The following is a 57,671-nucleotide window of genomic DNA, read 5'->3' as shown; positions in this document are numbered from 1 at the left end:
ATCACTACGGGAATTGTTTTACTATTAAGCCGTTTCATTCCGATCATTGGGCCATTGGCAATTGCCGGATTATTAGCCAATAAAAAATACATTCCCGAAAGTGCAGGAACTTTAAAAACAGATACATCCATTTTTGGAATTATGATTTTTGCTGTGATCGCGATTATTGCTGCACTTTCTTTCTTTCCTGCGTTGGCTCTTGGACCATTGGCAGAGTATTTCACATTGTGAAAAATGTAAAATGTGAGATGTGAAAAGTAAAAAACCCAAAAATTCTACATCTAACATTTTACATCTAATACTAAAGTTACAAGCGGTTTTCAAGACTTTTAATTAATCCATAAATAAGTTTTCCTATGACATCTAATTTTTCAATCAATTGCTCAGATTCTTTTTCATTAAGAAAATCTAACTCTTTGCTTAATAAGATTAAAGTATCAAGTTCTGATAGAGAACCTAGTGAAATATGCAAAAAATGGATGAATTCTTTTGTTCCTTTTCTTGCTGCTCCCTCAGCTATGTTTACAGGTACAGAAACTGAAGCTCTTCTGATTTGGGATGTGATTCCAAATTTTTCCTCCGGAGGAAATTGTCTCGTGATTAAATAAATCTCTTTAACAAATTCAAAACTTTTAATCCAAGAATTCAAATTTTTGTGTGGTTTCATTCTTCTAGTATTTTTTTACAAAAGTAAGAATTTTCACATTTACCATTTTACATTTTACAAACAACATTTTACAAACAACATTTTACATAAAGAAAAAATGACAACTAATAAATCCACATCATTGTTTGAAAGTCAGCAGGTAAAAGAAGCTTTATTGCAGTCTTTTGTAAAGCTGAATCCAAAAATGATGATCAAAAATCCGGTAATGTTTACCGTAGAAATAGGAACTGCAATTATGTTTGCTGTTTGTGTTTCCATATTGATGGGCGCAAACGATCAGGGCAGTTTCATTTACAATTTAATTGTTTTCTTAATCTTACTTGCAACCCTTTTGTTTGCCAATTTCGCCGAAGCTATTGCAGAAGCCAGAGGAAAAGCACAAGCCGACAGTTTAAGAAAAACCCGTGAAGAGACTCCCGCAAAATTGGTGAAAAGTGAAAAGTCAAATGTAAAAGGTCAGCCCGATACATTTCACATTTTACATATTTCATCTTCACAATTAAAAAAAGACGATATTTTCATTTGTGAAGCCGGCGATTTAATTGCTGCCGACGGTGAAATTATTGAAGGAATTGCCACAATTGATGAAAGTGCCATTACCGGAGAAAGTGCTCCAGTGATTCGCGAAGCGGGCGGAGATAAATCTTCTGTAACAGGAGGAACAAAAGTGCTATCTGATAAAATCAAAGTAAAAGTAACCTCAGAACCTGGAGAAAGCTTTTTGGATAAAATGATTGCTTTGGTGGAAGGTGCAAGCCGTCAGAAAACGCCAAACGAAATTGCATTGACTATTCTTTTAGCTGCTTTTACCTTAATATTTATAATTGTCTGCGTGACATTGAAACCGTTTGCCGATTATGCAAATGCGCCGATTACAATTGCGGCTTTTATCTCGCTTTTTGTTTGTTTGATTCCAACAACAATCGGCGGATTACTTTCTGCTATCGGAATTGCTGGAATGGACAGAGCTTTGCGTGCCAATGTAATTACAAAATCTGGTAAAGCGGTTGAAACTGCCGGAGATATTGATGTTTTACTTTTAGACAAAACCGGAACTATCACAATTGGAAACCGAAAAGCAACCAATTTTTATCCGACAAAAGGAATTGCTTTTGATGATTTTGTAAAATCTGCCGTTTTGAGTTCGCTTACTGATGATACACCAGAAGGAAAAAGTATTTTGGAACTTAGTAAGATGTTAGAAGTGAATAGTAAAATGGAATCAGACATTTCACATTTTATAGAAAACATTTCACAAACCATCAAATTTACTGCTGAAACCAGAACTTCGGGTGTGATTTTAAAAGACGGAACCAATATTCGAAAAGGTGCGCAAGACGCTGCAAAGAAAATTGCAGAACAAGCCGGAAATCATTTTCCTGAAGATACAGCGCAACAAGTCATTACCATTTCGTCTAACGGAGGCACGCCTTTGGTTGTCCTTAAAAACAATCAGATTCAAGGAGTTATTGAATTGCAGGACATCATTAAAACCGGAATGAAAGAACGTTTTGAGCGCTTGCGCCGAATGGGAATTAAAACGGTTATGGTGACGGGAGATAATCCATTAACTGCCAAATTTATTGCTGAAAAAGCCGGAGTCGATGATTTTATTGCTGAAGCAAAACCGGAAGACAAAATGAATTACATCCGAAAAGAACAGGCAGAAGGACGTCTTGTTGCCATGATGGGTGACGGAACAAATGATGCTCCTGCCCTTGCTCAGGCGAATGTTGGCGTGGCTATGAACAGCGGAACACAAGCAGCCAAAGAAGCTGGAAATATGGTCGATCTGGATAATGATCCAACAAAACTTATTGAGATTGTTGAAATTGGAAAACAACTTTTAATGACTCGAGGAACGTTAACGACTTTCTCTATCGCGAATGACGTTGCCAAATATTTTGCTATTGTTCCGGCACTTTTCATTACTGCGATTCCGGCATTGCAAGGTTTGAATATTATGCATCTACACAGTCCGGAGAGTGCGATTTTATCGGCCGTGATTTTTAATGCGATTATCATTCCGATTTTAATTCCGCTTGCGCTGAAAGGCGTAGAATATCGTCCGATTGGGGCAAGTGCTATTTTAAAACGTAATCTTTTGATTTATGGACTTGGTGGATTAATTGTTCCTTTTATCGGAATAAAATTGATTGATTTACTTGTAGCGCTTTTTATTTAGTGAAATGTGATTTGTAAAATGTAAAATGACGAACTCAAAAAACACAGACAACAATTTACAAATCACTTTTTACATCTAACATTTCACTTCTAACATTTTACATAAACAAAAAATGAAAAACATATTTTCTATACTAAAACTTACCGTAGTGACTTTAATTCTGTTTGCGGTTATTTATCCCTTATCTATTTACGGAATTGCGCAATTGGCTCCAAATCAAGGAAAAGGGGAAACGATTTCTGTCAACGGAAAAGTCGTTGGTTATCAAAAAATCGGACAGAAGTTCGATAAATCGAATTATTTCTGGGGAAGACCTTCGGCTGTTGATTACAATGCGGCGGGAAGTGCTGGAAGTAATAAAGGTCCGGGCAACGCTGATTATCTGGCTTTGGTTCAGAAAAGAATTGATACCTTATTATTAGTACATCCATATTTGAAAAAATCTGAAATTCCGGCTGATATGGTAACGGCTTCTGGAAGTGGTTTAGATCCGAATATTTCTCCGCAAGGTGCTTTGATTCAGGTGAAACGTGTTGCTAAAGAACGAAAATTGGATGAAAGTAAAGTAAAAGCTTTGGTGGAATCTAAAATTAATACTGCAGTTGTTGGGCCTGAAACTGTTAATGTTTTGGAGTTGAATATTGCGCTTGATCAGCTTCGCTAAAAAGATACTAGTTCTAAGGTTTCCTGCAAGGTTTTCAAAACCTTGTAGGTATCAATTCTACGAAAAGCTAATAATCAAATAGTAACTCTTCGTTTGTCATCCCGAGGAACGAGGGATCTCCGCAAGTAACTCGACAAAGATTGGCGAATTACTGTGTGGAGCTTCTTGCGGAGATCCCTCGTTCCTCGGGATGACAAATCGAACTTTGAACATCTAAAAATTTAAAATTAATACCTACAAGGTTTTGGAAATCTTGCAGGAACGAGAACGCCTTTTTTATCCCAAATGCCCTAGCCCCGATAGTAGCGAAAATCCTTTTTGTGCCGGGGTTCGGCACAAAAAGATTGTAGCGGATAGCGGGATTAGCTCCTAAAAAATCTACTAAATATTAATTTAATTAAGAGGATGAGATTGCTTCGTTCCTCGCAATGACATATGAAAAAAATAATACTTACTGCTTTAATCGCTTTCGGTTTTAGCAATTTACACGCACAAGAAGAAACTAAAAGTCCGTTTACGTTTTCGGGATATGTTGATGTTTATTACAGTTATGATTTCGCAAAACCTGAAAATCATACACGTCCGGGATTTTTTTACAATTATAATAAAAGTAATGAAGTTAACCTCAACCTCGGAATGGCAAAAGTGAATTATTCTAAAGAAAACATTCGCGGAAATTTTGCTTTGATGGCGGGAACTTATGCCGAATATAATATGTCTGCCGAACAGGATTTATTGAAAAATATTTATGAAGCCAATGTTGGTGTAAAGATTTCGAAAACCCATAATTTATGGATTGACGCCGGAATTATGCCTTCGCATATTGGTTTTGAAAGCGCGATTGGAAAAGATTGTGCAACGCTAACGCGAAGTATTCTTGCCGAAAATTCACCTTATTATGAAACAGGCGTAAAAATTGGTTATACCTCTGAATCCGGAAAATGGTATTTGGCAGCAATGTATTTAAACGGCTGGCAGAGAATTCAGAAAATAGAAGGCAACCAGACTCCGGCTTTTGGGACACAGGTTACGTATAAACCATCTGAAAATGTTACTTTAAATTGGAGTACGTATGCTGGAAATGAGCAACCTGATATTGAAAAAAAATGGCGTTATTTTAATGATTTTTATGGACAATTTAAGCTTAGCGAAAAAACAAATCTAACGGCTGGTTTTGATATTGGTTCTCAGCAATCGGCTAAAGACAGTAATAAATACGATACCTGGTTTTCGCCAATTTTGGTTTTACAATACAAGCCGACAGATAAGATTCAGCTTGCAGCGCGCGGTGAATATTACAGCGACGAAAAAGGTGTTATCATCGCGACAGAAACTCCAAACGGATTTAAAACTTACGGATTTTCAGCTAACTTTGATTACTTAGTTTCTGATAATGTGATGTTTAGAGTCGAAGCCAGAAACCTTTCGGGCAGAGATGAAATTTTCACAAAAAACAATCAGCCAACAGACTCAAATACATTTGTAACAACATCATTGGCGATTTCATTTTAGCTTTAGGCTATAAGCTTTAAGCAATAGGCTAAAAAGTCAAATTGCTTAAAGCTTACTGCTTATAGCATAAAGCAATTTTTATGGAACAGAAAAATAATAACGCAAAGCACTTTCTCGATTTGATTCAGAAATCACGAAAGGGAAAATTTAAAATCTACATTGGGATGAGCGCCGGTGTGGGAAAGACTTTCCGTATGCTTCAGGAAGCGCATTCGTTATTGAAAAACGGAATTGATGTAAAAATCGGCTATATCGAAACGCATCGCCGAAAAGAAACGCATGAATTATTAACCGGTCTGCCGATTATTCCGAGGCGGACAATTTTTTATAAAGGGAAAGAACTTGAAGAACTCGACGTTCAGGCCATTATCAATCTGCGCCCCGAAGTCGTAATTGTCGATGAACTGGCACATACCAATATTGAAGGAAGCAAAAACGAAAAACGTTGGCAGGATGTTCTCGAGATTCTCGAAGCGGGAATTAATGTGATTTCAGCTGTGAATATTCAACATATTGAAAGCTTAAACGAAGACGTAAAACGCATTACCGGAATTGATGTGCAGGAAAGAATTCCGGATAATGTACTTCGAATTGCAGATGAAGTGGTAAATATCGATTTGACATCGGAAGATTTGATTGCGCGTTTGAAAGAAGGAAAAATTTACACTGCCGATAAGATTCAGACGGCGTTGGCTAACTTTTTTAAATCGGAACAAATTCTGCAATTGAGAGAATTAGCTTTGAAAGAAGTGGCAAGTCAGGTTGTTCGGAAAGTAGAAAATGAAGTTCCACAAATTAATGCCTTAAAACATGAAAAATTATTGGCATGCATTAGCAGTAACGACAAAACTGCCAAAATTGTAATTAGAAAAACTGCCCGCCTGGCAAGTTACTATAACGGAATCTGGTATGTTTTGTATGTGGAAACCCCAAAGGAAAGCAGTACGAGAATCGCACTCGATAAACAACGCCATCTAATTAATAATTTTAAACTCGCGGTGCAATTGGGTGCCGAAGTGATAAAATTAGAAAACGAAAATATTGCCAATGCGATTCTGACAACCGTTGAAGAAAAACAAATTACAACTGTCTGTATTGGAAAGCCACATTTGAATTTATTTAAAGTAATTTTGTCTACAACAATTTTCAGGCGTCTGCTAAACAAACTGTCTTTATCAAACGTTGATCTTGTTATATTATCCTAATTGGTAAAATGTAAAAAGTGAAAAGTCAGATGATTCATTTCACATTTTACAAATAACATTTTACACAAATTTATTTATGAGAATTAAAACCAAATTGAATCTGGGTGTCGGATTATTATTTTTGATGATTATCATTCTTTCGCTGGTTAGCGCTTATTCTGTTTTTTTGATCAAAGAGGATACAGAGAATATTCTGAAATCGAATTATAATACGCTGGAATATTCACGCAATATGATTTTTGCTTTAGATGAAATTAAATCAGATTCAAAAGAAACAATTTTGAATTTTGAAGAAAATCTTAAAAAACAAACTTTAAACATAACCGAACCCGGCGAAAAGCAGGCAACAGAAAAATTGAAATCCAGTTTTGCGCTTTTAGAAAAAAACAGTTCAGATGAAAAAATAAAAACACAGATTCGTCAGGACATTTTTGCTATTATGAAGCTCAATCTCGACGCCATCAAACAAAAGAGCGACATTGCTAAACATTCTGCCGAAACTGCCAATCTTTCTATCGCCATCGTTGGAAGTTTATGTTTTTTAATTGCGTTTAATTTACTTGTCAATTTGCCGAATAATATTGCTAATCCTATTCGTGAATTAACGTGGAGTATTAAAGAAATTGCCAATAAAAATTATTCGGAACGTGTACATTTTACGAGTCACAGCGAATTTGGAGATCTGGCCAAATCGTTTAATACGATGGCACAAAAGCTGGAAGAATATCATGACAGCAATGTCTATAAACTTCTTTTTGAGAAAAAACGACTGGAGACTTTAATTAATAATATGAATGATCCGATTATTGGTTTGGACAATGACGGAGTTGTTTTGTTTGCCAATGATGAAGCACTGAAAATTATTGGTTTAAAATCAGAAGATGTGACAGGGAAAAACGCTGCTGACCTAGCCACTGCAAATGATTTGATTCGTTCTTTGATTTTGAAAGAAACTGATGAAAATTCAAAGAAACAGCCTCTGAAAATTTTTGCTAATGCCAAAGAAAGTTATTTTGAAAAAGAAACTGTCAACATTACCATAACGCCGACAGGTGAAGAAAAAGAAATCAATATTGGAGATGTAATTATTCTTCGAAATATTACGCTTTTTAAAGAACTGGATTTTGCCAAAACAAATTTTATCGCTACCGTTTCGCATGAATTAAAAACGCCGATCGCTTCTATAAAACTGAGTTTACAATTGCTCGAAAATGCCAAAACCGGCGATATGAATGACGACCAGAAACAATTGGTAGAAAGTATAAAAGATGATAGTCAGCGTTTGCTGAAAATTACAGGTGAATTATTGAATTTATCACAACTTGAAACGGGAAATATCCAATTGAATATTGAGAAAAGTAATCCGTATGCGATTGTAAATTACGCCGTTGAAGCGGTAAAAGTCCAGGCAGATCAGAAACAGATTCAGTTAATCATCGATGCTGATGAAAACCTGAAAGATGTAAAAGCCGACAGTGAAAAAACAGGCTGGGTTTTAATTAATTATTTATCGAATGCGATTCGGTATTCGTCTGAAAAAAGTACGATTCTCATTAAATTAAAAGAGGAAAACAATCAAACCGTTTTTCAGGTTATTGATACCGGAAAAGGAATTGAACCGAGATATAAAGACAAAGTTTTTGATAAATACTTCCAGATTCCGGGCAGTCCAAAATCAGGAACGGGTTTAGGTTTAGCAATCAGTAAAGAATTTATCGAAGCCCAAAACGGAAGTGTTGGAGTTGAAAGTAATTTGGGATTGGGGAGTACGTTTTGGTTTGCGTTGAAGGTGTGAATTTTTCGCCTGAATTCACGAATTTTGGTTAAATAATTCGTGATTCGTGGCAAAAAAAATTACGCATTCGAAGTATTATTCTTAATCTCCCTAACTTCTCTTTTCAATTCCAAAAGTAAATCTTTCATGGTTTCTGTTTCGTTCAGTTCTTGTTTTTTGTCTGACCGGCCGATGTTGCATTCGTATTCCCAAATCTCCAAAATATCAGAAGCTTTCACTTCATAATTCGGATAGAAACTATTGTCTGATTCTAACACCAAAGCATTCTTTTTGTTTTTATTGAGACGTTTATAGACCATTCCTTCATTTTTGGTAATCAGGATATACGTTTTTCCATCCATTACCTCACCCAGTCTTTCCACATAACGGCCAATAATAATCGAACCGTCTTCGTGCGGAGGCATTGAATCTCCTTCAACAGGAAATCCGCGGTGTTTTCCCGGACCTAAAAATGGAAGCGAAATTTGCTGCAGACTCTCAATATATTCGGGATCGGCATATCCGTTTAGGTAACCTGCTTTTGCTTTTTGAGATACAATTTCGATAAAATTTTCTCCAAAACTATCCACTTGTATCGGTAAAATAAGTCGGTTGCCTTCTAGTCTTATCAAATTTTGCACATCAATTTTACGAATATCGACCGATAATATCAAGTCGATACTCATATGAAAATACAAGGCAATTTTCTTTAAGATATCATACGGTGCTTCCGAAGTTCCATCTTCGTATTTCACGTATCTTCCTCTTGTAATACTAAGGTTTTGAGCTAATTTTTCTTGTGATATTTTATGCTTAACCCTTAACGCTCTGATGTTGTCTGAAAATAAGGACATAATAAATTTGTTATAATTTGGAACAGCAAATATACAAAAAAATGTTACCACCTGTACTAATTTTGTTCCATACCAAAACAAAAAAAGGAAAATGGCAAGGGCAATTGTACATATGGATCTGGATACTTTTTTTGTATCCTGCGAAAGACGCACCAACTCTGAACTCAATGGTATTCCGCTGATTATAGGCGGAGGCGAGCGCGGTGTTGTGGCTTCTTGTTCGTATGAAGCCCGCAAATTTGGAGTGCGTTCTGCCATGCCAATTGCCATGGCGATGAAACTTTGTCCGCAGGCCAAAATAATGAAGGGTGACATGGAATTGTATTCCCGATTATCGCATGATGTTACCGAAATTCTTCAGGAACAAGCACCTGTTCTGGAAAAAGCAAGTGTCGATGAATTTTATATGGACATTACCGGAATGGACCGCTTTCACGGAAGTTATAAATGGACGGATGAACTGGCACAAAAAGTAATTAAAGAAACCGGACTTCCCATTAGTTTTGCACTTTCTGTAAATAAAACCGTTTCTAAAATCGCAACCGGCGAAGGTAAACCGGTAGGAAACCTTGAAATTCCTGAACATAAAGTTCAAGGGTTTTTAAATCCGCTTTCGATTCAGAAAATTCCAATGGTAGGAACGGTGACTTTTCAGCTTTTGTCGCGAATCGGTGTTCGCAAAATTCAGACTTTAGCAGAAATGCCGGCTGAAGTTTTACAACAGATGATCGGGAAAAATGGTCTGGATATCTGGAAAAAAGCCAATGGAATCGACCATACGCCGGTAGAAGCTTACAGCGAAAGAAAATCAATCTCGACCGAACACACATTTTCTCAGGACACTATTGATATTGCCAAATTAAAAAGAGTGCTTTTAGGAATGGTCGAAAAACTGGCTTTTCAGCTTCGTTCAGAAGAATGGCTTACCTCGACGGTTACAGTCAAAATTCGCTACGCCAATTTTGATACCGAAACCAAACAATGCCGGGTACAATATACTTCTGCAGATCATGTTTTAACCAAAAATGTCATGGAACTTTTTGAGAAACTTTATCAGCGTCGTATGCGTCTGCGTTTAATTGGTGTTCGCTTTAGCGGATTAGTTCGCGGCACTTATCAAATTGATCTTTTTGAAGATACCCAGGAAATGCTGGCGCTGTATGCTGCTATGGATAAAATGAAAAGCCGTTACGGATTTGATGCTGTAATGCGCTGTGCAGGAGCTTCTTTTAAACCAAATACTAAAGATGAAATTTTAAAACGTATAAAATAATGTACCTCAATTGCCATTCTTATCATTCTCTGCGTTACGGCACAATTCCGCTTGACAAACTTGTTAAGCAGGCGGTTTTGTGCGGTATAAAAGCAATGGCACTTACGGACATTAATACCGTAACGGGAATTTATGATTTTATAAAAATGTGTGGCGAAAAAGACATCAAACCTTTGGTTGGAATGGAATTTCGATATAATCATCAACTGCGATATATTGGTCTGGCAAAAAATGCAGAAGGCCTGGGCGAAATGAACCGCTTTTTAACCGAATATAATTTCAGCGGAGAACCTCTGCCCTTTTCTGCTCCAGAATTCGAATCGGTTTTTATAATTTATACCTTAGAAAATGCTCCGGAAGTACTTCATGAAAATGAATTTATTGGTGTTCGTCCCGAAGAAGTTTCAGGTTTATTGACTTCAAAACATAAAAATAAAATCACCAAAATGGTGGTATTACAGCCTGTTACCTTTTCAGAAAAAAAAGAATACAATCTGCATAAAGTACTGCGTGCCATTGACACCAATATTATTTTGTCCAGACTTACCGAATCTGATTTTTGTAAAACTTCAGATTATATGGTTCCGACAGAATCATTGTTGCCTTTTTATGAAAAATATCCTGAGATCATTCTCAACACACAAAAGATTATTGATGCTTGTAATTTTAAATATGCTTTTTCAATTAAAAGAAACAAACAATTCTTTACCGAAAGCCGTGAGGAAGATATCAAAATGCTTACCGAATTGGCAATGCAGGGTTTTGAATGGCGTTACGGAAAAGAAAATATAATCGCCAAAAAACGTGTAGAAAAAGAATTAAAAGTTATTGATGAATTAAAATTCAGCGGTTATTTTTTAATTACCTGGGATATTATTCAATACAGCAATAGTCAGGGTTTTATGCACATCGGGCGCGGAAGCGGTGCCAACAGCATTATAGCCTATTGCCTCGGAATTACAGATATCTGCCCTATTGAACTTGATTTGTATTTTGAACGTTTCTTAAACCTCAACAGAAAAAGTCCGCCCGATTTTGATATCGACTGGAGCTGGCAGGAACGGAATGTTATTTTAGAATACATCTTTGCAAAATATGGTAAAAATCATGTTGCGTTTTGCGGTACGAATGTCGAATTTAAATACCGTTCTATTTTTAGGGAAGTGGGAAAAGTTTTTGGTCTTCCAAAAGAAGAACTGGATGTACTTGCTAAAAACCCCGAGGAACTTCATCCCACAAATAAGATTGTAAAACTGGTGCAGGAATATGGGCATATGATGCAAAAATATCCGAACCAACGCAGTATGCACGCTTGCGGAATTCTTATTTCTGAAGAACCGCTGACTAATTATACTCCACTCGAAATGCCTCCAAAAGGTTTTCCTATCGTACTTTTTGATATGCATATTGCCGAGGATATTGGTTTTGACAAATTTGATATCCTAAGCCAGCGCGGTATCGGACATATTGATGACAGTGTCAAACTGATTCAAAAGAACCGTGGCATAAAGGTGGATATCCGCGATACTTCGATTTCTAAAGATGAGGCTTTATGCAATGCTCATTTGGCAAAAGGAAACACGATTGGCTGTTTTTATATCGAAAGTCCAGCCATGCGAGGCCTGTTACGCCGCTTAAATTGTGATAATTATAAAGTTCTGGTGGCGGCTTCGTCTATTATTCGTCCCGGTGTAGCACAATCCGGAATGATGAAAGAGTATATTTTCAGACATAATTATCCTACTCAGTTTGAATATTTTCATGAAGTTTTTAAGGAGCAGCTTGGTGAAACATACGGGATTATGGTTTATCAGGAAGACGTTATTAAAATCGCGCAACATTATGGCGGACTTCCGGCTGCAGACGGCGATATTCTGCGTCGGGCCATGTCTGGAAAAGGCCGTTCTAAAGAAGCCTTACAGAGAGTAAAAGATAATTTCTTTGCCTGTTGCGCCCAAAAAGGACATCCTGAAACTTTGAGTCAGGAAATTTACCGCCAGATCGAGTCTTTTGCCGGATATTCTTTCTGCAAGGCGCACTCGGCTTCTTATGCTGTTGAAAGTTACCAGAGTTTGTATCTAAAAGTGTATTATCCTGTGGAATTTATGACAGCGGTCATCAACAATCAGGGCGGTTTTTACAGAACCGAAGTTTATGTACACGAAGCACGTATGTCCGGAGGAAGGGTTCATAATCCTTGTGTAAATAAAAGTGAATATCAAACGACTTTGTACGGTACTGATATTTACTTGGGTTTTATGCATCTGCAAAGCCTGGAATCTAAAATTGCTTTTTTAATTGAATCTGAAAGAGAAGAAAACGGCGACTATCTTTCTTTGGAAGATTTTATTAACCGCATCCCGATTGGAATTGAAGGTATTAAAATCCTGATTTTTATTGGTGCTTTTCGTTTTACCGGAAAAACCAAAAACCAGCTTTTGGTTGTAGCCAGCCTGCTTTTAAACAATTATAAACCCGAGAACAGAAACTTAAAATTATTACAGGAACCGGCTAAAGAATTTACGCTTCCAGTTTTAGAACGCTCTGTTTTTGAAGATGCTTTTGATGAAATTGAATTACTGAGTTTTCCGGTTTCCTGTACCGTTTTTGATATTCTCCAGACTAAATACCGTGGCGATGTTATGGCAAAAGACCTGGTACAATATCATAAAAAACAAGTGAAAATGCTGGCTTATTTAATTTCGAGAAAACACGTTCCGACCAAAAGAGGCGCCATGTATTTTGGAACCTGGATTGATCATGAAGGTACTTATTTTGATACGGCACATTTTCCAGATTGTCTGGAAGAATATCCTTTTAAGGGTGGCGGCTGTTACCTTTTATTAGGAAATGTCGAAGTCGATTATCATTTTCCCACTATTACAATCACTAAAATGGCAAAAATGCCTTTTATTCCGGATCCGCGATATATGGATGCTAAAGATCAATACAAAACGCAAGGTCAGATTAAGGAAGATGTGAGCATGACCAATAGAAAACCGTATCCGCAGGAACATGAAATTAACATGCCGAGACACCGAATGAAATTTTAAAAAATGAAGATAATCATTTAACACACAGACACATCATTTTTTTGTACTTTAAAGAAAGTCAATTCATCTGTTTAAATACCACAGAAAATTAAATAACAGAAACAGAACATTTTACGTTATATCAAAATGAAGAAGCAGGAATATGCCATAGTAGATATCGAGACCACAGGCGGAAATGCCAGCCACAGCCGCATTACAGAAATCGCGATTATTATTCACGACGGAACCACTGTACTCGACCGTTACGAAACGCTTGTAAATCCCGAGAAAGATATTCCGCCTGCTATTTTTGGCCTTACCGGAATTAATAACGAAATGGTAGCTCACGCACCGATTTTCGATGATATTTCTGAGAAAGTCCTTGAAATGCTGACAGATCGTATTTTCGTGGCACATAATGTCAATTTCGATTATTCATTTGTTCGTCATCAATTGGAACAGGCAGGATTTAAATGGACAGCCAGAAAACTATGCACCGTTCGTGCTGCCAGAAAAATCAAACCTGGATTGGGTTCTTACAGCTTAGGAAATCTTTGCAATTCTTTAAATATTGGTCTGGAAAACAGACATCGCGCGGGAGGAGACGCCGATGCCACTGCTCAATTATTTTCGCTTTTACGCGAATGGGATGATGAAGGCGTAATCGATAAAATGATTAAAAAAACAGCGCCGGATCAACGCTTACCACCCAACCTTCCGCCAGAAGATTTTAATGCCTTGCCGGAAAAACCAGGCGTATATTATTTCTACAATCAGGCGAAGAAAGTAATTTATGTCGGGAAGGCAATTAATTTAAAAAAACGTGTTACCTCCCATTTCACAGGAAACAATATCAAACCGCAACGTCAGCATTTTTTAAGGGATATTCACGGCATTTCATTTGAAGTCTGTGCTACCGAATTAATGGCGTTACTGTTGGAATGTACCGAAATCAAAAAACTCTGGCCAACTTATAACAGAGCTTTAAAACGTTTTGAAGGTAAATTCGGAATTTATCAATACGAGGCCAGAAATGGATACAAATATCTGGCAATAGGCAAAGTAAGTAAGTTTCAAATCTGTATTCACGAATTCAACAGTCTTCATGCCGGCATTAATTTATTGCGAAGTCTGGCAGAGCAATTTGAAATTGACCATCGTTTTTGCAAATATTCAAAACCCGAAGAAGGCGAGTTTTTTTATACTCCCGAAGTAAAAGAGCTTCCGGATGCCTTACTTCATAACGAACAAGTTGACCATGCCATTGATTTTTTATTGAACAACAGACCCACTTTTGCAATTATTGACAAAGGCAGATCGGCAGACGAAAGAAGCTGTATCTGGATCGAAAATGGTCGTTTTCACGGAATGGGCTATATTCCGCGAGATGTTGCGATTAATGATCCTGAAGAGGTTAAAAGTTATGTGACACTTTACAAAAGCAATCAATATATTGAGCAGCTAATTTTTGCTTACGCTGAAAAATATCCGGGTAAAGTGTTCTTTAACAAACACTTTCTAAGATAATAATTGTGATTTTATTTAGAAAAAAAAATATTTTAAAGCTGTAAATTTAATATCGTAACATTTTTAACACATAGACGCAAAGATTAATTTATACAAAATACATAATAAATAAACTGATTATCACATAACAGATGACAGGAATTAAATATGTGAAAAACGCTTTTATATTTCAAAAAACTTTAGAAAAGTGTCGTGACTATGTGTGAAAATTTGGTAAAGCGGTAATGACAACTAATAAAATCTACTATGAAAATAGCGACCTATAACGTAAACGGAGTCAACGGACGATTAAATGTTTTATTACAATGGCTGGAAGAAGCAAAACCCGATATTGTCTGTCTTCAGGAATTAAAAGCTCCTCAGGATAAATTTCCGATTAAGGCCATTAATGATGCAGGTTACAATGCCATCTGGCACGGACAAAAACAATGGAATGGCGTTGCCATACTGGCAAAAAATATGGAAATTGAAGAAATAACCCGTGTGCTTCCCGGAGACGAAGAAGATGTGCAAAGCCGGTATGTTGAAGCTTTGATTGGCGGAATTGTAGTTGCCTGTTTATATCTTCCGAACGGAAATCCGGCACCCGGACCAAAATTGGAATACAAACTAAAATGGTTTGATCGTCTGGCGCATCGGGCTGAAACATTATTAAATTTAAAAGTGCCGGTGGTTTTGGTTGGCGATTTTAATGTAATGCCAACAGAACTCGATGTTTATAAACCCGAAAAATGGGTAAACGATGCACTTTTTAGACCCGAAGTGAGAAAAGCTTTTAAAGATATCGTTTCGCAAGGATGGACAGATGCCATTAGAAAATTATATCCGGACCAGAAAATTTATACGTTCTGGGATTATTTCAGAAATGCTTATCAAAGAGATGCAGGACTTCGAATTGATCATTTTTTACTGAGTCCGCAATTAGCTAAAAAACTAAAATCTGGCGGCGTCGAACGTCACGTACGTGGCTGGGAAAAGACCAGTGATCACGCTCCTGTATGGATTGAAATTGACAAAAAATAAATAAAATCATGACATTATTTCAAGACACCGAATTATTTACTGCCGGTTTGGGAGGCAAAAAAATATTTGACATTCCTGATTCTGAATTGATTTTGATTGATAATTTTTTTACAAAAGAAGAATCAGATGTTTTTTATGAAAGACTGCTCCGTAAAACCAAATGGAGAGAACATCAAATGGAAATTTATGATAAAACGTATACCGTTCCCAGAATGATTGCCTGGTATGAGGATAAAGATAATCCCGGCGCAGATCCAAAAGGGCCTGACTGGACTTATGAATTATTAAAAATCCGCGGCCGCGTTGAAAAAGAAACCCAACTTGATTTTAATACTGTTTTGCTAAATTTATACCGTGACGGTAATGATGGTGTAGGCTGGCACAGTGATAAAGAACATAATACAGGACCTAATCCGATTATTGCTTCTGTAACATTTGGAGAAACAAGAATGTTCCGACTTCGTCATAAATACAGTAAAGAAATTCCTCAGGTGGAGATTCCGCTGCATCATGGTTCGTTTTTGTTAATGGCAGGAACGACTAATAGCTATTGGCAGCATCAAGTACCAAAAACAGCACGCGATGTTTTGCCAAGGATCAATCTTACCTTTAGAAGAACCAATCGAATTCTTTGATTTTTATAGAATTGAATCAGTAAATAACTGTTTTTTCATTCAAATTGACGTAAGATATTCCTTGCTCCAAAAGTTAAAACATACACTGTATGAACGTTTTATTAGGCAAGACCTATCTTTTTTACTATTTTTGCAACCTTTTTTAATACAATACCATAATGGCTTATTCCAACAATGATCTATCGCGTTTTTTAGATGCACAGAACAAACTTTATCTTACCGCGCTTTCTGAAATCAGTAAAGGAAAAAAAGAAACACACTGGATGTGGTTCATTTTTCCACAAATAAAAGGTTTGGGACAAAGTGATACAGCCATTCTTTATGCCATAAATGATTTAAAAGAAGCTACCGATTATTTGGAACATCCTATTTTAGGAAAACATTTAATAGAAATCTCTGAATTGCTTTTGACATTTAAAAGAAAATCAGCAGATGGGATTTTCGGAGATTTAGACGCCCGAAAACTTCGTTCTTGTATGACGCTGTTTTCTATGACAGAAAATGCTAATCCGATATTTCAGGAAATTCTCGATGCTTTCTTCTCTGGAGAAAAAGATCCGATTACAGTATCAATTATTAATTCAACTATAATATCGTCTACAGATGAAGCTGTTGTGGCTTAACAAAAGTAGGGATTATTACATCTGAAAGCACTTTTTAACTGAAGTGCTTTTTTTTTGTCTCAAATCAATTCATAAAAAAAAGCGTTTTGTATACAAAACGCTTTTTTTTATTTAATGAAATCAAGTTTAGTTGTCTTTCGGTTTTGTCAGGTAATATACTGGAATTCCTGCAACCATAATAAGAACTCCCCAACCGCAGGTTGAGAACTTTGTCAGTAATAATGATATACATATAGCGGATGCAATAATAATATAAAGCATCGGTAAAAAAGGATATCCAAATGCTTTGTAAGGTCTTTCGATATCGGGCATTTTTCTTCTTAAAATAAAAATTCCGTAAATGGTTAAAATATAAAAAATCAAAACGATGATAATTACAAAGTCTAATAAATCTCCATATTTTCCGGTAAGGCACAAAGCCGATGCCCAAATGCACTGCGCCCAAAGTGCCCATGCAGGAACACCTGAGGGATTGAGTACGGCTGCTTTTTTAAAGAACAAACCATCTTTGGCCATTGTATAATATACCCTCGCCCCTGCCATAATAAGTCCGTTGTTGCAGGCAAAAGTTGAGATCATGATCATAATTGCAATAATCAAAGCACCAATGTTTCCGAAAATATAGTCAGAAGCGACAACTGCAACCCGATCCAGTTTTGAAGTTGCAATTTCATCAAACGGGATTACCGCCAAATACATAATGTTGGTTAAAACATAAATAATCGTTACTATAAAAGTTCCCAAAAACAAGCTTAATCCAACATTTTTCTTTGGGTTTTTAATTTCCCCTGCTATAAAAGTTACACCATTCCACGCATCACTGGAAAATAAAGATCCGACCATTGCAGCTGAAATTCCGGAAATCAAAGCAGTTCCGCTAATGGGCAGCCAAGATCCACTTTCTTTGTCAAATGTACGGGTACTCCATCCGTCAGCCCAGTTTGCATCCCAAACAGAAGCTTTCGCGGCAAGCGTTAATCCGAAAACGATTAATCCCAATAATGATAAAATTTTAATAATTGTTAAAACCGTTTGCAGAATTTTTCCGTTTTTAACACCTCGACTATTAATCAAAGTCAGTATAATAATTGTAAAAATAGAAACGAGCTGTGCGGCATTGAGTTTAAAAAAACCTAACTCGTATAGAATATTTTCATCACTTAAAGGTTCATATAAATAAGCCGCAAATTTTGAAAAAGCTACTCCAACAGCGGCAATTGTTCCCGTTTGTATGACGGCAAAGAAACTCCAACCGTACAAGAAAGCAATCAACTTATTATAAGCTTCTTTTAAATAAACATATTGTCCTCCTGCTTTTGGAAACATCGCGCTTAATTCGCCATAACTAACAGCAGCAATAATGGTAATTAATCCCGACAAAAGCCAGATTAATGTAAGCCATCCTGCAGAACCGACCTGTCTGGCGATGTCTGCACTGACAATAAATATCCCGGATCCGATCATAGAACCTACTACAAGCATAGTTCCGTCTAAGAGTCCGAGTTCTCTTTTAAAATTTTCCTGATTATTCTCTTGCATTTGTATTGGTTTAGGTTGCTTAAAGATATACTTTTTTCTGAAATCCTAAACTTCAAATTCTAAAATCCAATTTAACTAAAAACAGAGTTAAGCAGATATTTTGTTAATCAGAATCAATTTATTTTAGTACATCCAAGAGTTTACGATAACTGCCGGTTGGCTATTAAAGAAAAAACACCTTGCTTTTTTAGAATATCTAAATTTTGAATATCTGATTTTAGAGCAAGAAAGAATAATTTTATTCTACCAAAATCAAAAAAATATATGTAGATTTATCTCACAAACCAAAAACAAAATACCATGAAAAAAATCGTTTTATTATTATTCTTTTTTGCTTCGTTAACTGCATTTTCCCAAGATATTTCGGGCGACTGGAAAGGAATTCTAAAAGTACCCGGTGCAGAACTTAATCTTGTTTTGCATATAAGTAAAGCAGATAATGTTTTAAGTGCAACTTTAGACAGCCCGGACCAGAAAGCATTTGGAATTCCCGTCACTACCACTTCATTCGAAAATTCAACTCTAAAATTTACTGTTGAGAGTTTAAAAATTGAGTACGAAGGAGTTCTCGGTAAAGATGAGATTATTAACGGAACTTTTACACAAATGGGCCATGCTTTTCCATTGATCTTAAATCGTTAACATAATTAATCAAGATGACCTGGGATCCGAAAAAATATAATGAGTTTAAAGTAGAGCGTTTTAAGCCTTTCGAAGATCTTACAAATCATATTATAGATAAACCGAATCTCAAAGTTATCGATCTGGGCTGTGGAACCGGCGAACTTACCAAAAAATTGTACGATAAACTCACCAATCCAATTGTTGTGGGTGTCGATAATTCTGCTGAAATGCTGGCGAAAGCACCCGCACAAGAAAACCTTGAATTTAAACAAAAATCTATTTCAGAAATAGTTAAGGAAGAAATTAAATACGACTTGATTTTCTCAAATGCTGCATTGCAGTGGATTGATAATCATAATGAACTTTTTCCTAAAATTATTTCAAGCATCAATTCAGGCGGACAATTGGCTGTTCAGATGCCGCAGCAAAATGAAAACATTCTGAATAAGATTCTTTACACATTAGTTCAGGAACAGCCTTTTGCCAACTATCTAAAAAATTGGACCCGCCCTTCTCCTGTATTAAATTTGGATGAATATGCAAAAATCCTTTTTGAAAATGGCGGAAGAGATTTGGTAATCTACGAAAAAGTATATCCGCTAATTTCCAGCACAAAAGATGACTTCTTTGAATTTATTTCCGGCTCTGCATTAACGGTTTATCAGGAACGACTTAGTACAGACCAATTTGAAGAACTATCCAGCGAATTTAAGAAAAGAATAAATAATTATTTTCCTAGTGTTCCCTCTATCTATGCCTTTAGACGCTTACTACTCTACGCCAGATTCTAATTTATTTCTTTATCATTTATCTCTAAAACCACATTAAACAAAACATCACTCTGAAACAAAAAGTGATCGTATCATTTTCGTTTAATGTTTTACATTTTGTAAAATTTTCATCAAATTGGATTCATAAAAATGTGGCAAATTAGTATTGATTAAAACCTAAAATACTGAAAACAATTATTTTAAAGCATTAAACTAATTTATTTTCACAATTATGTTTTAACTAATAGTATAAGATAAATTTTACTATATTTGAAATTAAGTAGTTAAATTGCGCTACGCACTTTTAAATAAGATTAACAAATGTTTAATTCTATCAGGTAAACTTTCCCCAAAAGTCACTTGCAGCAGAATAGAATTTAAAAAGACACTTAATTATTAACCTACTGATTTCAGGATTATGTCTAGATTGAAAGCCCTAAGAAACTTTCGTTTTCCGAATGTTTTCATACTTATTTTAATAGTATTCATTTCCTGCGCCTTATTAATCTGCATTAATATTTTTACTATAAAGATATTATCGGCCAATAGAGCATACGTTACCGGTGAGTCGCACTATTCTAAAGCCCAAAAAGATGCTTCAAGACATCTTATTTCCTATTTATATACCAAAAATCCGATTCAGTGGCAGTTATTCCTTCAGGAAATTAAAGTTACACAAGGTGATGCAATTGCCCGAATTACCCTTTTAAAAGCAGGTGACAATAAGATTGCAAGAGATGGTTTTTTAATTGGCCGCAATCATGAAAATGATCTGGATGATGCCATTTGGTTATTTGACAATTTTAAAAATGTCCCTTTTGTATCAAAGGCAATTGATGAATGGGGAAAAGGCGACAAACTCATTTCAGATCTGTTTATGACTGGCCAGCAAATAAATGCGCAGATTAAACGTGATATTCTCACGCCGGAAAAACAAAAACAATTTATGAGTGAAATCAGTTCTTTAAGTGATCAACTGAATGTTAATGAAAGTAATTTCGCGAACACTTTAGGCGAGGGCACACGAAAAATAAAAGATCTGCTTATTGTAACAAATGTCATTTTCGTATTAATTATAATCTGTAGTGTTTGTCTTTATTATTCAATTATGGTAAAAAGACTGGTACTTTCTAAGAAAGAAACCGAAATTAAAAATGAAAATCTGATACTTGTTAATCGGGAACTGGATCGTTTTGTTTACAGTGCCTCACATGATTTAAGATCGCCTATAACGTCTTTAAAAGGTCTTATTGAAATTACATCCATGGAAGATGATTTACATCAAGTTAGAAACTACCTTGAAATGATGCAGCAAAGTCTGGCAAGACAAGATCAGTTTATTAGTGACATTATTGATTATTCTAAAAACAAACGAAAAGAAATAATTCTGGAACCAGTAAGCTTAAAACAATTATTCAATGAGGCTATTTCGCAATTAATGCACATTGAAAATGCGAACAGAATTAAAATTACACAAGAACTTTTAGTCGATCAAATTGAAAGTGACGGCCTTCGATTAAAAATTATCATCAATAATTTAATTTCAAATGCTATAAAATATTCAGATTGCAATAAACAGGAAATGTACATTCGTATTAAAACTTATTTCAGCGAAGGCTTGAACAAAATTGAAATTCAAGATAATGGAATTGGAATTCAAGACCAGCACAAATCCAGTATTTTTGACATGTATTTTGGAACAAATAAAAACAAAGGATCCGGGCTGGGTCTTTACATTGTAAAGGAGGCTGTTGAAAATATTAAAGGAGATATTTCTGTCATCTCAGAAAGTACAGTCGGAAGTAAATTTATTGTAACAATACCAAATTCGTATGCCATATAAATCTCAGTTCATTATTATAGAAGACAATTTAATTGATCAGTTTGTCACTAAAAAATTACTCAAAAAAGGTCTTGATGTAAATCCGCTTTTTATTGCCAATAATGGAAAGGAAGGCATTGACTGGCTTTTAAAAAACACAAACTATAAGTCGTTAATTATACTTCTGGATATCCAGATGCCAGTTATGGACGGTTTTGAGTTTCTGGATGAATTTGCCCGATTACTGGACGAAGAGGCAAAGGAAAAAATTGAGATTTTTGTCCTTTCTTCTACATTGGATAGTGACGAAATTAAAAAAGCAACAGAAAATAAATATGTGTCCGATTTTTGGAACAAACCCTTCTCTATGGAAACCTTAAAAAATGCCTTTCTTAAAAACTAGTTTAAAATACGGTTGACCTGAGAAAAAGCTCTTGTATAGTAAGGCTCTTTTGTAGAAGAAATCATAACGCCACCATGAGTCGACGAATGAACAAATTTAATTTCGCCATCTGCAACATCAACTACCATTCCTACATGGTTAATATGGCGTCGTCCGTTGGTTCTAAAGAAAATTAAATCGCCTTTTTGAGCTTCTTCACTATTTACTTTTGTTCCAACACGTGATTGTTCAATTGAACTTCTTGGTAATTTAATATCAAAACTATTAAATGTATTAATCATTAAACCCGAACAGTCAAAACCTGCTTTGGTGGTTCCGCCTGAGCGGTATCTGATTCCGATATTTTCGGTAGCATTTGCAATAAGCTGCTCTGCCAATTCAGAATAATTTCCTGTTCTGATGTAAGTAGAGTCTCTTTTTATTTCCGAAGAATTTTCAACGATCTGATTTGAATTTGATACAGAAGCAGATGCTATATTTTGATTGAACTCCTGCATTGAATTGGCTGCCTGAATTGCTTCTGCTTTTTCTTTTGGAACACGGATTTTCAAAAGATAACCAACAGATACTTTTCCTCTAATAGATGGATTTTGACGTTCCAGTTCTGCGACCGTAATTCCATATTCTTTAGAAATACCGTATTTTGTTTCCTTAGCTTTCACTTCTCTGAAAAGTTCTACGTCTGTCGAAACATTTTCAGTCAAACTTATTTCTCCTGCCTCTTTTTTGTTTACTTTTTCTTTTGCCGCTACTTTTGGTTTTTCATTAAAAGAAACAGCAGCAACATTAGCAGGAATAATAATTTGTCTTCCTATTTGCAGTCCTTCTGTCTCTAGAAAGGGATTGGCACTCTTTAAATCCTCGACAGAGACATTGTATTTTTTTGATATTCCCCAAAGTGTTTCTTTAGGCTCTATTTCATGGATTCCCGAATTACCAGACGTTGAGGCAACTTCAGCAGTTTTACTTTTTAGTTTTGTTGTATTTTTATTCGGAATTAAGAGTATAGAATTTAATTTTAAGATTTTTGGGGCGTCCGGGTTGGCATCCGTAATGTCCTTCACTTTGACACCGTATTTTTTAGCAAGAACATAAAGGTTATCTCCTGATGAAATTTTGTGCTTAATAAGATTCTCTTGCGCATAAGCTCCAACGCTTAAAAAAAACAATACTACAATTATTCTAAAACTCATATCTTCAGTTTTTATTTTTCTAATTTTCCAAGTTTTGTTACATAATTAAACTCAAAAGTTACAAATATATTACCTCGATGGCGAATTTAACTCTTAAAACTATAAAAACCATAATTTTTAACAATTAATTTACTTCATATTAACAGTTTGGGCATAGAAGTTGTTTCAACTTTACGAAATAATTTGCTTTACATAAACGGTAATTGTCTCATTATTATATTACAAAAACCTAATATTCTATGACAAAATTACTTTACATTATATTTTTGCTTCCTTTTATAATAAATGCGCAAACGATAAACGGATTTGTAAAATCTCAAATTACGAATCTGCCAATTGAAGATGCTAACATAAATGCATTACGCACAAAAATTGGAACTTTAACAAATGATAACGGAGAATTTTCTTTTAATAATAGAATAAAATTAAATGACACTTTACAAGTTTCTCATATTGGCTATATAACCAAAAAAATTGCAGTTTCTGATTTTAAAAAATCAAATTTTATTATTTCTCTTCAGGAAAATATTGAGACACTAAATAATGTAGAAATTAACAATCAAAATACGAGATTGAAATCTAAAGTGCATTTCACTAAACTGGCACCATTAGAATTTGGTATTTATTCATTTGGATCTGTAGTTGTAAATGACAAGATATATGTAGTGGGCGGAGACGGCAGCGAAGAATCTAACGCAATAAATATTTTAAAGGAAAAAAGTATTGATAGCGAAGATCCTAAATTTGAGCTAAAATACTTTCAAATCCTTAATTTTCAGGGCAGCAAAACTTTCTATCGGGGAAATTTACTGATTTATGATCCAAAAACAGATACATGGCAAAAGTCTACTGAAAAATTTAAAAAAAGAGCTTATCATAACTTAAATTATTATGACAACAATCTTTATGTATTAGGAGGAAAGGGAATATCTACAAGTAAAAGATTTGAATATCTTGATAACGAAATTGAAGTTTTTGATGTTAACAAAAACACGATTGAAATCGACAAAACCAATCCTCATAAAGCTGCAAATGCTGCTTCTATAGTTTATAAGGATAATATTATTGTTATGGGAGGTTCTATAAGAGCAATCGAAAGAGGGCAAAAATTCTTTACTGATAAAGTCCACATGTACAATATCACTTCAGGGCTGTGGTACGAGCTAGAAAAAATGCCCAAAGCAAAAGAAGTAAAAGGCATTTTAATTGGTGATAAAATTTTTACAATTGGAAATGCTGACAACAAAAGTCTTTCTGAAATTGAAAGTTTTGATTTAAATAATGAAAAATGGTCTAAAGAAGCAACCTTAATTTCTCATTTGGAAAATCCAGCAATTACCTATAATGCCGAAACCATTTACCTGTTTGAAGAAGGGAAGCTGTTTGTTTACAATATAAAATCAAAAGAAATTAAGGAATACTTTATAGAACTCTATTTAAAATCAGCAGCTATACATTTTTTAAACAATAAATTATATATCATTGGAGGTCATGAATATACCAAGTTTATCATATCTCCTTCCGAAAAAGTCTATAGCATTTCTATTGATGAATTTGATGCCACCAGACCAAACCGAATTAAAATTTTATCCGAAAATAATATGGTAAAAGTGAACTAGCCCGAAAACATTTTAATACTAAAAATAGAAAACGCTCTGTGTTACAGAGCGTTTTCTATTTTTATTTACAAAAGGAATTATGCTTTTCCTGCTGCAATTAAGTTTAATGCAGAACCTGCAACAAACCATCCGATTTGTCCTGCGTTATAAGTATGATTGGCTAGTATAATATCTTTTGAACCATCTTCATGAACAAACTCTATTGTCAAGGGTTTACCAGGAGCAAATTCTGTTAAATCTAAGAAATTGATTGTATCGTTCTCCTGGATCTTATCATAGTCTGCTTCGTTTGCAAATGTTAATCCTAAAAGCCCTTGTTTTTTAAGGTTAGTTTCATGGATACGGGCAAAAGATTTTACTAATACCGCTTTAACACCTAAGAAACGTGGCTCCATAGCAGCGTGTTCACGCGAAGAACCTTCACCATAATTGTGATCTCCCACAACAATAGACGGAATTCCGGCAGCTTTATATTCACGGGCAACAGCGGGAACCGCATTGTATTCTCCTGTCAATTGATTTTTAACTGAATTTGTTTTTTGGTTGAAAGCATTTACAGCACCAATTAGCATATTATTAGAAATATTGTCTAAATGTCCGCGGAAACGCAACCATGGTCCTGCCATAGAAATATGATCGGTTGTACATTTTCCAAATGCTTTAATCAATAATTTGGCACCTGTAATATTTTTACCGTCCCAAGCATCGAATGGAGCTAACAATTGCAAACGCTCTGAAGCCGGATTAACTACAACCTGAACTCCTGCACCATCTTCTGCCGGAGCCTGGAAGCCTGGATCTTCAGCATAAAAACCTTTAGAAGGCAGCTCATCTCCTGTTGGAGCATCAAGCATCACTTCTTCTCCATCTTCATTAATTAAGGTATCCGTTAACGGATTAAATCCTAAATCGCCTGCAATAGCCAAAGCTGTTACCAATTCAGGAGAACCCACAAAAGCTAAAGTATTTGGGTTACCATCTGCACGTTTAGAAAAGTTACGATTAAAAGAATGCACAATAGTATTTCGTTCTTCTTTTTCTGCCCCTTCTCTGTCCCACATACCAATACATGGTCCGCAGGCATTTGCAAATACAGTGGCATTAATTTTATTAAAAGTATCAATAAAACCGTCTCTTTCGATTGTTGAACGCACCACCTCAGAACCCGGCGTAATTGTAAATTTAGCTTTAGTTTTCAGGTTTTTAGCCGCAACTTGTTTTGCTAAAGAAGCTGCGCGTGAAATATCTTCATAAGAAGAGTTGGTACAAGAACCTATTAAACCAACCTGAACCTGTAAAGGCCAGTTATTTTTGATTGCTTCTTCTTTCATTTTAGAAATTGGAGTAGCCAAATCCGGAGTAAAAGGACCGTTTAAGTGTGGTTCCAATTCAGAAAGATTTATTTCTATAACCTGATCAAAGTATTCATGTGGATTTGCATACACTTCCGGATCTCCGGTTAAGTAGGAAGCTACTTTGTCTGCAGCGTCTGCAACATCTGCTCTGTTTGTAGAACGAAGGTAACGACTCATAGAATCATCATAACCAAAAGTGGAAGTAGTTGCTCCAATCTCAGCACCCATATTACAGATAGTTCCTTTTCCTGTACAAGACATTGCTGTTGCTCCTTCGCCAAAGTATTCAACAATTGCACCAGTACCACCTTTTACAGTAAGAATACCGGCAACCTTAAGGATAACATCTTTAGGAGCAGTCCAGCCAGATAATTTACCTGTTAATTTTACTCCAATTAATTTAGGAAATTTAAGTTCCCATGCCATTCCAGACATAACGTCTACTGCGTCAGCTCCACCAACACCAATAGCAACCATCCCTAATCCTCCTGCATTTACAGTATGAGAATCGGTACCGATCATCATTCCGCCCGGAAAAGCATAATTCTCAAGTACAACCTGGTGAATAATTCCTGCTCCCGGTTTCCAGAAACCGATTCCATATTTATTAGATACTGATGATAAGAAGTCGAAAACTTCATTACTTTGTGTTTTTGCTCTTGCCAAATCTGTTACAGCATCTACTTTTGCCTGAATAAGGTGATCGCAATGCACTGTTGTTGGAACTGCAACCTTAGATTTTCCGGCATGCATAAATTGCAATAATGCCATTTGAGCAGTTGCATCCTGACATGCTACACGGTCTGGCGCAAAATCAACATAATCAATTCCTCTTCCAAACGCCTTAGTTGGATTTCCGTCCCAAAGGTGATTGTATAAAATTTTCTCCGTTAAAGTAAGTGGACGACCAACAATCTCACGCGCTTTATCAACGCGCTCAGGCATGTTTTGGTACACTTTTTTTATCATTTCAATATCAAAAGCCATAGATTTGTTTGTTTTTATTATTCTTTTTTGAACATCACAAGATACAAAAATTAGAGCAATTATTATAAAAAAGCCCGAGTTTTATGACCCGGGCTTTTGAATTATTAATAAATAATCTTTTGATTACATAACTAATTGTTTATTAGAAGGTGCAAACTTAGTTAAGTTAATGCCATCAACCGCCGCAGTATACTCTGCCATTGTTGGAGTTCTTCCTAAAATCGTTGAAAGAACCACAACCGGTGTTGAAGAAAGTAACGATTCTCCTTTTTTACCCTCTGTATCTTCTACGACTCTTCCCTGGAAAAGACGTGTAGAAGTTGCCATTACTGTATCTCCTTTTGCCGCTTTTTCCTGGTTACCCATACATAAGTTACAGCCTGGTCGCTCCAGATACAACATGTTTTCGTATTCTGTACGTGCTGCACCTTTTGGCGCGTTATCATCAAATTCGAAACCGGAGTATTTTTGTAAAACTTCCCAGTCTCCTTCTGCTTTAAGTTCATCTACGATATTATAGGTAGGAGGCGCTACTACAAGAGGCGCGCGGAACTCCACTTTACCTTGTTGATCCTCAATATTCTTAAGCATCTGAGCAAGAATTTTCATGTCTCCTTTATGCACCATACAAGAACCGATAAATCCTAAATCTACTTTTTTCTCACCTCCATAAAAAGATAATGGTCTGATGGTATCGTGAGTATAACGTTTAGAAACATCAATATTATTAACGTCCGGATCGGCAATCATTGGCTCAGCAATCTGATCTAAATCAACCACAACTTCAGCGTAATATTTTGCATTAGCATCAGGAGTTAAAGCTGGTTTTTCTCCAGATTTAATCTCAGTAATTCTCTTATCTGCTTTATTGATTAATCCCTGCAGAACTTGTTTTTCATTATCCATTCCTTTGTCAATCATAATCTGGATTCTGCCTTTTGCAATTTCCAATGATTCGATCAAAGTATCATCTTCTGAAATACAGATAGAAGCCTTCGCTTTCATTTCTGCAGTCCAATCTGTAAATGTAAACGCCTGATCTGCGGTAAGAGTACCAATATGAACCTCGATAATTCTACCCTGGAACACATTTTCACCACCAAATTTCTGAAGCATTTGCGCTTGTGTAGCGTGAACCACATCACGGAAATCCATATAAGATTTCATCTCTCCTGTAAAAGTTACCTTAACAGATTCCGGAATTGGCATGGAAGCTTCTCCTGTAGCAAGTGCAAGAGCAACCGTTCCTGAGTCTGCACCAAAAGCCACACCTTTAGACATTCTTGTATGAGAATCTCCACCAATGATTATCGCCCACTCATCTATTGTGATATCGTTAAGTACTTTATGAATTACGTCTGTCATTGAATGATACATTCCTTTCGGATCACGTGCCGTAATAAGACCGAAGTTATTCATAAACTTCATTAATTTCGGAATATTTGCCTGAGCTTTTTTATCCCATACAGAAGCAGTATGACAACCCGATTGGTAAGCACCGTCTACAATTGGTGATATCACTGTAGCTGCCATAGACTCTAATTCCTGAGCTGTCATAAGACCTGTAGTATCTTGCGAACCTACAATGTTCACTTCAACACGAACGTCAGAACCAGCGTGTAATACCGTTCCCGGTGTTATACCAACTGCATTTTTATTAAAGATTTTCTCTACCGCCGTAAGTCCTTGTCCTTCAAAAGAAACTTCTTTAGACGGAGCAAATACTAACGGAGCTTCGATATCTAAAACTCTTGCTGCAAAAGTCTGAAGTTTTTTTCCAAAAACAATAGCATACGATCCACCGGCTTTAATGAATTCCATTTTTTGAGGAGTGAAAGATTTTGACATATCTATCAATTCTATCTCTCCATTATAAAGTTTTTTCTTTCTTGTATTAATAGTAAGAACCGTTCCCGTAGCAACAGAATATACCTGCTCAAGAATTGGTTCTCCGCTTTCGTTGCGAACAATATTTCCGTTTTCATCTACTTTCTTAACCCAGTTTTTAAGATCGACACCAATACCACCGGTAACGTCAACAGTCGTTAAGAAAATTGGAGAAATACCATTTGTTCCTCCAACAATTGGAGCGATATTTACAAAAGGAACATATTTACTTGCTTTTCTACCGGTCCAAAGTGCCACGTTATTTACACCTGACATTCTAGATGATCCAACTCCCATTGTACCTTTTTCAGCAATTAACATCACACTTGCATCTGGATGTAAAGTCTGTAGTGCTTTTATTTCCTCTTGTGCCTGAGGTGTAATCATACATTTACCGTGTAATTCACGATCTGAACGCGAGTGCGCCTGATTTCCCGGAGACAATAAATCGGTAGAAATATCACCTTCTCCGGCTATATATGTAACAACCTTAATTTCTTCGGCTACTTCTGGTAACTTCGTAAAAAATTCGGCTTGCGCGTAACTTTCAATAATTTCTCTCGCGATTGGATTCTCTTTTTTGAATGCTTCTCTAAGACGATCGGTATCTGCATCATAAAGAAAAACCTGTGTTTTTAGAACATTTGCTGCTTCTTTTGCAATAGCAAAATCAAGACCAAGGGCTAAATCAAGTAAAACTTCAATTGATGGTCCGCCTTTCATGTGCGATAACAATTCGAAAGCAAAAGCAGGCGTAATCTCTTGTACAACAGACTGACCTAAAATAATCTCTTTCAAAAATTTTGCTTTCTCACCTGCAGCACTGGTAGTTCCAGGTAAGGTGTTGTAAATAAAGAAGTTAAGCGAATCTTCACGATATTCGTTATTAACATCTTTAATTTGAGCAATAATCTCGCTTAATAATGCGGCATCATCAATAGGTTTCGGGTGAAGACCTTGATTTTTTCTTTCTTCAATTTCTTGAATGTAGTCTTGATAAATATTCATATTTCTTGTAATAGGTATTTTTATTTTTTTGTACGCAAATTTAATAATTAATGCCGAGAACTAAAAAAAATATAATAGATGACCGCTTTTCAAAAATTATTATTGTTAAAAAACGATTTTCAATGTGTTTTTTTGCCAAAATGTCAATTTTGAATTAAAAAATTGATTTATTAATATTTTAAAATCTTTTCCTTAACAAAGTCGAAATTTAATGTTAAGCCATAAGTGAGATTTTTACTGCGGTTTACATGCAGATTAGTTCTAAATAACAATTTATAACGTTATAGTTGGAAATTCTTTGCCTTACAATCAACAAATTTGAAGTAATAATTATTTAAAATTGAAAGACAAAAAAAATCCCGACAATATAATTGTCGGGATCCTGATAGTATAATGTTTAAAAATTACATCAATTTTTTAATAATAACTTCTTCTGTTATTCCTTCTGCATCGGCTTTATAATTTTTAATAATTCTGTGACGAAGAATTCCGGTTGCAACTGCCTGAACATCTTCAATATCAGGTGAAAACTTTCCATTAAAGGCAGCATGTGCTTTTGCAGCTAAAATAAGGTTTTGAGATGCTCTTGGTCCTGCTCCCCAATCCAGGTAATTTTTTACAAAATCATTAGACAAATTATTATCCGGGCGCGTTTTGCTTACCAGAGTAACCGCATAATCAATAACATTATCTGCTACCGGAATTCTACGAATTAAATGCTGAAAATCAATAATTTCCTGCGCTGTAAATAAAGGATTAATTTGTGTTTTAACATCAGAAGTTGTTCTTTTCACCACTTGCACTTCTTCCTCAAAAGTTGGATATTCCAATTTAATTGCAAACATAAAACGGTCTAACTGAGCCTCCGGTAAAGGATAAGTTCCTTCCTGCTCAATTGGATTTTGTGTTGCCAGAACAAAATAGGGTAAATCTAATTTATGGTGCTGGCCTGCAATCGTTACCGATCTTTCCTGCATGGCTTCCAATAAAGCGGCCTGTGTTTTTGGCGGAGTCCTGTTGATCTCATCGGCCAAAATAATATTGGAAAAGATTGGTCCTTTAATAAATTTGAAGTTTCTGTTTTCATCCAGAATTTCACTTCCTAAAATATCAGAAGGCATTAAATCTGGCGTAAACTGAATTCTTTTAAAATCTAAACCTAAAGCTTGAGATAAAGTATTAATCATTAAGGTTTTTGCCAACCCCGGAACTCCTATTAAAAGCGCGTGTCCTCCTGAAAATATACAAAGTAAAATTTGATCTACAACGGCGTCCTGCCCTACAATGATCTTCGCTATTTCGTTTTTTAATTCATTTCTTTTTTGAACTAAATTATGAATTGCTGTTACGTCAGACATTTATGAGTGTATTTAAAATTAAAAAGAGTCAGATCTATGAATTCATAAAACTAACTCTTTTTATTTATTTAATAAAAATTATTTTTTCAACCAGTTGTTTGCAAAATCACATTCTTTATACTCTCCAATGATTTTGATATAAGTATCCTTAATCTTAGTATCAAACCATTTCGCGATTGCATTGATTTGCTTTTCTTTTAATGCCAATTCTTTAATTTTGGTATAGTCTTTAGCATAATCTGCCGTATGGTCTTCAATTCTGTTTGTAACGGTAATCAGTTTATATGTTTTTTTACCTTTATCATCTGTATTTAAAACCGGCTGCGAAACTTCGTTCCCTTTTAAATTTGACACCTGACTGTATAAAGTAGGATCCATTTTTGTCAATTCAAAACGGGTATCCTGAGTTGTTGGGTTTACTAAAGTTCCTCCGTTTGCTCTTGTTTCTTTTTCATCAGATTCTGTTCTGGCTGCTTCCGCGAAAGTGATTTCGTTACCTACTATTTTGTTTCTGATGTTAGCAATTCTTTCTTTTGCTTCTTTTAATGCTGCTTCAGAAACGGTCGGTGCAATTAAAATATGGCGAAGTTCAACTTCCTGTCCTTTGATTTTTTCTACCATAATAATATGGAAACCATAAATGGTTTCAAATGGCTCTGAAATTTCTCCTGCCTGCAAACTAAATGCCACATCCTTAAACTCTTTTACAAAAGGAGTTTTTCTGGTCATTTTGTAATAACCTCCATTTGGCGCAGATCCGGGATCCTGAGAATACAAAACTGCCTTAGTCGCAAAACTTGATCCTTCAAGAACATCTTTTCTTATAGCATTTAATCTGTCTTTTACTTTTTGTTTGTCTTCTGCAGAAACCTTTGGCTCAACCACAATTTGCGCTACTTCCATTTCAGCACCAAAAGTTGGTAATTCTTCTTTTGGGATTTTCTTAAAGAAATTTCGAACTTCCTCCGGAGTGATTTCAACATCTTTAATGATCTTATCTCTCATCTCAGAAGACAATTTTTGCTCTTTTAAGATATCGGCAAAATAAGTCTTAAATTCTTCAACAGAACTTTTTTTGTAGTATTCAACTACTTTATTAATATCTCCCACCTGCTGAGTCATATAGTTCAGACGATCTTCCATCATACCTCTCACTTCAGCATCACTTACAATAATACTATCCTGAATAGCCTGGTGAGCATACAATTTATCTTCTAAAAGTTTACCCAGCATCTGACATCTTGTGATATCTTTTGTAGAACCTCCCTGAGCAGTAATCTCCAAAAATCCCTTATCAATATCAGAGTCTAAAACAATATAATCTCCTACTGTAGCGATAATGCCGTCAATTTTTAATTTTCCACCTGTTGGCGCGTCTACAGGCTTTTGAGCTACAACATCAGGAATTATTTCCTGTGCTGTAATAATTGGAGCAAAAAAAAGGAAAAAACAAATTGTTAATGCAAACCTGTAATCAATTGTTTTTAGCTGTAATTTTTTTAATAACATTATTTTAAATTTTATTTGAATGTAAGCCTGTTTGAGATGATTCCCCTTATTTATTGATGCTCTCAAGTATTCTTCAAAACATAAATAATTCTAGTATAGTTCTTTCGTAACTTATAACGAACAAAAATAACAATTCAATTACATAATACAACTATCCGATATACTATTAACAAAAAATTATAGGATACCTTAATTTAGTCTTTAATCAAAAAGCTGCGTACACATTCTTAAACTCAAAAAAAAGCTTTAGAATTTTAATTTACGATATTAAAAAATAACTGATTATTAATTCATTATAAAAAAGTTCTCAACACTACAACGTTTTCGTACTAAACAATTTTCTTACAAATTAAAATCATATCAAATAAAAACTATTTTTGATACGTAATTATTAATTTATAATACTAAAAAATAGCAAAATCTATTTTAAAATATTATAAAATTAAATATTTAACAATACGCTATTTAACTAAACCAAATCTATTATGAAAAAACCTATTGCAAAATTATGCTTTCTAATGGTCATGACAGGAATCTTCTATTCGTGCTCCGACAATGAAACAAACGAAATTGATTCGAAGTCTGAAAGTCAGAAATTTAAAGTTATCGAAGTAACACATCATGATGGAAAACCTTTTAATACCGGGGTTTCTACATCTTCTTCAACCGGAAAATACGTTGACAATCCGGGTGGTGGAGTAATGATGCAGGCTTTTTATTGGGACGTCCCCTCAGGCGGAACCTGGTGGAATACGGTAAGCGGTAAGGTAACTTCATGGTCAGATGCAGGAATTGGTTCTATCTGGCTTCCACCTGCATCAAAAGCACAAAACGGTGCCTTTTCTATGGGATACGATCCTACAGATTATTTCGATTTTGGCGATTACAATCAAAATGGAAGTACAGAAACCCGATTTGGTTCAAAAGCTGAATTGGTTAGTTTGATCACAAAAGCACATACCGAAAATGTAAAAGTATATGCAGACATTGTGATTAATCATAATAGCGGCGGACAATCTGAATCCAATCCGTTTACGGGAACCAATACGTGGACTAATTTTACCGGCATTGCCTCAGGAAAATTCAAACGTACTTATAATGATTTCTACAAAAACAGCTACGGAAATAATGATGAAGGCGCTTTTGGCGGATTTCCTGATTTGTGCCACGCCGCTCCAAATGTGCAGGATTGGCTTTGGTTGAGAGCAGACGGAGTTGGTAAGTATTATAAAAACACTATGAAGTTTGACGGTTGGAGATTTGACTACGTTAAAGGTTTCGCTCCATGGGTCGTACACGATTGGAATGCCAATGTAGGCGGATTCTCTGTTGGAGAATATTGGGACGCCAATGTAAATACCTTAGAATGGTGGGCAAACAATGCAAACAGTTCTGTTTTTGATTTTGCTTGCTATTATAAAATGAATGATGCCTTTGACGGAAATAATCTGGCATTGTTAAACGACGACATGATGTGGAAAAGAAATCCGTACAAAGCGGTTACTTTTGTTACAAATCATGATACCGATGAAATTTCAAACAAATTACTGGCTTACTCCTATATATTAACGCACGAAGGATATCCGACTATATTCTACAGAGATTACGAAGAATGGCTGGATAAAAACAAGCTAAACAATTTAATCTGGATCCATAATAATAAAGCAACGGGAACGACTTCTATTTTATATTCTGACAATGATGAATATGTGGCCCGCAGAAACGGATACAACGGAAATCCGGGATTGGTTGTTTACATTAATAACTCAAACACCTGGCAGGAAAGATGGATTCAGACGAACTGGGCCAATACTCAAATTAAAGATTTTACAGGAAGCTCCAGCTGGTATCCAACTACTCAGTCCGATAAATGGGTAAAAATACAATGTCCTCCAAAAGGATATTCAGTTTGGTCAATTAATCAGTAATTTAAAATGACTATTCTAAAGGCTGTTCTTTTGGAGCAGCCTTTTTCTTTACATCTATACATTGTTGGAACTTCGTGTAATTACTGGCAAAAAAACAACTCCAAATTAAGACACTTTAATTTGCGAACTGAATATTTTTATTAAGCCATAATTAATAGTACTTTTGCAACCTATTTATACGAAATATGAGCTTTTTAAAAGAAATACAACGCAGAAGAACATTCGGAATTATATCGCATCCCGATGCCGGTAAAACAACTTTAACTGAGAAATTATTATTATTTGGAGGTGCAATTCAGGAAGCCGGTGCGGTTAAAAATAATAAGATTAAAAAAGGAGCAACATCAGATTTTATGGAAATTGAACGCCAAAGAGGTATTTCGGTTTCTACTTCTGTACTTGCTTTTAATTATAAAGACAAAAAAATCAATATTCTTGATACTCCCGGGCACAAGGATTTTGCAGAAGATACTTTTAGAACATTAACGGCTGTTGACAGTGTTATTGTTGTAATTGACGTAGCAAAAGGGGTCGAGGAACAAACGGAAAAATTGGTTGCCGTTTGTAGAATGAGAAACATTCCAATGATTGTTTTCATTAATAAACTAGACCGTGAAGGTAAAGATGCTTTTGATTTGATGGACGAAGTGGAACAAAAACTTGGTTTGAAAGTGACGCCACTAAGTTTCCCAATCGGAATGGGTTATGATTTTCAGGGAATCTACAATTTATGGGAAGAAAACATTAATCTTTTTAGTGGAGACAGCCGTAAGAATATTGAAGAAACTATCGCTTTTTCTGATGTGCAAAATAATCCGGAACTGGATAAAATTGTGGGTCAAAAAGCGGCAGAAAGACTTCGTGAAGAATTAGAATTAATCGACGAGGTTTATCCGAAATTTGAGAGACAGGATTATTTGGATGGAAAAATTCAGCCCGTTTTCTTTGGTTCTGCCTTAAATAACTTTGGAGTTCGCGAATTGTTGGATTGTTTCGTAACCATCGCTCCGTTTCCAAGACCAAAAGATTCTGAAACTCGCTTGGTTGATCCGACAGAAGAAAAAATGTCTGGTTTTGTATTTAAAATCCATGCTAATATGGATCCGAAACACAGAGACCGTTTAGCGTTTATCAAAATCGTTTCCGGAACATTCGAAAGAAACAAACCCTATTATCACGTTCGCCAGAAAAAAAATCTAAAATTCTCTAGTCCGAATGCATTTTTTGCAGAGAAAAAAGAGATTGTAGATATTTCGTATCCTGGAGATATAGTGGGTTTGCACGATACCGGAAATTTTAAAATTGGAGATACCTTAACGGAAGGCGAAATCATGAGTTTCAAAGGAATTCCAAGTTTCTCTCCGGAACACTTTAGATACATTAATAATGCTGACCCTATGAAAGCCAAACAGCTTGACAAAGGTGTAGATCAATTAATGGACGAAGGTGTGGCACAGTTGTTTACTTTAGAAATGAATAATCGTAAAGTGATCGGAACCGTTGGAGCGCTTCAGTACGAAGTAATCCAATACCGTTTAGAGCACGAATATGGCGCAAAATGTACTTACGAAAACTTCCCGGTTCATAAAGCGTGCTGGGTTAAGCCGGATGATGCTAAAAATGAAGAATTTAAAGAATTTAAACGTATCAAACAAAAATTCCTTGCTCACGATAAATATGGTCAATTGGTATTTTTAGCCGACTCTGATTTCACTATTCAAATGACTCAAAGTAAATATCCGACCGTAAAATTATTCTTTACATCAGAGTTTGATTAATTCTTTTCAAAATATTGAAAAAGGCTGTTTTTAATTAAACAGCCTTTTTTTTAAATATTAAATTTCTATTACTCCGTTTCTATGGAACATAATTAATTCCTAATCCGCCAGCGATATAAATCCTCGAAAGTTCCCCGGCTGCAATAATTATATTTTGCTGCAAAATATTGTTCCTCACTAAATTTACGTCAAAATTAATTCTTTTAGAAAGGTAATAATCATCAGCCGTAATAGTCACTTCAAATGTTTCGGATTTTTTTGAAATTACTATCGGAATTAAAAAATCACCTGTTTTAGAATTCATTTTGAGCTTACTTTTTGCACCATTAATTGTAATCTCCAAATTAGGATATGTTTTTCTGTTAAAAGGTTTATTAGTCGTAGCTTCCAGCAATTTCCCTTTCACTAAAATCGAAAATTCTTTCTCAGCATTCTGGCTCACTGCAACCTTACCTAAAGTATAGTGATCAGGTCCAGCGCAATTGACTTCTGTTGCAATTACAGTTTTTTCTTGTCCGGATACATTATTGGAAACAAGTAAAACAGATGCAGCAACTGCAGCATATTTTAAATTATTGATTCTGAATCTTTCACTGTAGTGAAATTCTTCTTCGAGCTGGGTTGTTTTTAATCTGGCACAGATGCTTTTATTGTCATTTTCTGAGATAAATTTAGCAACTTCTGAATTTGTTTTTCTACTCAAATCAATTACATTTTTAGCACAGGAACTACAAAAAGATCCATTTGAATTAGGAATCATTTTATCAAAATTCTCAGAGCAGGGACTTTTTATTTCTAAAGTGAATTTCTTTTTCATACCTTAATATTTTAAGTTAAAATCTCTTTAAAGACTACTATACTTATATAGAGTATGTTTTGGATCAAAAGGTTGGAAAGAATATTAAAAAAAAGCGCTAATTAAAATTAGCGCTTTTTATAACTTGAATTAAATCAACCTTACTAAATCATTATATTAAAAAATTATCTTTTAACAGAATGATAAAAATATATTTTTCACTTCAACCAAAAAAACTTTATCGATTAAAGGATGCTAAACCTGATTAATTACATCTTTCAAAATGATATCAAAAAAAAGCCCCTTAAATAAGGGGCTTTAAAAATTATGCTTGTCCCGCAGGACCGAAATTAAGCGGAATTGGTGCTTGTTCCGTTTCTTTGATCTCGCCATGAGCTGCCTCAAATCTGTGGATGTTTTCACCAATAGCTCTCAATAGTCTTTTAGCATGTTGTGGCGTCAGGACAATTCTTGACTTTACCTTGGCTTTAGGAATACCCGGCATAATGCTTACAAAATCTAAAACAAATTCTGATGATGAGTGATTGATAATTGCGAGATTGGAATAAATCCCTTCAGCAATATTCTCGTCTAACTCAATATTAATTTGTTCTTGTTGTTGTTTCGGATTACTCATAGTTTCCTAATTAATAAATATATTCTTCTTTATTAGCCATCATTTCATTGTAATCGTCTTTAGATCCTACAATAGTGTTATCGTATTCTCTCATACCAGTTCCCGCAGGAATTCTGTGTCCAACAATTACATTTTCTTTTAATCCTTCTAAATCATCTACTTTACCAGCTACTGCAGCTTCGTTAAGTACTTTCGTTGTCTCCTGGAATGAAGCCGCAGAAATGAATGATTTAGTTTGTAACGAAGCTCTTGTAATACCTTGAAGAACTGGCGTTGCAGTTGCAGTGATTACGTCTCTTGCTACAACAAGATTTTTATCATTTCGTTTCAATAATGAGTTTTCATCACGTAATTCACGAGGTGTAATAATCTGACCTGGTTTCAATACAGCAGAATCTCCAGCGTCTTCAACTACTTTCATACCATATAATTTATCATTTTGAACGATAAAGTCTTTAGTGTGAATTAATTGATCTTCTAGGAATAAAGTATCTCCTGGATCCTGAACTCTTACTTTACGCATCATCTGACGAATAACTACCTCAAAGTGCTTGTCATTAATTTTTACCCCTTGTAAACGGTAAACCTCTTGAATTTCATTTACCAGGTACTGTTGAACAGCAGCCGGTCCTTGAATTCTTAAAATATCATCTGGTGTAATTGCACCGTCAGACAATGGTACTCCCGCTCTTACGAAGTCATTTTCCTGTACTAAGATTTGGCTAGAAAGTTTAACTAAATACTTTTTAATCTCACCAAATTTAGATTCGATAACGATCTCACGGTTACCTCTTTTGATTTTACCGAAAGATACAACACCATCAATTTCAGATACAACTGCTGGGTTAGAAGGGTTACGAGCCTCAAGAAGCTCAGTAATTCTTGGTAAACCTCCCGTAATATCGCCCGCTTTAGAAGAACGACGTGGAATTTTTACTAATACTTTACCTGCTTTAATTTTCTCACCATTCTCAACCATTAAGTGTGCACCTACTGGTAAGTTGTACGAACGAATCAATTCACCTTCTTTACCGTAAACCAATAAAGTTGGGATTAATTTTTTGTTTCTGGCCTCAGAAATTACTTTTTCCTGGAAACCAGTCTGCTCATCGATCTCAACCATGAATGATTGTCCTTGTTCCAAATCTTCGTAAGCAATCTTACCGGTAAATTCAGAAACAATTACACCATTATATGGATCCCATTTACAGATTACAGTTCCTTTAGCAACAGTATCACCGTCATTAACAAAAATACTGGAACCGTAAGGAATGTTATGTGTGTTTAAAACAATTCCAGTTTTCTCGTCAACTAATTTCAATTCAGTTGAACGTGAAACCACGATGTCAACAGAGTTTCCTTCTCCGTCTTCTCCTTTAACTGTTTTTAAATCTTCAATTTCTAATCTACCGTTGAATCTTGTAACAATACTAGACTCTTCAGAGATACCTCCGGCAACCCCTCCAACGTGGAACGTACGAAGTGTCAACTGTGTACCTGGCTCACCAATAGACTGAGCTGCAATTACTCCAACAGCTTCACCTCTTTGTGTCATCTTACCAGTAGCTAAGTTTCTACCGTAACATTTAGCACAAATACCTTTAAGAGCTTCACAAGTTAATGGAGATCTAACCTCTACTTTTTCAATTGGAGAAGCTTCGATAGTTCTCATAATTGCTTCCGTAATTTGGTGACCAGATTGAACCATTACTTCATTCGTAAGAGGATTGATAACGTCTTGTAAAGCAACACGTCCTAAAATTCTCTCTCCTAATGACTCAACGATTTCCTCATTTTTCTTCAATGCAGCAACTTCAACACCTCTTAAAGTTCCACAATCTTCGATGTTAACAATAACATCTTGCGAAACGTCATGAAGTCTTCTTGTCAAGTAACCAGCATCGGCTGTTTTAAGAGCGGTATCCGCAAGACCTTTACGAGCACCGTGAGTAGAAATAAAGTACTCAAGGATCGAAAGACCTTCCTTAAAGTTAGAAAGAATCGGGTTTTCAATAATCTCACCACCACCGGCAGTAGATTTTTTAGGCTTAGCCATCAAACCACGCATACCTGTTAACTGACGAATCTGCTCCTTAGAACCCCTCGCCCCAGAGTCAAGCATCATATATACAGAGTTGAAACCTTGTTGGTCTTCTCTAATATTTTTCATTGCTAACTCAGTAAGCTGTGCATTCGCAGAAGTCCATACATCAATAACCTGGTTGTAACGCTCGTTATTGGTAATAAGACCCATGTTATAGTTGGTTGAGATACCTTCAACTTGCTCTCTGGCATCTGCAATCAATTTTGTTTTTTGCTCTGGAATTCTAATATCACCAAGAGAGAATGATAAACCTCCTCTAAATGCGAATTTATACCCCATATCTTTCATATTATCCAAGAAAGCTGCCGTTGTAGGTACATCAGTCACACTTAAAATGTGTCCGATAATATCTCTAAGGTTTTTCTTAGTCAATACGTCATTGATATATCCAGCTGCTTCTGGTACTACTTCGTTAAATAATACACGTCCTGCAGTTGTCTGGATAATTTTGTACACTAATTCTCCAGCGTCATTAAAATCTTTTGCACGGATTTTCACACGAGCATTCAATTCTAATCTTCCTTCGTTTAATGCAATATTTACTTCTTCAGCAGAATAGAAAGTCAAATCCTGACCTAAAATAATGTGATCTTCTGTAGAAATACGCTCTTTGGTCATATAATATAGACCCAAGACCATATCCTGAGAAGGTACAGTAATTGGAGCACCATTTGCAGGGTTCAAGATATTGTGAGAAGCCAACATTAATAATTGTGCCTCTAAAATAGCCTCTGGTCCTAATGGTAAGTGAACCGCCATCTGGTCACCATCGAAATCGGCGTTAAATGCCGTACATACTAATGGGTGTAACTGGATCGCTTTTCCTTCAATTAATTTAGGTTGGAATGCCTGAATACCAAGTCTGTGCAAAGTAGGAGCACGGTTAAGTAATACTGGGTGTCCTTTAATTACATTTTCAAGGATATCCCAAACTACAGGCTCTTTTTTGTCAATAATTTTCTTAGCAGATTTTACTGTTTTTACAATACCTCTTTCGATCAATTTACGGATAACGAAAGGTTTGTATAACTCAGATGCCATATCTTTTGGCAATCCGCATTCGTATAATTTTAACTCAGGACCAACAACAATTACCGAACGAGCAGAATAATCCACACGTTTTCCAAGTAAGTTTTGACGGAAACGTCCTTGCTTACCTTTTAAGGAATCAGATAATGATTTTAATGGTCTGTTAGATTCTGTTTTAACAGCAGAAGCTTTACGAGTGTTATCGAATAATGAATCTACAGATTCCTGCAACATACGTTTTTCGTTTCTTAAGATAACTTCTGGAGCTTTAATCTCCATTAATCTCTTCAAACGGTTGTTACGGATGATTACACGACGATATAAGTCATTCAAATCTGAAGTTGCAAAACGACCTCCATCAAGTGGCACAAGCGGACGTAATTCTGGTGGAATAACTGGAACCACTTTCATAATCATCCATTCCGGACGGTTTTCGCGGTTTAAGTTAGACTCACGGAATGACTCCACAACTTGTAATCTTTTTAAAGCTTCAGTTTTACGTTGTTTAGAAGTCTCGTTGTTAGCGCTGTGTCTTAATTCATAAGATAAAGCATCTAAGTCAATACGAGCTAATAAGTCCATAATACACTCTGCTCCCATTTTGGCAACAAATTTATTTGGATCTAAATCATCTAAATATTGGTTTTCCTGCGGAAGAGTATCTAAAATATTCAAATATTCTTCTTCAGTTAAGAAATCAAGTCTTTGTAAAGATTCTCCATCTGCATTTTTAGCAATACCAGCCTGGATTACTACATATCTTTCGTAGTAAATGATCATATCTAATTTCTTAGACGGAAGACCAAGGATATAACCAATTTTGTTTGGAAGAGAACGGAAATACCAGATATGAGCAATTGGCACAACAAGGTTGATGTGTCCTACTCTGTCACGACGTACTTTTTTCTCTGTAACTTCTACACCACAACGGTCACAGATGATACCTTTGTAACGAATTCTTTTATATTTACCACAAGCACATTCAAAATCCTTTACAGGTCCGAAGATTCTTTCGCAGAAAAGTCCGTCACGTTCTGGTTTGTGCGTTCTGTAGTTGATTGTTTCTGGCTTTAAAACCTCTCCTCTTGATTCTTTCAGGATAGATTCTGGTGAAGCCAATCCGATAGAGATTTTGTTAAATCTTTTTACCGGATTTTTATCTTTATTATTGTTTCTGTTATTCATCATAGTTTTTACTATTGATTTATTTGCAATTAAAAAATTGATTCTTAGTCTAGTCTAAAGTCAAATGTCATAAAGTTTTAAAGTCAAGAATGACTTTGGACTTTGGACTTTCAAACTTTCGACTTAAAACACTACCTCGGGTTACTTCTCTAAACCTCAAATCTCATTTGAAGCGCTAGTTATATAAAAGAATATAAAAAATCGGAACGGGTTACGGGTATAAATCCTTAAAAACTTATATAAATGAGTAATCAGCCCCATTAAAACGGGACTGATTACAAAACTTTTTTGTTATTCTTCTAAACGAATATCAAGTCCAAGACCTTTTAATTCGTGCATCAATACATTGAATGATTCCGGTAAACCTGGCTCTGGCATAGATTCTCCCTTAACGATTGCTTCGTAAGTTTTAGCTCTACCAATAACGTCATCCGATTTAACTGTCAAGATTTCACGAAGTGTACTAGAAGCTCCATAAGCCTCAAGTGCCCAAACCTCCATCTCTCCAAAACGCTGACCTCCAAATTGCGCTTTACCTCCAAGAGGCTGCTGCGTAATTAATGAGTATGGTCCGATAGAACGTGCGTGCATTTTATCATCAACCATGTGTCCTAATTTAAGCATGTAAATTACACCCACAGTTGCTTTTTGTGCAAAACGTTCTCCTGTTCCACCATCATAAAGATATGTATGACCAAAACGTGGTACGTTAGCTTCATCAGTCAAAGCGTTGATCTCGTCAAGAGAAGCACCGTCAAAAATTGGAGTAGCAAATTTTCTACCCAAGTTCATACCAGCCCATCCAAGAACAGTCTCATAAATCTGACCAATGTTCATACGTGAAGGTACCCCAAGTGGATTCAATACGATATCTACCGGTGTTCCGTCTTCAAGGAAAGGCATATCTTCATGACGAACTATTCTTGCAACAATACCTTTATTACCGTGACGTCCTGCCATTTTATCCCCTACTTTCAACTTACGTTTCTTAGCGATATAAATTTTCGCTAATTTCAAGATACCAGATGGTAATTCATCTCCAACAGTAATCGTAAATTTCTCTCTTCTTAAAGCTCCTTGTAAGTCGTTCAGCTTAATTTTATAGTTATGAATCAAATCATTAACCATTTTATTTGTAGCGTCATCAGCAACCCATTGACCTTTACTTAAGTGAGCAAAATCTTCTACTGCGTAAAGCATTTTTTGAGTATATTTTTTACCTTTTGGTAAAACTTCTTCACCCAAATCATTCATTACACCCTGAGATGTTTTTCCGTTTACGATCAGGAATAATTTCTCAACCAATCTGTCTTTTAATTCAACAAATTTAGTTTCAAACTCCATTTCTAAAGCGCCTAAAGCATCTTTATCCTGAGTACGTTTACGTTTATCTTTTACGGCTCTTGCAAATAATTTTTTATCAAGAACTACACCATGTAAAGAAGGAGAAGCTTTTAACGAAGCATCTTTCACATCACCTGCTTTATCCCCGAAGATTGCACGAAGCAATTTCTCTTCCGGAGTAGGATCTGATTCTCCTTTTGGAGTAATTTTTCCGATCAAAATGTCGCCAGGTTTAACCTCTGCTCCAATTCTGATCATACCGTTTTCATCTAAATCTTTAGTAGCTTCTTCAGAAACGTTAGGAATATCGTTTGTTAACTCTTCATTTCCTAACTTAGTATCTCTAACCTCTAATGAATAATCATCAACGTGGATAGAAGTAAAAATATCATCACGAACTACTTTTTCAGAAATTACAATCGCATCCTCAAAGTTATACCCCTTCCATGGCATGAACGCAACTTTTAAGTTTCTACCTAAAGCTAATTCTCCATTTTGAGTAGCATATCCTTCAGACAATACTTGTCCCGGAACAACTCTGTCACCTCTTCTTACGATTGGTTTCAGGTTGATACTTGTACCCTGATTGGTTTTTCTGAATTTAATTAAGTTATATGTTTTCTCATCTGCATCAAAACTAACCATTCTTTCATCTTCAGTACGGTCGTATTTGATAGTAATGATATTAGCATCAACGTATTCTACAGTTCCATGACCCTCAGCATTAATCAATACTCTCGAGTCAGAAGCTACCTGACGCTCTAAACCTGTACCAACAATCGGAGCTTCAGGACGAATTAAAGGAACTGCCTGACGCATCATGTTAGATCCCATCAACGCACGGTTCGCATCATCATGTTCCAGGAACGGAATCAATGAAGCAGAAATCGAAGCGATCTGGTTTGGTGCAACGTCTGTATAATGTACTACTGTTGGTTCCACAACCGGGAAGTCACCCTCCTCACGAGCAATAACATTGCTTGCTGTAATCTTACCAGAAGCATCCATTTCAATGTTTGCCTGAGCAATCATTTTTCCTTCTTCTTCTTCAGCACTTAAGTAAATTGGAGTACTTTCTAAATCAACTACACCATTAGTTACTTTACGGTATGGAGTTTCGATGAATCCCATTCCGTTTACTTTTGCATAAACACCAAGAGATGAAATCAAACCAATGTTTGGTCCCTCTGGAGTTTCAATCGGACATAAACGACCGTAGTGCGTATAGTGAACGTCACGAACCTCGAATCCAGCTCTTTCTCTCGAAAGTCCACCTGGTCCAAGTGCAGAAAGTCTTCTTTTGTGTGTAATCTCAGCTAATGGATTCGTTTGATCCATAAATTGAGACAACTGGTTAGTACCAAAGAAAGAGTTGATAACTGATGATAATGTTTTAGCATTAATCAAATCAATTGGTGTAAACACCTCGTTATCTCTAACGTTCATTCTCTCACGAATAGTTCTAGCCATACGTGCTAAACCTACACCGAATTGTTGAGACAATTGTTCTCCAACTGTTCTAACACGACGGTTTGATAAGTGATCAATATCATCAATCTCTGCTTTAGAGTTAATTAATTCGATCAAATATTTTACAATGGTAATAATATCTTCTTTGGTAAGCACCTGCTTTTCCATCGGAATATCTAAACCAAGTTTTTTGTTCATTCTGTAACGACCTACTTCACCTAAGTTATAACGTTGGTCAGAGAAGAACAATTTATCTATAATACCACGAGCAGTTTCCTCATCAGGCGGTTCAGCGTTACGCAACTGACGGTAAATGTGCTCTACAGCTTCTTTTTCAGAGTTGGTTGGATCTTTTTGTAACGTATTGTGGATAATAGCATAATCTGCCTGATTGTTATCCTCTTTGTGTAACAAAATAGATTTAACGTTAGAATCAATGATCTCTTCCACATTATCTTTGTCGATAATAGTGTCACGATCAAGGATGATTTCGTTACGTTCGATAGAAACTACTTCACCAGTATCCTCATCAACGAAATCCTCGTGCCATGTGTTCAAAACACGCGCAGCAAGTCTTCTTCCAATATATTTTTTGATACCTGTTTTAGAAACTTTAATTTCCTCAGCAAGGTCGAAAATTTCAAGGATATCCTTATCTCTTTCGAATCCGATCGCACGGAATAAAGTAGTTACAGGTAATTTTTTCTTTCTATCGATATAAGCGTACATAACGCTGTTGATATCTGTAGAAAATTCTATCCAGGAACCTTTAAAAGGAATTACTCTGGCAGAATAAAGTTTAGTTCCGTTGGCGTGGAATGATTGTCCAAAGAAAACCCCTGGAGAACGGTGTAATTGAGATACTACAACACGCTCGGCACCATTGATTACAAAAGTACCACTTGGAGTCATGTAAGGAATTGTACCAAGGTAAACATCTTGTACAATAGTTTCAAAATCTTCGTGTTCCGGATCTGTACAATATAGTTTCAACCTGGCTTTTAAAGGTACACTATAAGTAAGACCTCTCTCTATACATTCTTGAATTGTATAACGTGGTGGATCTACAAAATAATCTAGGAATTCCAATACAAAGTTATTTCTTGTATCTGTGATTGGAAAGTTTTCCATGAAGGTATTGTATAGACCTTCGTTGCCTCTTTCGTCAGATTTAGTTTCTAATTGAAAAAAATCTTTAAAAGATTTAACCTGTACATCCAGAAAATCCGGATAGTCAGGAATATTTTTTGTTGAGGCAAAATTCAATCTTTCAGTCTGATTTGTTATCATCAATGAACAAAATTTTGATTAAAAAAAAGTAGTTTTTTGTGTAAAACACATTGTTTAATTTATACTTTCTTTTTAAAATCAATACATCTTTAAAATAAACGGATACCGCTTAATTTTTTTCTTCGTACTGATCAAAAACTCTTTCGTATTTTAAACTATTTGATAATAAAATTTTATATATTTTATTATACGAAAAATGGTTTAGGCCTTTGAGCTTATGACTCAAGACCTAAACCTAGTTTTAAAACTGAGTTAAATTATTTAAGCTCAACTACAGCTCCAGCTTCTTCTAATGATTTTTTAAGACCTTCAGCCTCTTCTTTAGAAACACCTTCTTTTACGTTTGATGGAGCACCGTCAACTACATCTTTAGCTTCTTTAAGACCTAAACCTGTAAGTTCTTTTACCAATTTCACAACTGCTAATTTAGAAGCACCAGCTTCTTTTAATACAACTGTAAATTCAGTTTGTGCTTCTTCAGCAGCACCTTCTCCACCACCAGCAGCAACTACAACAGCTGCAGCAGCAGGCTCGATACCATACTCATCTTTTAATATTGTTGCTAATTCGTTAACTTCTTTAACTGTTAGGTTAACTAATTGTTCTGCGAATTGTTTCAAATCTGCCATTTTTTCTATCGTTTAAAATGATTTGTAAAATTATAATTTATTTGTGTGTGCGAATTTAATAACACAAAAGACATTGATCTTTTATATTATGCTTCTTCTGACTCTTCGCCAGCGAATTTGTTCTGAAGAGCAGAGATAATTCTTTGAGCTGGAGATTGTAACAATCCGATAAGCTCTCCAAGAAGTTCTTCTTTAGATTTAATAGTTGCTAATGCATCTAATTGATTATCTCCAATATATACTTCAGAATTGATATAAGCTCCTTTTAAAACTGGTTTATCAGATTTCTTACGGAAATCTTTGATAATTTTTCCAGGTGCATTTGCAACATCAGAAATGAAAATAGCACTGTTACCTGTCAAAACTGTAGGTAAATCACCATAGTCATTAGCAGAAGCTTCCATTGCTTTTGCAAGCAAAGTATTTTTTACAACTTCTAATTTGATACCTGCTTTGAAACAAGCTCTACGTAAGCTTGAAGTTGTCTCTGCGTTTAAACCAGAAATATCAGATACATAAATGATATTTGTACCAGCTAACTGCGCAGTTAAATTTTCAATCGCGATTGATTTTTCTTCTCTAGTCATACTAAAAATTTTTAACTACCAATTATACTGCTTTTGGGTCTAATGCAATAGCAGGACTCATAGTGCTTGTAAGGTGAATACCTTTAATGTATGTACCTTTAGCAGCAGTTGGTTTAAGTTTTATTAATGTTTGAATAATTTCGTGTGCGTTGTCAACAATTTGCTCAGCTCCAAAAGAAACTTTACCAATTCCTGCGTGAACGATACCAGTTTTATCAACTTTAAAGTCAATTTTACCAGCTTTAACCTCCTGAACAGCCTTAGCAACATCCATAGTTACAGTACCTGTCTTAGGGTTTGGCATTAAACCTCTAGGTCCTAAAATACGACCTAATGGACCTAATTTACCCATAACAGCTGGCATAGTGATGATAACATCCACATCTGTCCAACCATCTTTAATTTTTTGTAAATAATCATCAAGACCAACGTAGTCAGCCCCAGCTTCTTTAGCTTCCGCTTCTTTATCTGGAGTAACCAATGCTAATACTTTTACATCTTTACCTGTTCCGTGAGGTAATGTAACCACACCTCTAACCATTTGATTCGCTTTTCTTGGATCTACACCCAAACGAACTGCGATATCAACAGACTCATCAAATTTTGCAGAAGCAACAACTTTCAATAATGCCGCAGCATCTTTTAGAGAGTATAATTTGTTCTTTTCAATTTTTGAAGCAGCCTCTTTTTGCTTTTTTGTTAATTTTGCCATGTCTTTTTCTTAATTAAAAAGGAGCATCTCCTGATACGGTTATACCCATAGATCTAGCTGTTCCAGCAACCATACTCATCGCTTTTTCGATTGTAAAAGCATTTAAGTCCGGCATTTTGTCTTCAGCAATAGTTCTAATTTGTTCCCAAGTAACGCTAGCTACTTTTTTACGATTAGGCTCACCAGAACCAGATTTTAGCTTTGCAGCTTCCATTAACTGAACTGCTGCTGGAGGAGTCTTAACAACAAAATCGAATGATTTGTCTTTGTACACAGTGATTTGCACTGGACAAATTTTGCCAGGTTTATCCTGAGTTCTAGCATTAAATTGCTTACAGAACTCCATAATGTTTACCCCAGCAGCTCCTAAAGCAGGTCCAACCGGTGGCGACGGGTTCGCAGCACCTCCCTTAACTTGTAGTTTAACTACCTTACTAATTTCTTTAGCCATTTTTAAAAAATTTAACACCGCAATCAGTGGAAGCGATTACGATGATCATTATAGTGTAACAAAAATTATACTTTTTCTACTTGCATAAAACTTAATTCCAATGGTGTTTTTCTTCCGAAAATTTTAACCATTACTTCCAGTTTACGCTTTTCTTCATTGATTTTTTCAACCGATCCGTTAAAACCATTGAATGGACCATCAATTACCTTAACAGTTTCTCCAACACTAAATGGTATAGAACGAGTATCTGTATTAACAGCCAACTCATCAACTTTACCTAACATACGGTTTACTTCAGAAAGTCTTAAAGGAACCGGCTCTCCGCCTTTAATCTCTCCTAAAAATCCAATAACACTAGTAATTGACTTAATAATATGAGGTATCTCACCAACTAAATTAGCTTCAATCATAACATATCCAGGGAAATAAACCTTATCCTTAGACATTTTTTTTCCCTCTTTTACAGTAACTACTTTTTCCGTAGGAACTAAAACCTGGGAAACATAATCACCCATACCTAATCTGGCAATCTCAGTTTCGATGTAAGCTTTGACTTTATTCTCTTGTCCGCTTACAGCTCTTACTACGTACCATTTTTTCACATTATTATCTGCCATCACAAAAAATTTATCCTTTTATTTTAACCAGCTAAAAAATCCAGCTAAAGCTTTTGCAAAAAACTCATCTACTCCCCACGTTGCCAAAGCGAATAAAATCGAAAATACAGCTACAACAATTGTCAATTTTTGCACTTCAGCCCATGCAGGCCAAGTAACATTTGACTTTAACTCTTCGAAAGCCTCTGATAAATAATTAGTAACTTTTGTCATTTGATATATTTTTTATTGCACGGGCGGAGGGATTCGAACCCCCATCAACGGTTTTGGAGACCGCTATTCTACCCTTGAACTACGCCCGTAATTAAAAGCCAGTGAATTTCAGTTAAGAAAATCAACTGGCTTTTTTTTATAATTTTTTATAGGATTATCCTACGATTTCAGTAACCTGACCTGCACCTACAGTTCTACCACCTTCACGGATAGCAAAACGTAAACCTACGCTCATAGCGATTGGGCTTAATAAAGCAACATTAATTGTCAAGTTGTCTCCTGGCATTACCATCTCTACTCCTTCTGGTAAAGTAATAACTCCTGTTACGTCAGTTGTACGTACGTAGAACTGTGGACGGTAGTTATTATGGAATGGAGTATGACGTCCACCTTCTTCTTTTTTCAAGATATAAACCTCAGCTTTGAAAGTAGCGTGTGGTTTTACTGATCCTGGCTTAATGATAACCATTCCTCTTTTGATAGATTCTTTATCAATACCTCTTAACAATAAACCAACGTTATCTCCAGCTTCTCCTCTGTCAAGGATTTTACGGAACATCTCAACTCCTGTAATAGTAGAAGTTAATTTGTCAGCTCCCATACCAATGATTTCAACTGCATCTCCTGTATTAGCAATACCAGTTTCGATACGACCTGTAGCAACAGTTCCACGACCTGTAATTGTAAATACATCCTCAACTGGCATCAAGAATGGTTTTGCTACGTCACGCACTGGCTCTTCGATCCAAGCATCAACAGCTTCCATTAATTCAATAATTTTAGGAACCCAAGCAGGATCATTATTCAATCCTCCTAAAGCAGAACCTTGAACTACAGGACCATTATCTCCATCATATTCGTAGAAAGATAATAAATCTCTAATTTCCATTTCAACAAGCTCTAACAACTCAGCATCATCAACCATATCCACTTTGTTCATGAAAACAACGATTCTTGGAATACCAACCTGACGACCTAAAAGGATGTGCTCACGAGTTTGCGGCATTGGACCATCTGTAGCAGCAACTACCAAGATAGCTCCGTCCATTTGAGCTGCTCCAGTAACCATGTTCTTTACGTAATCCGCGTGACCTGGACAGTCAACGTGAGCGTAGTGACGGTTAGCTGTTTCATACTCTACGTGTGATGTATTAATAGTAATACCTCTTTCTTTCTCCTCTGGAGCGTTATCGATTTGATCAAACGATTTTGCTTGACAGTAACCAGCATCAGATAATACTTTCGTAATTGCTGCAGTTAATGTAGTTTTTCCGTGATCCACGTGTCCAATTGTACCTATGTTTAAGTGCGGTTTGGAACGATTAAAATTCTCCTTTGCCATTTTACTTAATTTTTAATCTTAGTTATATATTAATTTTCAATTTCCTACTTACTTGAGCCAATGTCGGGATTTGAACCCGAGACCTCTTCCTTACCAAGGAAGCACTCTACCCCTGAGCTACACCGGCAGAGAGTTCTGATCTTAGATTTTTTAATTTTAGTTCCAGATTCATCATCCGTCACGTTCAATCGAAAACCTAAACTTTCTTTTTGTTGTGGGGAGAGCAGGATTCGAACCTGCGAAGTTCACACAGCAGATTTACAGTCTGCCCTCGTTGGCCGCTTGAGTATCTCCCCTAATTTTTAAAATTCCATAATTTTAAAGAACCTGTTTCAAATCGTATTTGAAATTTTCTGAGCCGATAGAGGGACTCGAACCCACGACCTGCTGATTACAAATCAGCTGCTCTAGCCAGCTGAGCTACATCGGCGAATGCATTAAAAAAGTCCGCTATTTCTAACGGACTGCAAATGTAGCTATTTTATCTTTTAATCAAAACATTTTTTAAAAAAAATTTCAATTAAATGTGTGCTCTTATTTTTTCTTTCCTTTTTACAAGCAAACGTTCTAAAGATTCTGCCGAAAGCTCAACCGCTTCCTCGAATGTTTTACACTGTTTTTTTACCAAAAAATCATCCCCAGGAACATTAATCTTAATCTCTACAGCCTTATTTTCCTTATCACTTGTTCTTTCAACTTTTAAAAAAACATCTGAAGAAACTACCCGGTCGTAGTATTTTTCCAACTTATCCATTCTTTCCTGAATAAAATCGACTAATTTTCTGTCGACAGTAAAATTAACTGCATGAACATCTACCTTCATAATAAAAATTTTAGAGTTTAACACTTTAGAACTATTACTTATTTCTAGGATGCGCACCTTTATATACTTTTTTAAGCTCCGCCAGACTGTTATGAGTATAAACTTGTGTCGATGCCAAACTGGAATGCCCTAATAATTCCTTAACTGAATTCAAATCTGCCCCATTATTCAACAGGTGTGTAGCAAAAGTGTGACGCAGCACATGCGGACTTTTTTTTACCTTTTCTGAGACCCTACTAAAGTATGAATTTATTAAACGATAAACAAAAGATTCACTCAATTTTAACCCTTTTTTAGAAACAAAAAAATAGTCGTCATCTGTATTATCTTCCAATGCCTCTCTCTCTCTTATATACAAATCAATCTGATTTGCAATGACAGATAAAATTGGAATAATGCGCTCCTTATTTCTTTTTCCCAACACTTTAATAGTATTAGAAGATCGATCTACATTTTTAACCTTTAAATGAATTAATTCTGCGCGGCGCATTCCGGTAACATAAAACATCTCAACAATAAGCTTATCCCTAATCTCCTCAAATCCGACAGGAGCATCAATTTGAGTAAGTAAATCAGTAAGTTCTTTTTCAGAAAAAGGAACCTGAACAACCTTAGGCGTTTTCAATGCTTTATGTTTCAACAGTGGACTAACTTCTATTTGCCTGGATTTCAAAAGAAACTTATAAAAAGCTTTTAAAGATGCCATTTTTCTGTTTACAGAGACATTTGAAATATTTTGATCAACAAGGGAAACGATCCAACTCCTAACCTGACTATAATTAACATGATCGATATTTTCTTCTTCGAAAACTTCTTTTACAAAAGAGCTAAAAGAAGAGAGATCACTCATATACGCACCTACCGTATGTGGAGAATATTTTTTTTCCAGCAGCAAATAATCTTCAAAAGCCTCTTTATTCGTTTTCATAAAATTAAATCTCAAAATTAAGCATAAAAAAAACCGTTAGTGGTCAAAATTAAAACATTTTGACCACTAACGGTAATTATTTTTGAAAAGCTAAATACTAACTTTCTAAACTATCTTTCAAGCCTTGAATGTAAGCCGCTTTTTGAATTTGAGCTCTTTTGATAACAGAAGGCTTAATAAAAGCAGTACGTGCTCTTAATTGACGAACAGTTCCTGTTTTATCAAATTTTCTTTTATAGCGCTTTAATGCTCTATCGATATTTTCTCCGTCTTTAATTGGTATAATTAACATAATATAGACACCTCCTCTCGTTAAGACTGCAAAAGTAGTTATTAATTATGAATAATGAATTATAAATTTAAAAAAAAAACTTCAAAAAGAAATTAAAAATTAAAACTCGCCAATTAAAGCATTATAAATCAATCCTTAATCTTTTAATAAATTTCTGGAAATAACGAGTTTTTGAATTTCGGTAGTTCCTTCACCTATTGTACAAAGTTTAGAATCTCTATAGAACTTTTCTACAGGAAAATCTTTAGTGTAGCCATATCCTCCATGAATCTGCACTGCTTCATTTGCAATTTTCACGCAAGCTTCTGAAGCATACATTTTTGCCATGGCGCCTAATGTTGTTACTGGTTTGTGCTGTTGTTTTAAAAACGCACATTTATGCAATAGTAGCTCTGACGCTTCAATTTCCGTTGCCATATCGGCCAGTTTAAAAGAAATTCCCTGAAAACTGCTAATAGGCTGTCCGAACTGATGTCGCTCTTTTGAATATTTTAAAGCGGCTTCATAGGCACCTTTTGCAATTCCAAGTGATAAAGCGCCAATAGAAATTCTTCCTCCATCAAGTATTTTCATGGCCTGAACAAAACCTTGTCCAACTTCACCTAATCTGTTAGCGTCCGGGACACGGCAATTGTCAAAAACCAATTCAGCAGTTTCACTTGCTCTCATCCCTAACTTGTTTTCTTTCTTACCGGAAGAAAAGCCAGGCATGCCTTTTTCGAAGACAAAAGCAGTCATTCCTTTAGAATCTCCTTTTTCGCCTGTTCGCACTACTACAACTGCAATATCTCCGGAAATAGCATGTGTTATAAAATTCTTTGCTCCATTTATAATCCAGTCATCTCCGTCTCTGACAGCTGTTGTATTCATGCCTCCGGCATCCGAGCCTGTATTGTGTTCTGTTAAACCCCAAGCGCCAATATGTTCTGCTGTTGCTAATTTAGGAAGCCACTTTTTCTTTTGCTCTTCATTTCCGAAAGTTAAGATATGATTGGTGCATAATGAATTGTGTGCAGCAACAGACAAGCCGATCGATGGATCAACTTTAGAAATTTCTTCAATTACCGTAATATATTCATGATAACCTAATCCTGAACCACCATATTCTTCTGGAACTAAAACCCCCATAAAGCCCATTTCACCCAACTGCTTAAAAAGAGAAACAGGAAAAATCTGCGATTCGTCCCACTCCATTATATTAGGCCTAATATTTTTTTCTGCAAAATCTTTTATAGACTGTGCAATCATTAACTGCGTTTCGTTGTATTCAAAGTTCATTCGTTGCTTTCTTTTAGAACTCCAAATATAAACTAATTATTTTTGCTTTTTCTACAGGAAAATCTTTAATTTTTGCTAAATCCTCAATATTATTAAAATTTCCATTCATACTTCTATAAGTTACAATTTGTCTGGCAAGAGCATATCTGAAATAAGAAAATTGCGAGAGTTCTTTTAAAGAGGCATCATTTACGTTTATTTTTTTTAGCGTTGAAGGAATCACAACTTTAAAATGACCATTCAACTCCGCAATTACTTCAGGCGAAAGTCCCCACACCTCTTTCATCTGTTCCATCGATACAAAACATCCTAATAGTTCTTTCTGTTTTAATATTCTTAAAGACAAACCTTCTCCAATTCCGTACAGTTTCATAAGATCTTCCTGAGTCGCCTGATTTATATCCAAAACTTCTATTTTTTCTTTCTTGGGAAAACTTTTAACAGCAAACTCTGGTTTTTCTCTTTTAAAGTTCTCCTTATTATGTATCCAGTCAGGGAATTTAAACAATGGGGAAATTTTGTTTAATAATGAATCTGAAATTCCTGTTACTTTTTGAAACTCTTCCGGCGAATTAACAAATTTATTTTCTTTACGAAATGCCAGTAAACGATCAATTTCCTGAACCGACATTCCAAGTTTGTAGCCTTTAGAATCTGAAATAAAATTTGGATTGAAAAGATAAATTACCGGCTTAGCCTTTTTAGCTGAATTTTTCTCTGCATCAATTTCAGATTGCAAAGCCAGCCATTCGTCTTTTCTAGAATCATTGGATTCTGTCACATTAAAATCGGAAAATAAGTAAAACAGCTGCAGTACTATTATAATAATGAAAAGTATAAAAATACCTGTTCGCTGTTGTTTGGTAAATTGAAAATGCTTTTTAATAAATGTAACATTCATAACTAAAAATCTTTAAACTAATAAAATAAGAAATATCCTTCAAATTTATCGAGAAAATTAGTAAGAAAACAGCTTTTTTTAAAATTATTAAATCCGTCATAAATAAGGAATTAATTTGATGAATGTCAACACTCAGGGAAAGTTCCTTGAGAGTACTATAAAAAATTTAAAGATTTTGTAACTTAAAACAGGATAATTGTTTTTATTTTTTACAAAAAACAATACATTTGGAGCTTAATAACAATAAACCAATATTATAGTATGTCAATAATGAGAGTTAAACCGATATCTGCTTTTGAAGCAGATATGAAAAAAAGTGATTTAAAGAGGGTTTTAGGAAAATGGAGCCTTACTGCGATTGGAGTTGGAGCCATTATTGGCGGCGGAATTTTTGTATTAACCGGTACAGGAGCCTATTATCATGCAGGTCCCGCATTAGCGCTTTCGTTTATAATCGCTGGTATTGCATGTGTTTTTGCAGCGCTTTGTTATTCTGAATTTGCTTCCATTTTACCCGTTGAAGGATCTGCGTATGCGTATGCATATGGTACGATCGGCGAAATATTTGCCTGGATAATTGGCTGGGGACTTATTTTGGAGTATGCAATGGGATCTATGACCGTGGCTGTTTCCTGGTCAGGTTATTTTAATAAATTGCTCAAAATTTTTCATATTCAACTTCCGGATTATCTGACAACAGATCCTGCGAGTTATACCGGAGAAGGTTTTTCTATGAATCTTCCGGCTTTCTTAATCGTGATTTTGGTTATCTCATTATTAATTAAAGGAACGAAAAGTGCTGCCAAAGCAAATAATGCAATCGTGATTCTTAAAGTATCCGCAGTAATCTTTGTAATCGTTGCTGGTCTTTTCTTCATCAATACAGCAAACTGGAGTCCATTTATTCCTGAAGCTACTCAAATTATCGAGAAAGAAACTACACACAATGCTTACGGAATTGGCGGAATTATTTCGGGTGCGGCTGCCATTTTCTTTGCTTACGTTGGTTTTGATGCAGTTTCTACACAGGCAGGAGAAGCAATCAACCCTAAAAAAGATGTACCTTTTGCCATTATTGCTTCTTTATTAGTTTGTACAACATTATATATTCTTGTTTCTTTAGTATTAACAGGAATGATGAACTATCAGGATTTTAATCCACTAGGGAAATATCCTGAAGCAATTAAAGCACCGGTTGCTTATGCTTTTGATATCGCAGGCCAGGGATGGGCAGGTTTTATTATTACAGTTGCTGCCACGGTTGGTTTGGTATCAGTTTTAATGGTAATGATTATGGGACAATCGAGAATCTTCCTTGGAATGTCTAAAGATGGTCTTATTCCACCGGTTTTCTCAAAAGTAAATCCTGTTTCAGGAACACCAAAAACGAATTTAATGATTTTAGGAGGTATTATTGCAACAGTTGCTGCTTTCACACCAATCAATAAATTAGCAGACATGACTAGTTTTGGTACTTTGTTTGCCTTTACAATGGTTTGTATTGCTGTTTGGATTTTAAGAGTAAAACAACCAGGATTAAACAGAACTTTTAAAGTTCCTGCTCTACCAGTTATTGCAGTTTTAGGAATTGCGATTAACACCTATTTAATTATTAATTTAAGTGTCGATGCACAGTTACTATCTCTTGGATGGCTTGCAATTGGTATTTTGGTTTATTTTGGATACAGTAAGAAAAGATCCAAATTGAATCAGGGAACTGAAGAATAAATAATACATATTACAAAAAAGCTCCAAATTAAATTTGGAGCTTTTTTTATAAATCGAAAACTGATGTCCTTTTGGAGCGAATCAGATCTTTTAGTCTTATCCAGAAAGCAAGAGTCAAATAAACTCCAAATCCTAAACCTGCTGTAACAAATGAGATGTAGATAAAAAACAATCTTACACTTGTTACACGCATTCCAAGTTTGTCTGCTAATCTTGATGAAACATGAAAGCCATATTTTTCAAAGAAGAATTTAATTTTTAAAATTGCTGACATTTTTACTTGCTTTTGAGTTCCGATGTCCCGGAAGGATTTTAACTTTACAAAAGTACAAATAATATAATTACTAAACTTCGTAATTTCCCCAATACTAAATTTTATCATTGTTGAATTTTCATGATCTGATTTCTAATTATTTTTCAGCAACTCCAATCCGAAAGCACATTTTAAACAGGCTTTTTGATTGCAATATTCATTTTTGAGTTCTAACAATGTCTGACTTTCAAATGCCGATTTTGATTGAATTCCAAACGAATTAAATTTATCTATAATCGCATTTTTCT

Annotated in this window: 46 protein-coding genes and 4 tRNA genes (2 of these 50 only partly in view); 20 read left to right on the top strand and 30 right to left on the bottom strand. The window is 35.4% G+C overall.

The window, feature by feature from the left end:
• Positions 1–231 carry the final stretch of a potassium-transporting ATPase subunit KdpA gene (gene kdpA, locus ABEB31_RS07710; RefSeq protein ID WP_347050756.1) on the top strand. Its footprint begins 1,488 nt before the window's first position, so 231 of the gene's 1,719 nt are visible here — the last part of the coding sequence; the start codon falls outside the window, past its left edge; it ends in the stop codon at positions 229–231.
• A 76-nt stretch (positions 232–307) separates the two neighbouring features.
• On the opposite strand, the gene ABEB31_RS07705 is transcribed toward kdpA, so the two are convergent.
• Positions 308–667: a four helix bundle protein gene (locus ABEB31_RS07705; protein ID WP_347050755.1), complete on the bottom strand. Its 360-nt coding sequence runs from the start codon at positions 665–667 to the stop codon at positions 308–310.
• 97 nt (positions 668–764) lie between these two features.
• Here ABEB31_RS07705 and kdpB point away from each other — a divergent pair, with 97 nt between their 5' ends.
• The 5 genes from kdpB (at position 765) to ABEB31_RS07680 (ending at position 8,028) form a co-directional block, all read left to right on the top strand.
• Positions 765–2,852: a potassium-transporting ATPase subunit KdpB gene (gene kdpB, locus ABEB31_RS07700; RefSeq protein WP_347050754.1), complete on the top strand. Its 2,088-nt coding sequence runs from the start codon at positions 765–767 to the stop codon at positions 2,850–2,852.
• A 112-nt stretch (positions 2,853–2,964) separates the two neighbouring features.
• Positions 2,965–3,516 (top strand): K(+)-transporting ATPase subunit C, encoded by a 552-nt coding sequence (locus ABEB31_RS07695; RefSeq protein ID WP_347050753.1) that lies wholly within the window; start codon positions 2,965–2,967, stop codon positions 3,514–3,516.
• A 435-nt stretch (positions 3,517–3,951) separates the two neighbouring features.
• Complete coding sequence (locus ABEB31_RS07690; RefSeq protein ID WP_347050752.1) at positions 3,952–5,028, top strand: porin; 1,077 nt, start codon at positions 3,952–3,954, stop codon at positions 5,026–5,028.
• An 80-nt stretch (positions 5,029–5,108) separates the two neighbouring features.
• Positions 5,109–6,233 (top strand): sensor protein KdpD, encoded by a 1,125-nt coding sequence (locus ABEB31_RS07685; protein ID WP_347050751.1) that lies wholly within the window; start codon positions 5,109–5,111, stop codon positions 6,231–6,233.
• Positions 6,234–6,309: 76 nt separating this feature from the next.
• Positions 6,310–8,028, top strand: coding sequence for a sensor histidine kinase (locus ABEB31_RS07680; protein WP_347050750.1), 1,719 nt, complete (start codon positions 6,310–6,312; stop codon positions 8,026–8,028).
• 59 nt (positions 8,029–8,087) lie between these two features.
• On the opposite strand, the gene ABEB31_RS07675 is transcribed toward ABEB31_RS07680, so the two are convergent.
• Complete coding sequence (locus ABEB31_RS07675; RefSeq protein ID WP_347050749.1) at positions 8,088–8,861, bottom strand: XRE family transcriptional regulator; 774 nt, start codon at positions 8,859–8,861, stop codon at positions 8,088–8,090.
• Positions 8,862–8,952: 91 nt separating this feature from the next.
• On the opposite strand from ABEB31_RS07675, the gene dinB reads away from it, so the two are divergent.
• From dinB to ABEB31_RS07645, 6 genes are all read left to right on the top strand, one after another.
• Positions 8,953–10,134 (top strand): DNA polymerase IV, encoded by a 1,182-nt coding sequence (gene dinB / locus ABEB31_RS07670; RefSeq protein WP_347050748.1) that lies wholly within the window; start codon positions 8,953–8,955, stop codon positions 10,132–10,134.
• Entirely contained in the window at positions 10,134–13,187 is a 3,054-nt protein-coding gene (locus tag ABEB31_RS07665) for a DNA polymerase III subunit alpha (protein WP_347050747.1), read from the top strand. Before dinB ends, ABEB31_RS07665 begins: the two co-directional genes overlap by 1 nt.
• Positions 13,188–13,313: 126 nt before the next feature.
• Complete coding sequence (locus ABEB31_RS07660) at positions 13,314–14,693, top strand: exonuclease domain-containing protein (protein WP_347050746.1); 1,380 nt, start codon at positions 13,314–13,316, stop codon at positions 14,691–14,693.
• Between the two features lie 246 nt (positions 14,694–14,939).
• Entirely contained in the window at positions 14,940–15,716 is a 777-nt protein-coding gene (gene xth / locus ABEB31_RS07655; protein ID WP_347050745.1) for an exodeoxyribonuclease III, read from the top strand.
• Between the two features lie 8 nt (positions 15,717–15,724).
• Entirely contained in the window at positions 15,725–16,351 is a 627-nt protein-coding gene (locus ABEB31_RS07650; RefSeq protein WP_347050744.1) for an alpha-ketoglutarate-dependent dioxygenase AlkB family protein, read from the top strand.
• 158 nt (positions 16,352–16,509) lie between these two features.
• Positions 16,510–16,974: a DUF1810 domain-containing protein gene (locus ABEB31_RS07645; protein WP_347050743.1), complete on the top strand. Its 465-nt coding sequence runs from the start codon at positions 16,510–16,512 to the stop codon at positions 16,972–16,974.
• Positions 16,975–17,100: 126 nt separating this feature from the next.
• Here ABEB31_RS07645 and ABEB31_RS07640 read toward each other — a convergent pair whose 3' ends face one another.
• A complete protein-coding gene (locus tag ABEB31_RS07640; RefSeq protein WP_347050742.1) occupies positions 17,101–18,513 on the bottom strand; it encodes an APC family permease in 1,413 nt (470 codons plus the stop codon).
• A 300-nt stretch (positions 18,514–18,813) separates the two neighbouring features.
• Between ABEB31_RS07640 and ABEB31_RS07635 the strand changes: the two genes are divergently transcribed.
• The 4 genes from ABEB31_RS07635 (at position 18,814) to ABEB31_RS07620 (ending at position 22,132) form a co-directional block, all read left to right on the top strand.
• The gene (locus ABEB31_RS07635; protein WP_347050741.1) at positions 18,814–19,155 is read left to right on the top strand and encodes a hypothetical protein; all 342 of its coding nucleotides are present in this window, start codon (positions 18,814–18,816) and stop codon (positions 19,153–19,155) included.
• Positions 19,156–19,169: 14 nt separating this feature from the next.
• Positions 19,170–19,928, top strand: coding sequence for a methyltransferase domain-containing protein (locus ABEB31_RS07630; RefSeq protein WP_347050740.1), 759 nt, complete (start codon positions 19,170–19,172; stop codon positions 19,926–19,928).
• A 397-nt stretch (positions 19,929–20,325) separates the two neighbouring features.
• Complete coding sequence (locus ABEB31_RS07625) at positions 20,326–21,750, top strand: sensor histidine kinase (RefSeq protein WP_347050739.1); 1,425 nt, start codon at positions 20,326–20,328, stop codon at positions 21,748–21,750.
• Complete coding sequence (locus tag ABEB31_RS07620; protein WP_347050738.1) at positions 21,740–22,132, top strand: response regulator; 393 nt, start codon at positions 21,740–21,742, stop codon at positions 22,130–22,132. Before ABEB31_RS07625 ends, ABEB31_RS07620 begins: the two co-directional genes overlap by 11 nt.
• Here ABEB31_RS07620 and ABEB31_RS07615 read toward each other — a convergent pair.
• Positions 22,129–23,325: a C40 family peptidase gene (locus ABEB31_RS07615; RefSeq protein ID WP_347050737.1), complete on the bottom strand. Its 1,197-nt coding sequence runs from the start codon at positions 23,323–23,325 to the stop codon at positions 22,129–22,131. The two genes, ABEB31_RS07620 and ABEB31_RS07615, sit on opposite strands and share 4 nt — an antisense overlap.
• 239 nt (positions 23,326–23,564) lie before the next feature.
• Here ABEB31_RS07615 and ABEB31_RS07610 point away from each other — a divergent pair, with 239 nt between their 5' ends.
• Entirely contained in the window at positions 23,565–24,944 is a 1,380-nt protein-coding gene (locus ABEB31_RS07610; protein WP_347050736.1) for a Kelch repeat-containing protein, read from the top strand.
• A 77-nt stretch (positions 24,945–25,021) separates the two neighbouring features.
• Here the strand turns inward: ABEB31_RS07610 and ABEB31_RS07605 are convergent, their stop codons facing one another.
• From ABEB31_RS07605 to ABEB31_RS07590, 4 genes are all read right to left on the bottom strand, one after another.
• Positions 25,022–27,286 (bottom strand): aconitate hydratase, encoded by a 2,265-nt coding sequence (locus ABEB31_RS07605; RefSeq protein ID WP_347050735.1) that lies wholly within the window; start codon positions 27,284–27,286, stop codon positions 25,022–25,024.
• A gap of 123 nt (positions 27,287–27,409) precedes the next feature.
• The gene (locus ABEB31_RS07600) at positions 27,410–30,181 is read right to left on the bottom strand and encodes a bifunctional aconitate hydratase 2/2-methylisocitrate dehydratase (protein ID WP_347050734.1); all 2,772 of its coding nucleotides are present in this window, start codon (positions 30,179–30,181) and stop codon (positions 27,410–27,412) included.
• Positions 30,182–30,585: 404 nt separating this feature from the next.
• Positions 30,586–31,539 (bottom strand): AAA family ATPase, encoded by a 954-nt coding sequence (locus tag ABEB31_RS07595; protein ID WP_347050733.1) that lies wholly within the window; start codon positions 31,537–31,539, stop codon positions 30,586–30,588.
• A gap of 78 nt (positions 31,540–31,617) precedes the next feature.
• Positions 31,618–33,048, bottom strand: a complete 1,431-nt coding sequence (locus tag ABEB31_RS07590) for a peptidylprolyl isomerase (RefSeq protein ID WP_347050732.1) — start codon at positions 33,046–33,048, stop codon at positions 31,618–31,620.
• A gap of 485 nt (positions 33,049–33,533) precedes the next feature.
• On the opposite strand from ABEB31_RS07590, the gene ABEB31_RS07585 reads away from it, so the two are divergent.
• Positions 33,534–34,976: an alpha-amylase gene (locus ABEB31_RS07585; protein ID WP_347050731.1), complete on the top strand. Its 1,443-nt coding sequence runs from the start codon at positions 33,534–33,536 to the stop codon at positions 34,974–34,976.
• 185 nt (positions 34,977–35,161) lie between these two features.
• Positions 35,162–36,754 (top strand): peptide chain release factor 3, encoded by a 1,593-nt coding sequence (locus ABEB31_RS07580; protein ID WP_347050730.1) that lies wholly within the window; start codon positions 35,162–35,164, stop codon positions 36,752–36,754.
• A 79-nt stretch (positions 36,755–36,833) separates the two neighbouring features.
• On the opposite strand, the gene ABEB31_RS07575 is transcribed toward ABEB31_RS07580, so the two are convergent.
• From ABEB31_RS07575 to ABEB31_RS07480, 20 genes are all read right to left on the bottom strand, one after another.
• Positions 36,834–37,571 (bottom strand): hypothetical protein, encoded by a 738-nt coding sequence (locus ABEB31_RS07575; RefSeq protein ID WP_347050729.1) that lies wholly within the window; start codon positions 37,569–37,571, stop codon positions 36,834–36,836.
• 304 nt (positions 37,572–37,875) lie between these two features.
• Positions 37,876–38,187, bottom strand: coding sequence for a DUF3467 domain-containing protein (locus ABEB31_RS07570; protein ID WP_347050728.1), 312 nt, complete (start codon positions 38,185–38,187; stop codon positions 37,876–37,878).
• Positions 38,188–38,197: 10 nt separating this feature from the next.
• A complete protein-coding gene (gene rpoC / locus ABEB31_RS07565; RefSeq protein WP_347050727.1) occupies positions 38,198–42,508 on the bottom strand; it encodes a DNA-directed RNA polymerase subunit beta' in 4,311 nt (1,436 codons plus the stop codon).
• A 288-nt stretch (positions 42,509–42,796) separates the two neighbouring features.
• The gene (rpoB, locus tag ABEB31_RS07560; protein ID WP_347050726.1) at positions 42,797–46,609 is read right to left on the bottom strand and encodes a DNA-directed RNA polymerase subunit beta; all 3,813 of its coding nucleotides are present in this window, start codon (positions 46,607–46,609) and stop codon (positions 42,797–42,799) included.
• 257 nt (positions 46,610–46,866) lie between these two features.
• Positions 46,867–47,238 carry a 50S ribosomal protein L7/L12 gene (gene rplL, locus ABEB31_RS07555; RefSeq protein WP_007807437.1) on the bottom strand — a complete coding sequence of 124 codons (372 nt, stop codon included), beginning with the start codon at positions 47,236–47,238 and terminating at the stop codon, positions 46,867–46,869.
• A gap of 86 nt (positions 47,239–47,324) precedes the next feature.
• Positions 47,325–47,825 carry a 50S ribosomal protein L10 gene (rplJ, locus tag ABEB31_RS07550; RefSeq protein WP_347050725.1) on the bottom strand — a complete coding sequence of 167 codons (501 nt, stop codon included), beginning with the start codon at positions 47,823–47,825 and terminating at the stop codon, positions 47,325–47,327.
• A 22-nt stretch (positions 47,826–47,847) separates the two neighbouring features.
• Positions 47,848–48,537: a 50S ribosomal protein L1 gene (gene rplA, locus ABEB31_RS07545; protein WP_035619180.1), complete on the bottom strand. Its 690-nt coding sequence runs from the start codon at positions 48,535–48,537 to the stop codon at positions 47,848–47,850.
• A gap of 13 nt (positions 48,538–48,550) precedes the next feature.
• A complete protein-coding gene (rplK, locus tag ABEB31_RS07540) occupies positions 48,551–48,988 on the bottom strand; it encodes a 50S ribosomal protein L11 (RefSeq protein WP_008466923.1) in 438 nt (145 codons plus the stop codon).
• A 65-nt stretch (positions 48,989–49,053) separates the two neighbouring features.
• Positions 49,054–49,605 (bottom strand): transcription termination/antitermination protein NusG, encoded by a 552-nt coding sequence (gene nusG, locus ABEB31_RS07535; protein ID WP_089051955.1) that lies wholly within the window; start codon positions 49,603–49,605, stop codon positions 49,054–49,056.
• Between the two features lie 18 nt (positions 49,606–49,623).
• Complete coding sequence (secE, locus tag ABEB31_RS07530) at positions 49,624–49,818, bottom strand: preprotein translocase subunit SecE (RefSeq protein ID WP_347050724.1); 195 nt, start codon at positions 49,816–49,818, stop codon at positions 49,624–49,626.
• A gap of 18 nt (positions 49,819–49,836) precedes the next feature.
• Positions 49,837–49,907 (bottom strand) — tRNA-Trp (locus ABEB31_RS07525).
• A gap of 65 nt (positions 49,908–49,972) precedes the next feature.
• Positions 49,973–51,160, bottom strand: coding sequence for an elongation factor Tu (gene tuf / locus ABEB31_RS07520; RefSeq protein ID WP_056205346.1), 1,188 nt, complete (start codon positions 51,158–51,160; stop codon positions 49,973–49,975).
• A gap of 55 nt (positions 51,161–51,215) precedes the next feature.
• A tRNA-Thr gene (locus tag ABEB31_RS07515) sits at positions 51,216–51,287 on the bottom strand.
• 88 nt (positions 51,288–51,375) lie between these two features.
• Positions 51,376–51,456: transfer RNA gene (locus ABEB31_RS07510), tRNA-Tyr, on the bottom strand.
• A 60-nt stretch (positions 51,457–51,516) separates the two neighbouring features.
• Positions 51,517–51,590 (bottom strand) — tRNA-Thr (locus ABEB31_RS07505).
• Positions 51,591–51,680: 90 nt separating this feature from the next.
• The gene (gene hpf, locus ABEB31_RS07500; protein WP_035652108.1) at positions 51,681–51,983 is read right to left on the bottom strand and encodes a ribosome hibernation-promoting factor, HPF/YfiA family; all 303 of its coding nucleotides are present in this window, start codon (positions 51,981–51,983) and stop codon (positions 51,681–51,683) included.
• Between the two features lie 34 nt (positions 51,984–52,017).
• Complete coding sequence (locus ABEB31_RS07495) at positions 52,018–52,911, bottom strand: tyrosine-type recombinase/integrase (RefSeq protein WP_347050723.1); 894 nt, start codon at positions 52,909–52,911, stop codon at positions 52,018–52,020.
• A gap of 97 nt (positions 52,912–53,008) precedes the next feature.
• Entirely contained in the window at positions 53,009–53,203 is a 195-nt protein-coding gene (rpsU, locus tag ABEB31_RS07490) for a 30S ribosomal protein S21 (RefSeq protein WP_026730435.1), read from the bottom strand.
• A gap of 135 nt (positions 53,204–53,338) precedes the next feature.
• Positions 53,339–54,481, bottom strand: a complete 1,143-nt coding sequence (locus ABEB31_RS07485) for an acyl-CoA dehydrogenase family protein (protein WP_347050722.1) — start codon at positions 54,479–54,481, stop codon at positions 53,339–53,341.
• 13 nt (positions 54,482–54,494) lie between these two features.
• Positions 54,495–55,382: a helix-hairpin-helix domain-containing protein gene (locus ABEB31_RS07480; protein ID WP_347050721.1), complete on the bottom strand. Its 888-nt coding sequence runs from the start codon at positions 55,380–55,382 to the stop codon at positions 54,495–54,497.
• Between the two features lie 261 nt (positions 55,383–55,643).
• Between ABEB31_RS07480 and ABEB31_RS07475 the strand changes: the two genes are divergently transcribed.
• Positions 55,644–57,110 carry an APC family permease gene (locus ABEB31_RS07475; RefSeq protein ID WP_347050720.1) on the top strand — a complete coding sequence of 489 codons (1,467 nt, stop codon included), beginning with the start codon at positions 55,644–55,646 and terminating at the stop codon, positions 57,108–57,110.
• Positions 57,111–57,156: 46 nt separating this feature from the next.
• On the opposite strand, the gene ABEB31_RS07470 is transcribed toward ABEB31_RS07475, so the two are convergent.
• On the bottom strand, positions 57,157–57,384 hold the full coding sequence (locus tag ABEB31_RS07470; protein ID WP_294785051.1) for a PspC domain-containing protein: 228 nt from the start codon (positions 57,382–57,384) through the stop codon (positions 57,157–57,159).
• Positions 57,385–57,516: 132 nt separating this feature from the next.
• Positions 57,517–57,671, bottom strand: partial view of a DUF2851 family protein gene (locus ABEB31_RS07465; RefSeq protein WP_347050719.1) — the end only. The gene runs 1,117 nt beyond the window's last position; 155 of the gene's 1,272 nt are visible here — the last part of the coding sequence; its start codon lies beyond the right edge, outside the window; its stop codon occupies positions 57,517–57,519.

It is taken from the genome of Flavobacterium olei, assembly GCF_039749035.1.
GTDB classification, from domain to species: Bacteria; Bacteroidota; Bacteroidia; order Flavobacteriales; family Flavobacteriaceae; genus Flavobacterium; species Flavobacterium olei.
This window is presented reverse-complemented; position numbering and strand designations above follow the sequence as displayed.

What these genes read in the sequence shown, in the direction of transcription:
- ABEB31_RS07665 (WP_347050747.1), top strand. Translation starts at nt 10,134, where the DNA reads ATGTACCTCAATTGCCATTCTTATCATTCTCTGCGTTACGGCACAATT.
- ABEB31_RS07620 (WP_347050738.1), top strand. Translation starts at nt 21,740, where the DNA reads ATGCCATATAAATCTCAGTTCATTATTATAGAAGACAATTTAATTGAT.
- rplK (WP_008466923.1), bottom strand. Translation starts at nt 48,988, where the DNA reads ATGGCTAAAGAAATTAGTAAGGTAGTTAAACTACAAGTTAAGGGAGGT.
- ABEB31_RS07630 (WP_347050740.1), top strand. Translation starts at nt 19,170, where the DNA reads ATGACCTGGGATCCGAAAAAATATAATGAGTTTAAAGTAGAGCGTTTT.
- ABEB31_RS07615 (WP_347050737.1), bottom strand. Translation starts at nt 23,325, where the DNA reads ATGAGTTTTAGAATAATTGTAGTATTGTTTTTTTTAAGCGTTGGAGCT.
- dinB (WP_347050748.1), top strand. Translation starts at nt 8,953, where the DNA reads ATGGCAAGGGCAATTGTACATATGGATCTGGATACTTTTTTTGTATCC.
- rpoC (WP_347050727.1), bottom strand. Translation starts at nt 42,508, where the DNA reads ATGATGAATAACAGAAACAATAATAAAGATAAAAATCCGGTAAAAAGA.
- ABEB31_RS07475 (WP_347050720.1), top strand. Translation starts at nt 55,644, where the DNA reads ATGTCAATAATGAGAGTTAAACCGATATCTGCTTTTGAAGCAGATATG.
- xth (WP_347050745.1), top strand. Translation starts at nt 14,940, where the DNA reads ATGAAAATAGCGACCTATAACGTAAACGGAGTCAACGGACGATTAAAT.
- ABEB31_RS07705 (WP_347050755.1), bottom strand. Translation starts at nt 667, where the DNA reads ATGAAACCACACAAAAATTTGAATTCTTGGATTAAAAGTTTTGAATTT.
- rplJ (WP_347050725.1), bottom strand. Translation starts at nt 47,825, where the DNA reads ATGACTAGAGAAGAAAAATCAATCGCGATTGAAAATTTAACTGCGCAG.
- ABEB31_RS07610 (WP_347050736.1), top strand. Translation starts at nt 23,565, where the DNA reads ATGACAAAATTACTTTACATTATATTTTTGCTTCCTTTTATAATAAAT.
- tuf (WP_056205346.1), bottom strand. Translation starts at nt 51,160, where the DNA reads ATGGCAAAGGAGAATTTTAATCGTTCCAAACCGCACTTAAACATAGGT.
- ABEB31_RS07600 (WP_347050734.1), bottom strand. Translation starts at nt 30,181, where the DNA reads ATGAATATTTATCAAGACTACATTCAAGAAATTGAAGAAAGAAAAAAT.
- ABEB31_RS07685 (WP_347050751.1), top strand. Translation starts at nt 5,109, where the DNA reads ATGGAACAGAAAAATAATAACGCAAAGCACTTTCTCGATTTGATTCAG.
- ABEB31_RS07590 (WP_347050732.1), bottom strand. Translation starts at nt 33,048, where the DNA reads ATGTTATTAAAAAAATTACAGCTAAAAACAATTGATTACAGGTTTGCA.
- ABEB31_RS07595 (WP_347050733.1), bottom strand. Translation starts at nt 31,539, where the DNA reads ATGTCTGACGTAACAGCAATTCATAATTTAGTTCAAAAAAGAAATGAA.
- rplL (WP_007807437.1), bottom strand. Translation starts at nt 47,238, where the DNA reads ATGGCAGATTTGAAACAATTCGCAGAACAATTAGTTAACCTAACAGTT.
- ABEB31_RS07485 (WP_347050722.1), bottom strand. Translation starts at nt 54,481, where the DNA reads ATGAACTTTGAATACAACGAAACGCAGTTAATGATTGCACAGTCTATA.
- kdpB (WP_347050754.1), top strand. Translation starts at nt 765, where the DNA reads ATGACAACTAATAAATCCACATCATTGTTTGAAAGTCAGCAGGTAAAA.
- secE (WP_347050724.1), bottom strand. Translation starts at nt 49,818, where the DNA reads ATGACAAAAGTTACTAATTATTTATCAGAGGCTTTCGAAGAGTTAAAG.
- ABEB31_RS07495 (WP_347050723.1), bottom strand. Translation starts at nt 52,911, where the DNA reads ATGAAAACGAATAAAGAGGCTTTTGAAGATTATTTGCTGCTGGAAAAA.
- hpf (WP_035652108.1), bottom strand. Translation starts at nt 51,983, where the DNA reads ATGAAGGTAGATGTTCATGCAGTTAATTTTACTGTCGACAGAAAATTA.
- ABEB31_RS07680 (WP_347050750.1), top strand. Translation starts at nt 6,310, where the DNA reads ATGAGAATTAAAACCAAATTGAATCTGGGTGTCGGATTATTATTTTTG.
- ABEB31_RS07480 (WP_347050721.1), bottom strand. Translation starts at nt 55,382, where the DNA reads ATGAATGTTACATTTATTAAAAAGCATTTTCAATTTACCAAACAACAG.
- ABEB31_RS07675 (WP_347050749.1), bottom strand. Translation starts at nt 8,861, where the DNA reads ATGTCCTTATTTTCAGACAACATCAGAGCGTTAAGGGTTAAGCATAAA.
- ABEB31_RS07660 (WP_347050746.1), top strand. Translation starts at nt 13,314, where the DNA reads ATGAAGAAGCAGGAATATGCCATAGTAGATATCGAGACCACAGGCGGA.
- rpsU (WP_026730435.1), bottom strand. Translation starts at nt 53,203, where the DNA reads ATGTTAATTATACCAATTAAAGACGGAGAAAATATCGATAGAGCATTA.
- ABEB31_RS07625 (WP_347050739.1), top strand. Translation starts at nt 20,326, where the DNA reads ATGTCTAGATTGAAAGCCCTAAGAAACTTTCGTTTTCCGAATGTTTTC.
- ABEB31_RS07690 (WP_347050752.1), top strand. Translation starts at nt 3,952, where the DNA reads ATGAAAAAAATAATACTTACTGCTTTAATCGCTTTCGGTTTTAGCAAT.
- ABEB31_RS07645 (WP_347050743.1), top strand. Translation starts at nt 16,510, where the DNA reads ATGGCTTATTCCAACAATGATCTATCGCGTTTTTTAGATGCACAGAAC.
- ABEB31_RS07635 (WP_347050741.1), top strand. Translation starts at nt 18,814, where the DNA reads ATGAAAAAAATCGTTTTATTATTATTCTTTTTTGCTTCGTTAACTGCA.
- ABEB31_RS07470 (WP_294785051.1), bottom strand. Translation starts at nt 57,384, where the DNA reads ATGTCAGCAATTTTAAAAATTAAATTCTTCTTTGAAAAATATGGCTTT.
- ABEB31_RS07605 (WP_347050735.1), bottom strand. Translation starts at nt 27,286, where the DNA reads ATGGCTTTTGATATTGAAATGATAAAAAAAGTGTACCAAAACATGCCT.
- nusG (WP_089051955.1), bottom strand. Translation starts at nt 49,605, where the DNA reads ATGGCAGATAATAATGTGAAAAAATGGTACGTAGTAAGAGCTGTAAGC.
- ABEB31_RS07650 (WP_347050744.1), top strand. Translation starts at nt 15,725, where the DNA reads ATGACATTATTTCAAGACACCGAATTATTTACTGCCGGTTTGGGAGGC.
- ABEB31_RS07695 (WP_347050753.1), top strand. Translation starts at nt 2,965, where the DNA reads ATGAAAAACATATTTTCTATACTAAAACTTACCGTAGTGACTTTAATT.
- rplA (WP_035619180.1), bottom strand. Translation starts at nt 48,537, where the DNA reads ATGGCAAAATTAACAAAAAAGCAAAAAGAGGCTGCTTCAAAAATTGAA.
- ABEB31_RS07575 (WP_347050729.1), bottom strand. Translation starts at nt 37,571, where the DNA reads ATGAAAAAGAAATTCACTTTAGAAATAAAAAGTCCCTGCTCTGAGAAT.
- ABEB31_RS07640 (WP_347050742.1), bottom strand. Translation starts at nt 18,513, where the DNA reads ATGCAAGAGAATAATCAGGAAAATTTTAAAAGAGAACTCGGACTCTTA.
- ABEB31_RS07570 (WP_347050728.1), bottom strand. Translation starts at nt 38,187, where the DNA reads ATGAGTAATCCGAAACAACAACAAGAACAAATTAATATTGAGTTAGAC.
- ABEB31_RS07580 (WP_347050730.1), top strand. Translation starts at nt 35,162, where the DNA reads ATGAGCTTTTTAAAAGAAATACAACGCAGAAGAACATTCGGAATTATA.
- ABEB31_RS07585 (WP_347050731.1), top strand. Translation starts at nt 33,534, where the DNA reads ATGAAAAAACCTATTGCAAAATTATGCTTTCTAATGGTCATGACAGGA.
- rpoB (WP_347050726.1), bottom strand. Translation starts at nt 46,609, where the DNA reads ATGATAACAAATCAGACTGAAAGATTGAATTTTGCCTCAACAAAAAAT.